Origin of the sequence: Pseudovibrio sp. FO-BEG1 (assembly GCF_000236645.1) — a bacterium.
Classification (GTDB): Bacteria; Pseudomonadota; Alphaproteobacteria; order Rhizobiales; family Stappiaceae; genus Pseudovibrio.
This window is the reverse complement of sequence record NC_016642.1, coordinates 629918-687588: the sequence shown is the minus strand read 5'-3', so window position 1 is coordinate 687588 and position 57671 is coordinate 629918. Positions and strand designations below refer to the sequence as shown.

Sequence of the window (57671 nt, the reverse complement as noted above, 5' to 3'; positions counted from 1 at the left end):
GAACAGTTTGTCGCCTCGAGCCTGCATCGGAGAGTAGGTTTCAATAATAACATGATCTACAAAGACCGGACCTAGCCAGTACACGGAAGCAACAACTGCGAGCCAGAATAAAACAGGCCATTTCCACATAGATCACCACGCACAAATATACATTCAATTACAAATAGTTGTGTTATTTATTTAGGAGTTTTCAGGCAGTAATCAAGCACTCTTCCCTTAAGAACATAGCGATCACAGGTCGTTTGATTACCCTCCTAGGTAGAACGATCTCGTAATTAGAACCGAGCAACAGCGCATACCTGAATAGTTTTTTTCAACTTTAGATTGCTTCATATCCTCTGCGTGCATAAGACAGAGCTTAGTGCGAGGTAGGTACTCACATCTCTAGTGGCCTGCATTTGTACATAGAAATAATATAGTTATGAGAATAGCGGGTCATATTATGGTTGCTCGAGTTATTATCCCACTTGTGGTTGGGTTTGCATTGGTTGGCTGTTCTGGCAGTGCGGGAATTTCAAAGAGAAATCCTGATTATTTTGGCGCTAAAGAACGTGATGGAGCGCTGAGCGGCGTTTATAATCCAGCGGGCTTTAGTTCAGCTCAGGTCCGGAAGCTTGTTGGCACATTATGCCAAGATAAACGACTTGAAGGATTTTCAGAAGCACGCAGTGACGGTCTGGTTGCATGGAAGACAGGTTGTGCAAACGGCGTTCGCAGTGAAGTTGGCTTTGTAGAGTTTCAGCGTATAGATGGCAGCCGCGAAATCATGGTTGAGACAACCGGTTCCAACGACAACGGTCATCTCGTGTACACTCGCCAGAAGGTGAAGCTATAAGCAGGTCCTTACAAAAAACGGAGGCCGATTGTCGACCTCCGTTTTGGAATTCTTTTGAGAAGCCCTCATTTGTGTGAGGGCTTTCTTTTTTAGGCTTCTTTGTCGATTGTGGAGCCTGGCTCAGCTGCTTTGTCGGCAACTGGAGCGATTTTTGGGCCGCCTTTGGAAACGCCGACCATTGCCGGGCGCAGGACGCGCTCGCCTATGACGTAGCCAGCCTGAACAACCTGAACAACGGTGTTGTTTGGAACTTCGGTGTTTGGCACTTCAAACATCGCCTGATGGAAGTGTGGGTTGAACTTTTCACCTTCTGGAGACAGACGCTTCACGCCGTGCTTTTCCAGGTGGTTGAGCATTTCGCGCTCTACCAACTCAACGCCTTCAACCAGCGCCTTCAGGTTATCGTCATTCTCACGCGCATCATCAGGCAGTGCTTCGATTGCACGGCCAAGGTTGTCGTTTACAACCAGCATGTCGCGAGCAAAGCTTGCCACTGCGTATGCTTTTGCGTCTTTGACTTCTTTTTCAGTCCGGCGGCGCAGGTTTTCCATTTCCGCCATGGTGCGCAGAGCGCGGTCTTTTAGGGCAGCGTTTTCAGCCTGCAGTGCTTCGATTGGATCTACTTCCACAGCAGCTTCTGCCTGCTCTGCGCCATTGGCACTCGCAGCTTCCTCAACCACAGCTTCCGGATTCATCTGCTCTTCTGCCTGCGGAGTTTTGTCTTGATCGCTCATCGTCATCCCGTCTTTCAAACTTGCTCTTATTCACCGAAGAGCAAAGCAGGGCTGCCAACAGGCGCCCGTGCCAAAACTTTATTCGGTCCTTATTTAGTCACTGTTTGCCAAAAACAAAAGACCTCCGGCCACATCAGTGACCGGAGATCCTCAGAATGCCCGATTTTACTCAGCATTTCGTTGCAGATACCCTCAAAATTATGAGTACTGCTTGATCCAATCAGCAATTTTGCCCTTTGGCTGTGCGCCAACGAGGGTTGCTGCAGGCTGACCATCCTTGAACAGGATCATGGTTGGGATTGAACGAACGCCGTAGTTCATAGCGCTCTGCTGGTTGCTGTCGATGTCCAGCTTAGCAATCTTAACCTGACCAGCCATCTCTTCGGAGATTTCTTCCAGAGAAGGCGCAATCATCTTACAAGGACCACACCAGGTCGCCCAGAAATCTACGAGAACAGGGGTAGAGCTCTGAAGTACTTCAGCTTCGAAGTTACCGTCTTCAACATTCACAGTGGCCATTTTTGCCTCTTTTCGTAATTCAGTTTGAGTCGCCCCCAACTGAGCAAACTCTGTTGCCCTGAAAGTAAGAACGCAAGTGCCGAGCGTCAAGCGAACGAATTCTCAACATTCGACTAGAATTTAAAAGATTTCATCAGTTCCACTGGTATTTCTACCAAATGGGGACCTGACGTATAGAGGAGCAGCGCTCTTATTCTCTTATCCGGATAAAGCTCAGAAAGCAGTTTTCTATAAACAGCTAGCTGCGCAACATACGTTTCGGAGACATCGTGCACGCTTCGTGGCACATAAGCATTCGTCTTGAAGTCGAGAATGATCACTTCTTCGTCATTGACCAGCAATCGGTCAATCAGGCCGAAGACTTCGACTGGTTTGCCGTCCTCTCCAGTGAGCATGCCCTGAATTGGAACTTCAGCTCTGCCGTTGGCACTGAACAGCTCTGCAAACTCTGGGTTGCCCAGCGTATTGAAGACATCATCCAGCAGGCGGTCTCTTTTGTCCGCAAAGCACTCTGGCAGAGAACTGGCGAGGAACCTTTCAGCAGACACCATGCGCTGGTCTTCTGGCAGGTCAGGCAGAAACTCCAGCAGGCGGTGGACGATGCGGCCACGGACCAGAGGCCAGTCTTCTGGTTGGCGCGCCGCTTCGAGAGCATCTTTCGGATCTTGCTGCTCGATGCTTTCCTTTGCTTCCATCTCCTCAAAAGCGGCAGATGGCTTCAGGCGGCGGATACGTTCCGGGGTGCTGACGTTTTTGGAAATCCAGTCGGGCATTGCTGCCTGTTGCTGGCTTTCAGCCTTTTCGGACTGTGGCAGGACCGGTTCTGGCTTTTCAATGCCACCCTTGGTCCAGATCCATGCGGATACTTCACCATTGGCGTCTGTTTGCTCGCGCGCTTCCTCAATCAATCCGTTGCGAGTGAGTGTGTACCAACATTCATCATGAGGGCCGCGCTTAGGCGACCAACCGCAGACGACGAGGCGGTCTTTTGCGCGGGTAAGGGCCACATAGAGCAAGCGGCGGTATTCTTCTTTCTGCTCATCGGCCAGCAGTTCCAGCGCTTCTTCATGCCATTCGGTGCGCTGTGCCTTGTTGGGCAGCCAGACGAGAGCGGGTGCTGCTTCCGTATCCCCTGCCCGCTGCTTTTCAACCATCACCGGCGCGTGCAGGCTGGAGACTGGGGCGTTACAGCCATCAGCGAGGATAACGTAGGGCGCTTCCAGACCTTTGGAGCCGTGGACCGTCATGATGCGGACCATGCCTTTGGCGGCGTTCAGCTCTCGCTTGATCTCGGTCGGCGCTTCCGCCAGCCATGCAAGGAAGCCTTCCATGCCCGGTGTACCACTCTTCTCATAAGTGAGCGTCAATGAAAGGAACTCATCAAGCACGTCATCGACTTCAGTGCCGAGGCGTTCGCGGAACTTCTGGCGGTAGCCGTCTGTGCCCATGATTTTGGCGTAGAACTCGAACGGCGGCACGAAGTCGGCGCGGTCTCGCCAGACTTCCAGCTGCTTGCGGACGAGTTGCCACTTCTCGCTGTTTTCTGATTTTCTCAGCAGCTCATGCCAGAGGGTACCCGGCCTTGGAACACCCGGTGTTTCATGGGCGATCTCGAAGAGGTCGTCATCCAGCAGGCCGAACAGTGGGCTTTTGAGAACGCAGGCAAGAGACAGATCATCTTCTGGCAGCAGGATAAAGCGGCCCAGCGCAACAAGGTCTTTGACCGCGATGTGGTCTGTGAGGACAAGACGGTCAGAGCCAGCGGCAGGCACATCCAAGCGTTTGAGTTCGCGGTTGAGTGCTTCCACAAACGGGCCACGCTTGCGGACGAGGACGAGAACATCTCCCGGCCCAGCGATGTTGCGCTCATCCCAATCCTTGATCTGCTCCGCAATGCGGGTGGCGAGGCGCAGCATGGGATTGCCGGTGCCGATGGCATCGATTGGCTGGGTCCAGTCGTCCGGTTCCAGCGTTTCAACGGCTTCTTCCAGTGGCCAGATTTCGACGCGGCCCGGATCGTTGTGGCGGATGGCTTCGTGCACGGGCGCAACGTTGTCCTGAGACAGGCCTTTGTAGGTTTCCGGCGTGTCGAAGACCTTATCGACCGCGCCCAGCACATCCGGTGTGGAGCGGAAGGAGAGGTTGAGCTCGATGCCCTCGAAGTTCTTCTGTGCTTCTTCAGCACGGCGGGCAAAGAACTTGCGCATTTCGGCGAAATAGGCTGGGACGGCGCCCTGGAAGGAGTAGATGGACTGCTTCTCGTCGCCTACCGCGAAGATGGTGCGGACTTTCTCTCGTGCGCCATCACCCGCGAAGAATTCTTCTGCCAGTGCGCGGATCACCTCCCACTGGCGGGGGCTGGTGTCCTGCGCTTCATCCACGAGGATGTGGTCGAGGCCTTGGTCCAGCTTGTACTGCACCCATTGAGCAGCTTCTGCACGGGACAGGAGCTGCGCAGATTTCACCACCAAGTCCTCAAAGTCGAGGTAACCGCGACGGAGTTTTTCCGTCTCGTAGTAGCGCAAAACCGCATCTGAGAGGATGAGGATCGCTTTGGTGCCGGATACCGTTATGACGGCGTTCTGGTGTTGCAAAGCTTCCAGCACACGCAGTTGCTCAGCGAACAAACGCTCGACAACTTCTGGGAAGGCGGTTTGCACCTTCTTGGTGGCGAGGGATTTGCGAGGGCCGAGGGTGCCTGTGAGGAAGATCTTCAGCCATGCAATGCGCCAGGCTTCGTCGCTTTTGAGCGTGATTGCCTGATCCAGAGCATTGGCGCGGTCCTGATCTGTCTTGGAGCCGACGCGTAAGGCTTCTGCAAACGCTTTTACTTCGTCGTCAGTGAGAGAACATTTCCGTCGCAACGCAGATGCAAAGTCAGATATATCATCCTCCGGTATGACGGAGAAATCAGCGTATAGCGCGGAAATGGCGCTTTCCAGGTCCCCATAAGGAGCAACCCAACGGTAGAACGCATCGCGGCGGCTGATCAGCTCTGAGAGGGCTTTCTCGACGCCTGAATCCGGTAATAGCTCGATAAGCTGGGACAGAGCTGACCCGATATCGGACTCAGGCTTAATCTCTGCGCGGTGCAGAATGCTGGCGCGGGCTTCGTTGAGCAGCTCTTCGGCCAAGCGGTCATCCAGCACGGAAAAGTGGCCAGCAACATTCGCTTCCAGCGGGAACTGGTGCAGCAGCGCTTCACAGAACGCATGGATGGTCTGGATTTTCAGGCCACCCGGTGTTTCCAGTGCTTTGGCGAAGAGACGGCGGGCGTTGGCCAGTTGCTTGGGCGAGGTTGGGCAACCTTCGATATCCTCAATCTCAGCAGCCAGCTCTGCATCGCTTAGCTGTGTCCACTTGGCGAGGGAATCGAACACGCGGGTTGCCATCTCCGCCGCTGCTGCCTTGGTGAAGGTGAGGCAGAGGATGCGGGAGGGGTCTGTACCGGACAGCAGCAAGCGGACCACGCGGCGGGCAAGCACGAATGTTTTGCCGGAGCCTGCATTTGCACTCACCCATGCTGAGTTTTCAGGATGCGCTGCGCGTTGTTGGCTATCGAGGGTTTTTGCTGGGATATCCATTATGCATCCTCCCCATCTTCCCCAAGGGACCATTCCTGTACGCGGGCGAGGTGATCATAGGAGGCGGCCCATTCCCTTTCCTTCAGCACACGCGCTCTGGAGAGGTAGCCTTTACGTGGGTTTTCATAGGCGGCAACCAGCTGTTCCAAGCGTTTCCATGCTTCTTCTGAGAGTTCTTCGGCGGTGCTTTCCTTTGGCACGCGGCTTTCCAGCTTCACAGCATCGCTGCCACCTTTGAGCTGGATGTAGAGCATGTCGGAGATTGGCATGTCGTGGGGAAGATCCTCAAAGCCCTTGCGGCGGATCATGGCCACTTCCAGCGGCAACTGCGGTGAGAGCAGCGCTTCCACCTGTTTGGCAGATGGCGGCTGGCCGGTTTTGTAATCCACGACGCGCAGGGTGTTGTCTTTCATCTGATCGATACGGTCCGCACGGCCTGTGAGGGTGAAGTTACGTTCCGGGCGCGGCATTTCTACTTTTCCGTACTCTTCCAGAAAGCGATCATAGATCTTGGGTGCGACTTCGCCTTCGTACGCCACGAACTCTTCCGCGATGCGCTCAAAGCGCGGCCACCACAGGGCGCGGATGGCTGGGAACGCATCCAGCGGGCGAAACAGGCGGCCTCCCTCGGTCAGCAGGGCACGGACGGCTTTTTCATCAAACTGACCGTCCCAATCCTCAAGGAAGTTTGCCAATGCATCGTGGATGATGTTGCCTTTGTCGGCAGCGCCCGGTTCTCCACCAATCGGGTCCACCTCATCCAGCTTGAGCACGTGCCTGGCGTAGATGAGATATGGGTCGCGGATCAGGTTTTCGATGGCTGTTACAGAGAGCTGTACCGGACGGGCTTCTACTGGCGGCATTGGTTCCGGGCGTTTGGCTGGGCGCACGGGTGTTTCGGAGCGGTCCAGCACGTGGGCCATTTCCGTGTAGCGTTTGCCTTTGGCGCGCATCTGCTGCTCAACGCTCTGACCAGCCAGCGTCACGATGCGCTGGAGCCAGCGGGAAGCTACAGTTGGGGAGCCGTCGACACGCTCTGAACGGGAGAGCACCACTTCCGGCGCGCCAAGGTTCCAGAGGAAATCGTGGGCGGAGGTGCCGATTTTACGCTCTGGCGGGTCAAGGCCGATCTGGCCTTTCATGGGGCGGTTGAGCCATGGATCATTGCGAGTGCGCTGTGGCCATGTGCCTTCGTTCAGTCCACCAAGCACGACGAGGTCGTAACGCTGGAGGCGGGCTTCCATGGGGCCGAGCAGGTGGATGCGTGGATCAGCAGGTGTGCGGGAGCGGACGGCTCCGCCGGTGATCAGCGCGCCGAACACGCCAGGCCATTCGTTGGCAGGCACGCAGAGGCCAGCGGCATCAGCCTCCAGCAGGGCTGTCAGAGTTTCGGCCAGTGCCTTACCGTTTTCACCACGGAACAGCTCTTCGGTAGAGCCGTTTTCATCCGCACCGAGGAGCAGGACGGCATCCACGTGGGTTTTGATCAGCTCTTCAACGGGGATCTCATTTGGATTTTGCAGCAGAGCTTCCAGTGGGCCGAGGGCTTGTTCCAGACGGTCCAGCAAGGTATTGATGGCGTCCCAGTCTTCCTCCACCAGTTTGCGCCAGCGGGCGACGGGTCTGTCAGCTTTCTCCATAGCCTGATCGTGAGCGGCTTCAACCGCTTCACGCAGACCGCTCAGGCCCGGCCTTGGATGAGGGCCACGCAGTACGCCGCGTTCCAGTGCACGGGCGGCGGAGCGTACTTCTTTGGCTTTCATGCCGAGGAAGGCGAGCGGGTATTTGAGCAGGGCTAGCAGATTGACCGGATCGAGCCCCTGCAAAGCCAGCTTTGCCGTGAGGATGGCAAGCACCATGGGCGGTGTTTGTTCCAGCGGGCGACCTGCGGTGTCATCTACGATGATGCCCCAACGGGTCAGCTCGGATGCCACGCGGCGCGCCAGTGTTCTGTCTGGCGAGATTAGCGCTGTGGTTTTGCCTGCTTCCACCGCTTCACGCAGCAGCAGGGCAATGGAGAGCGCTTCTTCCGCTTCGTTGCGCGCTGTGATCAGCTGCGTCCCTGCGAAGGCGGCTTCACGGTGCTCTGCCAGTTCTGACGTGAAGAAGTTCTGCCATTCTTCGGTTGTTTCAGCCGGGCGGAGTGCTTCGTTGACGATCTCGCAACGCAATCGAAGAGCTTCGCTTTCCGGCGCACCAAGCTGGGTGACGTCTTCCCGCTTTACGCCCAGCGCCAGCAGCAACTGGCGGAGGCTATATTGCGGATGTCCCGGCACGCGTTGTGGTTCTGACGGGCTGCCAAGTGCTTCCCAGCTTTCTGCATCCATACCCCTATCCAGCGCTGGCAGCACCAGTGCACCATTTTCAAGGCTGAGCACGGCTTTCATCAGCTCAGCAGTAGCCGGGAAGGAACCGGTTGCCCCTGCTACGATCACCGGACCGCGTGGCGAGGTGGTGCGCAGGCGGGCAGCTTCTGCTCGAATGAGGGCTGAGCGGCGTTCCTTCGGGTCCATCATGCCGATGGTCTTCAGGTGCTCAGGCCACAAGTCGGTGACGATCTTCAGAAATTCTAGCGTGATCTTCCAGTACTCGGCATGATCTTCCGGTACGAGGCTGCCCAGTTCTGCCCAGCTTGCTTCTTCTGTCTGCACCTCATCCATAAGCGTCAGTAGATTACCTGCAAGCCATGCTGCATCCGCGGAGGACGCTGGCACACGGGCTGGGTCATCTTCTTTGAGCTGCAGGATCTGGCGGCGGAGCTGGCCCTTCCATGCCCATACAAGACGCGTCATCGCGAGCTTGCGTTCCATGGTGGACATTGCGGGTGGCAACGCTTCGCCGTCCCCATGACCTTTCAGGATGTGCTCTTCTTCGTCTACATCACCGAGTGGCAGGATCTTAGGCAACAAGGCCGCTTTGGAACCCAACGCTTTGCGCAGGACATCCGGCAGGGTTCTGGCAGCACGGCGTGTGGGCACATAGATGGTGACATCGGCCAGCGCCATCGGATCATCATCCGCCTGAAAACCCGGGATCAGCTGGCCTGAAAGCAACGCTTCCACGGTTGCCTGCAGAAATGGCGTAGAAGGAGAAACGCTGAAAATATTTGGGGTGGCCGCCACCGGAGCCTCCTGAACAGAACCGAATGCTCCTTTTTAATAGAGTTTTTCACGGAGCACACAGCAAAAAGCGTGGTGAGTTTTTATATCCCCGCGAGATTGGTGATAAACCTGGTGGCTCCAATGCTTTGCTCAGAACTGAGTTGCCTTCCTTTGTTTCGAGAAGTTCCCAGGAACAGCCGGTGTAAAGGGTTGCATATTCTGTATAAACAAACAGCTTGGTTATGTTCTTCAAAACAGCTGCCTTTTCGGCTGCCTAATCAGTTTTGAAGCAACGCCTTTCCCCCGGTGTTCTGGAGCAACCAGCAACGCATTGATCCAGATAGAGTTCGTCGTGCTCTGAGGTTTCGGGGCTATTGTAAACGCCAGTCCACCGATGAGCTTCCCCTCCTCGCTTATTGCCAGTAAGGGGGCTGGAGCTTCAAGACCGTTCAGCCTGAGGTCAACCGGGTCCATCTCCCCCCATTCCTGAGCAAACCAATCGCACAGCTGAGACAGAAAATGGGGTGCATCATCGGAACTCAGGATCAAGATCATTTATGTCTCCGATGAGGGGCATGGTGCGTGGCGGACAACGATAGCGCAGTGAGATTTTATATCCCCGCCTCACTCACACCCGCAAATCAATTGCTCTGTTGATTTGGATGCCCGTGTTGGCGGCGCAGTAGGTGGGGAATGGGACGCGTTGGGTTGTGTTGATGTCCCGCCTGATCCATTCCCGCTCTTCCAGCCTGACCAGTGAAGCTGACAGTGCGCGGTCAGTGATCGTCGCCAGATCTGACCGGATTGATGAGAAGCGTTGCGGTGTGGCTGTCAGGGCCAGAATTGGCACTGTCCAGCTTTTGCGCAGCAGGGAGAACTCATTGTCATTGGGGACGGCGTTCACGATCCTGCTGGCAATTTCAGCGGCGCGAACACCTTTTGGCGTCAGGCGAAACTCCGGGCGCAACGGGTGGCCATGGCCGGGGTTTCGCTCCAGCAGGCCGAGTTCCACAAGATGCTCCAGACTTGCAGCGAACGATGTACGGCTTGCCCCTGATGCAGCCAGCAGCGGAGCCTGCCTGCCGGGAACACCAGCGTGCAAGTGAGCTAGAATATTTAGAGACCAAGCCCGAGATGTGAGCTTGACAAGCGTCGTAATGTCCATAAAGTATAGTTACTTTATTTTTTACTGAAAGGGAAGTTTCATGTCGCTTGTTTCTTTGGAAAATACGATCACATTGTCAATCTCTGTGCGTGACCGCCACGCAAGCGCGGAATGGTACAGCTCCATGCTTGGTTTTGAGCTGAAGCACCACATTGACGAAGCTGGCTGGAGCGAAATGCATACCAAAACCCCAGGCGTGACACTGGGTCTTGGTGAGCAGACCGAGCCGAAGCCGGGCAACACTGTGCCAGTGTTTGGCGTTGCTGATATTGAAAGCGCACGCGGAGCCATGGAAGGTGCTGGCGTTAAGTTCGATGGCCCTACTGAGACCATCGAAGGCATGGTCAGCATTGCGACCTTCTACGATCCAGACGGAAACGCAATGATGTTGGCGCAGGATCTGACAGTCTTTGCTTGATAACGAAGGATACTGCCCGTTTCGCGGTGTCCTGTCGTTTTGAATGCATGCGCTGTGGTTTGGATGACTGAGCCGCAGCGTTTCGCATGCCCGTATCGGGGACGCATCGCACCCTCCCTGCATGGCAGGCCATGCGGTGCTTTTGCGCTTCAGTTTTTGGGAAGTGAGCTGAGGCGGCCCGCGTGGGGTTGCGGGCCTATCCTGTATTGAGGTTAGTTTGCGCTGTTTGCGATTGCGCGTTCAGCGTCGTCCAGACCTTGAGGCGTTCCAACGTGCAACCAGAGGCCATCGCCTTCAACACCAAACAGGCGTCCACTCTCAATTGCCTTATCGAACAGCACATTGAGGGAGAATGGGCCTTCCGGCGTGTTTTTGAAGAGGCGCGGATGGATCATGGCGGTGCCCGAGTAGATAAATGGCGCTACGGAGCGCTCATCGCGGCGTTCCAGTCTGCCTTCGTTGTCCATCAGGAAGTCGCCTTTGCCGTCATAGCCAACAGCATTCACTGTTGGAGCAAGCAGCATCAGCATATCCATGTTTTCGTCATCCCATGTCTCCACCAGCAGGTCGAGATTTGGCTTAACGCCTTCCAGCCAGAAGCTGTCGGAGTTTTTGAGGATGAACGGATCGGTTCCGAGCATTGGCAGGGCTTTTTTGATGCCGCCGCCAGTGTCCAGTAGCTCATCGCGCTCGTCGGAGATCTTGACGTCCAGCCCTTCGAACTTGCGGGCGTGGCTTTCAACCAGATCTGCCAGGTAGTGCACGTTGACAACGCATGTTTCGAGGCCAGCTTCCTTCAAACGGGATGCTGCGCGCGCAAACATCGACTTACCGTCCACCTCGATGAGGGGTTTTGGTGTGGTCGCCGTCAGGGGCCGCATGCGTTTGCCCAGCCCTGCGGACAAAACCATAGCCGCTTTAGGATGGAAGGAGATTTCTTTAGGCATCGAGTTGTCTCTGTCGTTTTGTTCTCTTGTATCAGCTGTCACTTTGCCTCGTCTCATTTGACGAGAGTATGACGTTGAACATTGGTTTGAGGCTTACCTCCCCTAATTGTGCAAAGCACTGCCGCACGTAATTGCGGATGCGAGGAAGCATCTCCATGTATTTAGGTTTTCCGAGCTGCTTATCAAGACGTACAAAAGCCCCGAGGATTTTGGCATTGCGCTGCAAGGCCAACACAGCAACAGCATTCCGAAACGCCATTTCATCAAAAATGGGTTTATTCTTTCTTGCCAAGTCGCAATATCGTTGCAGCAAATGCTCCTGAAGGTCCTCCGGCATATCAACGCGGGCGTCGTATACAAGAGAAGCAACGTCGTAGGCGGCTGGACCTACCATTGCATCTTGGTAGTCAATTAAACCTAGCTTATTGAGCCCGGTTTCTTCTGGCAACCACATGATATTCGGGCTGTGGTAATCCCGCAGAAGCAATGTTGGCTCACTTTGGAGGACAGGCTCGAGTAGCTCCTTCCACGCTTCCACGTAGTCTTTGCTTTCCTGCTCCGTTGCCGGTTTGCCGTTGGCAAAGGGCAGATACCATTGCAGATAAAGGTCTGCTTCGGTGATCAGCACTTCAAAGTCGCAGGGCTTCAGCTGATGGGTTTTGCCGTCAGCGTGCAGTTCGGTGTTCCAATCGCAGCTATGTAGGCGTGCGATGTCGTCGATGGCCAGTTCGTAGCGTTCTTTTACGGCTTCACCGTTTTCGGTGATGATCTGGTCGCCAAAGTCTTCCAGCAGTGCCAGACCATTTTCCGGATCAGCTGCCAGACGCTTTGGAACGCGAAACCCTTGCTCGGCCAAGGCGTTGCCAATGGCGAAGAATGCGGTCACATCCTTGGCGCGGTGCACGGTTTCACCGTATGTTTTTCCGGAGGGCAGAAGCGGCTCTGGCCCAGTTGGCGGACTATCCATAAAGACGACTGTCTCACCCTCTTTGTGAAGGCGAAAATAGGTGCGCATGGAGGCATCGCCCTGTACATGCTCGCGCTCAGCATCGATCCAGCCTGCGTCTTTCAGCAGGGCACGGCGGGCAGCGAGGCGATCAAGGCGGTTCTGCCAGCTTTCTGAGTTGGCTGTGAGGGTGATTTCGCGTGTGTCCGGCTCAGTGCCTTCGATCAGCTTCAGGTCCAGTGCTTCTGGCCAGTAGGACGGATCTCCCATCTCAGGCCATTCAATCAACGCGACGCCGGTTTCCAGATATTCATCGAGGCCCAGCTCTTCCAGCTCTTCCGGCTCTTCGATGCGGTAGAGGTCAAAATGCGCGACAGGCATTCTGGTGAGGTCGTAGGTTTGGACCAGCGTGAAGGTTGGGCTTGGGACTTCCAGATGAGGATCAGCTGCCAGATGGCGCAGGAGTGCCCTGCTGAGCGTGGATTTGCCTGTGCCCAGATCTCCGGAAAGAGCGAGCACGTCTCCCTCTTTCAGCAGTTCAGCCAGATCCGCAGCAAAAAGCTCAGTCGCTCTCTGGTCTTCGAGAAGTACCTTCATTCAGTTCGCCTCACGAGCAGCTGCAGCAATCACGTTCACGCAGGCTGCTCTCACCCTTTATCTTTACGCATGCACCTGAGTGAGCTTTAGCGCTGACCTCTCAAGATTACGTAGTCATCTGATAGAATGCACTGCGCCCTACTGAAAAGGCGAGACGCATCCGGAATTCTTCAAGAGTAAGCACTTGCCAAAACCAGCAAGGGAACTCAAGCCCCAGAGGCCTTTATCTTTCTGAAAACTGAAGGATGAGTTATTCCGCCGCTTCCAGCGAATGGATGTGCGGCTCCAGTGGGAAGGTGCAATCCACTGTGGTGCCCTGCCCTTCCTCAGAGGTGATATCAACCGTGCCACCGTGCAGCTCAACGAAGCTCTTCACAATAGACAGGCCGAGGCCTACGCCCTGACGGTTTCCGCCTGCTCCGCGGCCTACAAAGCGGGAGAAGACCTGTTCCAGCATTTCCTGAGGGATGCCAGCACCGTGGTCTTTGATGCGGAAGCGGATTTCGTTCTCTTCACGCTGACAGCTGATGTCGACCAGACCGCCTTTGTCGGAGTAACGGATCGCGTTGGAGAGCAGGTTGAAGAGAACCTGACGGAGGCGGCGCTCATCGGCTTTGAGGATGCCAATGTCATCCGGCATGTGTGTGCGCAGAGTGATGTCAGACTCGACCAGACGATCTTTCAGGCCTTCAACCGCTTCAGACACGGTCTGCGCCACATCCACCTCGGAGATCTCCAGCTCCATGATGCCTGCATCAACGGTCGCCAGATCAAGGATGTCGTTGATGATGTGCAGCAGAGCGGAAGACGACGACAGGATGTAGTCGGTGTATTCTTCCTGCTTTGGAGACAGATCGCCGAACTTGGCATCACCCAGCAACTGTGCAAAGCCAATGATGGTAGTCAGAGGAGAGCGCAGCTCGTAGGACACGTGCTGAATGAACGCGTTCTTGAGCTGGTCAGCTTCCTGCAGCGCGTCGTTGGTGGCATGCAGGGCGCGCTCTACGTTGACGGTGTCGGTGACGTTCACGAAGGTGAGCAGTGTGCCGCCGTCTGGCAGTGGTACGGTGACGTAGTCGATGACAGAGCCATCAATGCGTTCCATCCGGCCCGAGACGCTGGTGCGATTGTCAGAAAGACCTGTCACACCGCGCGCAAGCTCCTGCCAGCGATCGGAATCACCCATCAACTCTCTGCAATTGTCCAGCAGGTCATTGACGTGTGGGGCACCCTCCAAGAACTCCTGAGAGAGTCCCCAAATCTCAGCAAAGGCCGGGTTGGAGAGGCGCATGCGTCCATTGGAGCCGAACACGGCGACAGCTTCGGTCAGGTGGTCGAGCGTTTCACGCTGGACGCGGGTGAGCGCGTTAAAGCGGCTTTCCAGATCAAGCTGCTCGGTGACATTCTCGTAGAAGTACGTCACACCACCTTGCGGATGCGGGCTGGCGATCACGCGGAGGGTCCGTCCATCCGGCAGGTGCCACCAGAAAGCCTGCGCATCCAAGGCCTGGTAGCATTCCAGGTGTTTGGTTCTCCAACCGCGATAGTCAGCCTGCTCTGGCAGTTTGCGAGCTGCGCGAAGGGCGTCGAGCAGCTCGCCTTCTTCCGGCTTGGTCTCCAGGAAGCTCTGATCGATATCCCAGAGGGATCGATAGGCTGCGTTGTAGAACTGGAGACGATGATCAGCGCCAAACACGGCCACAGGTGTTTGAAGCTGATCGAGCGTACGCGTATGGGACTCAAGTGTGCGGCGAAGCTGGCCCTGTACGCGTTCAAGCTCGGAAATATCCTGAGCAAGGCCGGCATTGCCGTGCTCAGAGTTTACGTCGGTCAACTCAAACACACGCCGCTCGCCCGCTGCCACAACTGGCATTGGTGAGTGATAGACACCATCTGTCTGGCGCATCATGTTGAGTTTGTTACGACCTTTTGCTTCCAGCAGTTCAATCTGGTCATCAACCACTGTGCGGGTGCTTTCGGCCTCGACGGCATCCACATAAGCAGTGTTGACCCAGACAAGCTGGCCATGGTGGTCACGCTGCCATGCAGGCCCCGGCAGTGCGTCCAACAGGCTGTGAAGCGAGGAGATCTGTTCGCGCAGCTCTTTGTTCTGCTCCGAAAGGCGCGCGCTGAGTTGGCGATCTCCTGTGAGGTCACGCAGACGGAGGACTGCCAATCCACCAGCTGTGTGACCGGATGCTTCCAGATAAACCCCATCTATGGTTGTTAAGGTTAACCGGAAGACTTCGCCGTGGCCGCGCAAATGCTCGAGAAAAGCGCGCAGGGCCTCAGCAGATTTGACATCAAGCCAGGTTTCGAACTCGACCAGTTGCGAAAGACCGCCTGAGAGTTCCAGATTTTCTGGCAGATGTCCGGCAACGCCGGGATGTTTGGCCTCACCATCCCAGACCAGTAGCAGGCTATCTTCGGTTTCTAGCAAGCTTTCGAGGCGATCGATGCGCGCCATTGCGTCGGCTCTGTCCTGGCGAAGTTGCAGTATGGACAATGAGTCATTTCTGCGAATGCGAACGAGCACGACGGAGGCTGCGACAGCGTACAAGGCGATACCGGCCGTTGCCGCGACCCAGACAACCTTGAAGGCGTCAACCGAACTACCTGAAAGAGCTGGTAGAATATCCATAGCCTGAGAAAAACCAGCGGCACCCAGAAGAGCAAACACAGCAACGCCCAGCAGGTTCAGCACGAGCCTAAACCTTCTCCGCCACTGCACGCTAACACGCGCGTGTTTATGCCAGGATGCTGGCATGTTGTGCCCCTTTCTTCGCCGCCTCAGATTCATGACACACGCCGCATTGGTGTCACGAATCGCGAACAAGTCGCTCAACTGCCTAACTTAACGACTGATTCGACAATCAATGTAACCTGATTGAATTTTCGGAAGAAGAGGATCTTTACAAAAAGTAAACAAATTCTGTGGGCGAAATAATCATCCACTACAATTTATAGTAAGCCCAGCAAGCGCACCCCCAATATATTGAAAGTGAGCTCACTGGGCCTAGTAGAATTCATGGAGTTGTTAACGCTAAGTCCCTTAGCGTTAACAGCAAATGCGAACTGTCTGAATCAGTACTTGTAGTGCTCTGCCTTGAATGGGCCAGTTTTGTCGATGCCAAGGTAGTTGGCCTGATCATCGGTCAGCTCAGACAGGGTTGCACCGAGTTTCTTGAGGTGCAGGCGAGCAACTTTCTCATCCAGATGCTTCGGCAGAACGTAAACTTCGTTCTTGTAGTCTTCACCTTTGGTGTGCAGCTCAATCTGCGCCAGAACCTGGTTGGTGAAGCTGGCGGACATCACGAAGGATGGGTGACCAGTAGCATTGCCCAGGTTTACCAGACGACCTTCAGAGAGAAGGATCAGGCGTTTGCCATCTGGATACTCGATCATGTCGACCTGAGGCTTCACATTGCGCCATTTGAAGTTACGCAGTGCAGCAACCTGAATCTCGTTGTCGAAGTGACCGATGTTACAGACGATCGCCATGTCCTTCATGTCGCGCATGTGGTCAGCGGTGATGACGTCTTTGTTGCCGGTGGTGGTTACAAAGATGTCGCCTTCGCCAATGGCCTGCTCCATGGTTTTGACTTCAAAGCCATCCATAGCAGCCTGCAGCGCGCAGATTGGGTCGATTTCAGTCACGATCACGCGGGCACCCGCGCCAGATAGGGACTGAGCAGAGCCTTTACCAACGTCGCCGTAACCAGCGACAACAGCCACTTTACCTGCCATCATCACATCGGTACCGCGGCGGATGCCGTCTACCAGTGATTCACGGCAGCCATAGCGGTTGTCGAACTTGGATTTGGTGACGGAGTCGTTCACGTTGATCGCAGGGAATGGCAGGTCGCCCTTCTTCTGCATTTCGTAAAGACGCAGAACGCCTGTGGTGGTTTCTTCAGAAACACCGCGGATGTTGGCTTTTACCTTGGAGTAGAAGCCCGGGTCTCTTTCAAGGCGGCGCTTGATCGCTGCGAAGAGCGCGGTTTCTTCTTCATTCGACGGGTTGTCGAGAACAGATGGGTCTTTCTCAGCTTTTGCTCCGAGAAGAATCATCAGAGTTGCGTCGCCACCATCATCAAGGATGAGGTTTGCGGTTTCGCCGTTGCCCCAGTCGAAGATCTTGTCGGCATAGGACCAGTATTCGTCGAGGGTTTCGCCTTTTTCAGCGAAGACAGGAATACCAGCAGCAGCGATTGCAGCTGCGGCCTGATCCTGCGTGGAGAAGATGTTACAAGACGCCCAGCGGACTTCTGCACCCAGTGCAACGAGGGTTTCAATCAGAACCGCTGTCTGAATGGTCATATGCAGGGAGCCAGCGATGCGTGCGCCTTTGAGGGGCTTGCTTGCACCAAACTCCTCGCGGCAAGCCATCAGGCCTGGCATCTCGGTTTCGGCAATTTCAATTTCAGTACGACCCCACTCTGCAAGTGAGATGTCTTTGACGTAATAATCTTTAGACGCAGTCATTAAATCTTCCTGAATGCCCGGGCCCATAGTCCCCTCCCGCATGGTTGATGAGCGCTCGCAAAATAAGCGATCACTGCACGCAGTTATACATCACAGAGGAAGTAGAAAGCAATAAAGATATAAAGGTTTCTTTATATCCGACTAAAATACAAGCATCCTGCAGATGAGCAGAGAGGCTCAAACCTTCACAGGAAGATAAGGCTCTAGAATTTCCAGGATATTTTCAGGGAATACAGTCAGAGTGGTGGTTCCCAGCTCTTCGCGTGTCCACCAGCGATGGTTTCTCATCACCTGTGTTTCCAACTCAGTATGATTGGAATAGTCGATTTTGGAGTGGGGTACTGTGACGAGGAAGAAATGCTCTTCGGCATCGACAGTTTCACCGGATGGTGTCTGGAAGATGGCTCTTCCGATGTGAATTCTCTCAGTAACAGGCTCGGTGATTCCGGTCTCTTCCAGAAGCTCACGACGGGCGGCTTCTTCAAAGCTCTCGCCCGGCTCAATGCCACCGCCAACGGTGGCCCAATAGTCCTGCCCTTTGAGAGGGCCTTTATCGAACTTGAAATTGAAGAGCAGAATTCGATTTTGAGGATCAACTACCAACAGACGTGCGGCTGGACGTTTTTTCATTCAATTTCTCCAAACCCAATTGTTAGCCCATGTTAAACAAGTAGAAAACCAAAGACATAAGCACTACACACACATACACCTACGTAATGTGACTGGGGATTACTTAATTATCACCATTGAATAAGCATTACTGACAAATAATTATTTATTTATTGACATCAAGATATGGACACAAAATGCGATTCGCTCTCCTGTTACTTTCTGCTTTATCGTTAGGTGCGTGTAGCCACACCTCTAACACTTCCACTCCACCTGCAAGTACCGTAAACATCAACTTGGATTATGCTCACACTTCTGCTGGTTATAGAAACTCCGGCTTACTGAACGAAGGAACTCTTTTTCTCTGGGACACAAAAGAGAATACATTGACAGACCTTCAGGCTGACATCGAACTGGAATCAGGCCCTCCCGGCCCACTTGAAGGTAGAGCGGCAAAGCAGATTTCAGGCATCGAACTGGAAGGAAAGGCTGACCTCATAAAGATCGTTAGCGCTGAAGTAAAAGCTGCTGTGAAGAATAACGTAGAACTTACGCTTGAGAATGCATCCAGAGTAAAGAATAAAAATATTTATACCGCTATCTCTAAAGCTTACAAGACGCTTGAGCTATCCGGACGAGATAGGATGAAGGCTTGGCACATTGATACAATCAAATCTGATCCTAAGCGGTTCAAGATGGTTCTCACAGTGCACCCTATCATCGCAAACTCAGAAAAAATAACCATTATAAAGGATGCTAGCAGTGAAGCTTCAATGACGATTCACACTAAAGCTTCAGGCGACATTTCCGTAAAATTCCCTAACAATAGCACCGCATCCTGCTCTGGGACCGGAGCTAAATGCCTAATAAACCTTGCAGTTTTAAATGTTTACATCAATGAGAATGGCAATCTGGATTACACTTCCGCCCGAACTTACCCCGGCGAGAAACTAGCATCAGCACTTCGAAAAATTCGCTAATGCTAAATGTATCGCAGGGGCAATATCTGAAACTAGTCTCTGCGATACACCACACAGTAAAAAGCTAGATTAGTCTCTCTCGCCGAAGCCGTCTTCTACCAGATGCGTTATCGCGGAGAGGGCTTCTTCTTTCTGATTGCCGGTGACAACAACGTGGATGGAGCATCCAGGGCTGGCTGCAAGCATCATCAGGCCCATGATGGAAGTTCCACCTACTGTCTGTCCGTCTTTGGAGACTTTAACATCGGCATCAAAAGTCTCAACCAGCTTGACCAGCTTGGCTGAGGCGCGCGCGTGCAAACCACGGGTGTTCACGATGGTCAGGTCGCGAGCTAGCACTGTGCATTCATCCATATTTTCTTAGCCTTGCCCGGACAGAACCTGCGAAGCTACGGAGATGTACTTCTGTCCTGCGCTGCGGGCTTCTTCTACCGCTTCGGCAAGCGATTTCTCGTTGCGAACGCTTGCCAGTTTTATGAGCATCGGCAGGTTTACACCAGCTACGACCTCTACGCTACCACCATCCATTACAGAGATAGCGAGATTAGAAGGTGTACCGCCAAACATGTCGGTAAGAAGGACGACGCCAGAGCCATCGTTGACAGCCTCTACTGAACGCAGGATATCCTGACGACGTTGTTCCATATCGTCATCGGGGCCGATGCAGATGGTTGCTACCCGGTCCTGTGGACCTACAACATGCTCAAGAGCCGATTTGAACTCTTCTGCCAACCGACCATGGGTGACAAGAACTAGACCAATCATATATTTCCCGCGAACTAACAGAGTGTCTACTCTATGGTTATTCCAATCCTACTTTGTTGAAGGACACGCTGCAGTGCAAGAAAAATCAGCATGCTCATACACAGAGGGCTAATAGTTGTGCACTGGATTAGTAAAAATAAGTGCATTTGCGAGCCGAAGAGCCGCTAAATGATCTTCCTTTGGTACTTGCTGTCGAATTAATTTGACTGAGCAAAGTTCACAGGTTAGCGCCTGCTCCTCCGGCAACCTGTCGATTTCCTCTCGGGCTTCCAGATCCAAAACCATATGGATTACTGCCGTATCAAGATAGGGAACTTCGACAATGCCGAAACCGCGCAGCTCGGCCTTTCCCTTAATTGAATTTGGGCAAGAGCCTATTAAGCGGCCATTTTTCTCAGCAATGTAGACGCGATCATCTGCAACAAGGGCTGCAAAGCTACCTTTCAGGTGGGCGCGCTGTATCAGTTCCAGCGCCAAAGCGGACTTACCGGTTGCTGATGGGCCACGGATCAGTATGCCTTTCGTGCCAACCACCAGACAGGTGGCGTGTATCGCCTGACCTTCTGCTGCTTGTACACTTTGCTTCTGATCCAGTGTGGTCATGAGGTTGTTTTCGCCCTCAGCTTGATTACGAAGCGGGCGCCAAGCACTTTCTGCTCCTGCCCTGCTTCCTCAGAGGTTCGGTTCATCACCGAGATCTCACCTCTGTGAGCTTCGATGATCTGGCGGCAAATTGAAAGCCCCAGACCGGAATTATTGCCGAAGCCTTCGTTTTCAGGCCTGTCCGTATAAAAGCGCTCGAACACACGTTCGCGGAGCTCTTCCTTGATTCCAGGGCCGCAATCTTCAACCCAGATGATGATCTGGTTGCTCTTGCGCTTGGCTGTGATCGTGACCGGCGTACCTTCTGGTGCGAAGGAACGGGCGTTGTCGATCAGGTTATTGATGACCTGGCCGAGGCGCTGATCATTGCCGTGGATCTGGAACTTGTTCTCTGGCTTGGCAGGATCAAACTTCAGGTCCACATGGGCAACTTCATCACATGCGCGTTCGTTGGCGATGGAGACAACGGCATTCAGCAAGGTCGCGATGTCTACATCATGAGATTCTGCGCGGGACATCTCGGCATCGATACGAGAGGCCTCGGAGATATCGGTGATGAGGCGGTCCAGCCGCTTCACGTCATGCTGGATGACGTCCAGCAAGCGTTCGCGGGATTGTTCTGTTTTCGCCAGCGGCAGTGTTTCAACTGCACTTCGGAGCGAGGTGAGCGGGTTCTTCAGCTCATGGGCAACGTCTGCCGCGAAGCTCTCAATGGCATCCATACGGCCATACAGAGCCTTGGTCATGTTTCGCAGTGCACGCGCCAAATGTCCGATTTCGTCGTAGCGATCTTCGAATTCCGGGATCTCTTCACGCGTGTTGATGGCGGACTGCACCTTCTGCGCGGCTTCTGACAGACGGCGAACCGGGCCAGCAATAGTGCCTGCGAGCAGAACGGAGAGGATCATCACCACAACGGCAGCAACGATAAAGATCTTCAGGATCGCGTTGCGCTCTGCGGCGACGATGTCGTCGATGTCCCCGCCCTGCGTCGACAGGAGGAGCGCGCCCAGAACACCGCGGAAGCGCTGAATTGGTACGGCAACGGCGACAACCATCTCACCTTTGGCACCAACGCGCACCACAGAAGCCGGTGAGCCAGCCAAGGCTGCCTCTACTTCAGGGTACTCGCGGCCTTCGGTGCGGCCTACTTCTTTATAAGGCGGGTATTCGCCACGACGGATCCAGAGCTTCAGCTCCTCCCACATCTTCTGGAAGAAGGGATCGGTGCTCTCATCCGGTGGTGGCAGATCGAAGCGGAAAATCTGATTTTGGGCGTGGAGCTGGCGTGAATCCAGCATCAACATGCCCTCAGGGTCGTAGATCCGCGCTCGTGTTTTTGTGGGCGATATCAGTCGCCTGAGGATTGGCCCTACAATCTCAGGGTTGATTGGAAAGTCGAGGCTTCCGAGCGTAGAGCGGGCACTGGTTGATTCTCCGGCTTCCAGACGCAGCAGCTGCTCCGGATCGACCATGAGAGAATCACCGTCACTTGTCGTTGAAGCCGCAATGGCGCCTGCAATGATCTCACCCTGAACCAACAGTGACTGAACGCGTGCATCAATCAGTCCGGCCTGAAACTGGTTCAGATATAGAATGGAGATCACCATCGCCAGAAGACCGACGAGGTTGAGCACCAGAATACGGCGAGTCAAAGAAGAGAAGACATAGGTGCCAGCAAGCGAGATCCAGCGCGTGAAGACGCGTTGGCGCACTTGCCTGCGTCCCAACCATCGGAACGCACCTGTGTGTTGCGGATCAAGAGTTTCAGAAGCTTCTGCAGCTTCGATGTCTTCCCGCTCTTGTTCTTCTTTTTTGTCCGACATTCGCTCTTATCGAATTCTCAGGAACGCTTGCTCTTGAGCTTTTTCCAACTCTGAGACAGCCCGACCAACGGGCTGCGTACGATTAGTTTTCGCGGAAGCGATAACCTACACCGTAGAGTGTTTCGATCATATCAAAGTCATCATCAACCACTTTGAACTTCTTGCGAAGACGCTTGATATGGCTGTCGATGGTGCGATCGTCAACATAGACCTGATCGTCATAGGCCGCATCCATGAGAGCATTACGGCTTTTCACAACGCCCGGACGCTGAGCAAGAGCAAAGAGAATCAGGAACTCGGTCACAGTCAGAGTGACCGGCTTGGCGAGCCATGTGCAGGTGTGACGCTCTTTATCCATCACCAGGTTGCCACGCTCCAGCAGCTTGGAGGTTTCGGTGGCAGCACTTGCAGCATCGCGTGGAGCGGCGCGGCGCAGAACTGCTTTTACGCGCTCAACCAGCAAACGCTGAGAGAATGGCTTACGGATAAAGTCGTCTGCGCCCATCTTCAGGCCAAACAGCTCATCAATCTCATCATCTTTGGATGTGAGGAAGATTACTGGCAGATCAGACATCTGACGGAAACGGCGCAGCAGCTCCATACCGTCCATGCGAGGCATTTTGATATCAAAAATGGCAAGGTCCGGTGGATCAGCCTGGAGCCCTTCCAGTGCTACTGTTCCATCCGTATAGGTTTGGACCCGATATCCTTCGGCTTCCAACGCAATCGAGACGGATGTCAAAATGTTACGGTCATCATCGACCAGAGCAATCGTTGGCATATCAGAGACCTTATTCCTCTCTTGCACGCTTCGCTACATTGTTTGGATTTGAGATTAACTTGCGCGATCCCTAATCCTGAAATGCGGCAAAACCCTGTTATAGCAAGGTATTTGGAAAATTTCCTTATTTAGCGCCACTTTTGACAAAGTTTCGCCTGCCAAGTGCCACGTGTTCTTCATGAAGTGTATCGTTAAACGCTTAAAAGTGAAAACCAAGTTTGCCGCGAGTTTATTTTTATAAGCAAAATAAATCTATGCCAGCAAAAGGTCTTATTTCAATCGGTTTAATAGAAAAACGCAGGATTTCTGGTCTTGCTTTTCTAAGTATGACTGCCCCATCCAAGGGGCGTTATCGCTAAATTCACTGGCGCGATGCCATTGAATGACGCAAGGTAAATTGTGAGCCGATTAAGGACTACTGAACATGAAAGAGTTCGGACTACGGAATTCCGCGTTTGGGTGTGACACCTTCGGACTGAAGGGCCTCAAGAGTGTGTATTGGAACCTGACCGAAGCTGAACTTTATGAGCATGCTATCAGGAATGGTGAAGCACAGATCGCCGCGGGCGGCGCACTTTGTGCAGAAACAGGTACTCACACAGGACGTTCTCCTAAAGACAAGTTTGTTGTTCGCGACGCCAAGACCGAAGATACGATCTGGTGGGACAACAGCGGTGCAATGAGCACCGAGCACTTCGACGTGCTTTTGAACGACATGCTGGCCCATGCTGAAGGCATGGAGCTGTATGTTCAGGACCTTTATGGAGGCGCTGACCCTGCGCATCAGCTGAACGTTCGCGTTTATAACGAGCTGGCTTGGCACAACCACTTTATCCGCAACATGCTTCTTCGCCCGTCCCGCGAAGACCTGAAGAGCTTTGAAGCAGAGATGACCATCATCGATCTGCCAAGCTTCAAGGCTGATCCAGAGCGTCATGGTTGCCGGAGTGAAACGGTTATTGCCTGTGATCTGACCAACAAGATCGTTCTGATCGCCGGCACTGCTTACGCTGGTGAAATGAAGAAGTCTGTCTTCTCCATGCTGAACTACATGTTGCCAGAGGATGGTGTGATGCCGATGCATTGCTCCGCGAACGTTGGCGATAACGATGATGCAGCTGTCTTCTTCGGCCTTTCCGGCACCGGTAAGACCACGCTTTCCGCTGATCCGTCCCGCACGCTGATCGGTGATGATGAGCATGGCTGGGGTCCGGATGGCATCTTCAACTTTGAAGGTGGCTGCTACGCGAAGACCATTCGTCTTTCTGCAGAAGCTGAACCAGAGATTTTTGCGACCACGCAGCGCTTCGGCACCATTCTTGAGAATGTTGTACTGGATGAAGCTCGTGTTCCTGACTTTGATGATGGCTCCAAGACCGAAAACACCCGCTGCTCCTACCCTATCCACTTCATCCCGAATGCAAGTGAGACTGGCCGCGCAGCACATCCGAAAAACATCATCATGCTGACTGCTGATGCGTTTGGTGTTCTGCCTCCAATCGCAAAGCTTTCCGGCGCGCAGGCGATGTACCACTTCCTTTCCGGTTACACCGCGAAGGTTGCTGGCACAGAACGTGGTGTGACTGAACCGCAGGCGACATTCTCCACCTGTTTCGGTGCGCCGTTCATGCCGCGTCATCCATCTGAATATGGTGCTCTGCTGAAGGATCTGATCCGTGAGCACGATGTTGACTGCTGGCTTGTAAACACCGGCTGGACCGGCGGCGCGTACGGTGTTGGTCACCGTATGCCAATCAAAGAGACCCGTGCACTGCTTCGCGCTGCATTGGACGGCTCTTTGAACGCTGCCCAGTTCCGTAAGGACGAAAACTTCGGCTTTATGGTTCCTGTTGCAGTCCCAGGCGTTGATACCAGCATTCTTGATCCACGGAGCACCTGGAGCAATCCATCCGAGTATGACGTTCAGGCTGCGAAGCTGGTCGACATGTTCGCTGCGAACTTCCAGATCTTCCAGGATCACGTTGATGATCTGGTTCTGAATGCAGGTCCAATTACCAAGATTGCTGCTGAGTAATCGGCATCAATCCCCCGAAGGAGCGCTGGAGCGAAAGTTCCGGCGCTTTTTTTGTTTTAATGAACACTGTTCTGTTGTTGCATCCCCTTGAAGAAGCAGGCTAGGCTCCTCACTCTATTAAGACGTATTCTAGTGGGAAATCAGTTTTCCCTTTCCCGGAATGCGTCGAGAGACCCTAATTATTCGCGAGCCTGCCATGTCTGTTGCTACCCTGCCTCAAGAACTAGCCCAAAATCTCGATGTCCTTGGCGTTGCTGAACGCTGGCAGGATGAAGGTCGCCAGTTGGTTCTCGCCACGGTTATTGAAACCTGGGGCTCTGCACCGCGTCCGGTGGGCAGTCATCTCATCATTGACGGCAATGGTGAGTTTGAGGGCTCTGTTTCAGGCGGCTGTGTGGAAGGCGCTGTGGTGGCTGAAGCCATGGAAGTGCTGGAAGAAGGCAAAGCACGCAAGATTGAGTTTGGCGTTGCCGATGAGACGGCATGGCGTGTGGGGCTTTCCTGCGGTGGTAAGATTGGTGTTTATCTGCAACCGCTGACGTCTGAAGCTGATCATGGTCATATTCGCCTGCTGAACGCCTCCAAAGCGCAGCGCCAGCCCGTTGCGCTGCTGACCAACCTGGAAACCGGATTGTCCTCTGTGATGCTTTACGGAGATGATGCGGAGGATTCTGCGCTTGCGGATGCTTTTGAAAGTGGTGTTCGCAGTGGCAAGTCCGGTCAGGTACAATCGGCAGTCGGTGAGGAGTACTTCCTGAGCATGCAGGTGCCGGCGACGCGTATTGTGGTTGTCGGTGCTGTTCATATCACGCAGGCGCTGGTTCCGATTGCGCAGACAGCCGGGTTTGACATCACTATTGTTGACCCACGCACTGCTTTCGCCTCTGAAGAGCGGTTCCCGCATGTGCCGTTGTTGGCAGAGTGGCCGGAAGAGGTCATGGACCAGTTGAAGCTGGATCCTTTCACGGCGGTCGCCGCTGTCACCCATGATCCGAAGATTGATGATCTACCGCTGATGGAAGCGATCAAAGCAGGCTGCTTCTATGTGGGTGCTCTTGGGAGCCGGAAGACCCATGCAAAGCGGTGTGAGCGTTTTCTGGCGGCTGGCCTGAGTGAAGATGATCTTACCCGCATCAAGGCGCCGATTGGGCTTGATATTGGGGCAGCGAACCCTGCCGAGATTGCCGTGGCTGTGCTGGCGGAGATTATCGTGACCTTGCGCGGTACCAAAGCAGAGCAGAAGAAGGCGGGCTGACGTGAAATTTGGAAGTAGAGCAGCCGAAGAGAGCATTGGGTGTTACCTCGCCCACTCCATCAAACATAATGGCCTTTCCTTCTCCAAGGGACACCAACTGACTGCGGAGGACGTGGACCAGCTGATTGCAACTGGGTTTGCTGACGTAACTGTTGCTCAGGTAGAGGACACGGACCTGCATGAAGATGAGGCTGCGGCATTGCTGGCAAACCATGCTTGCGGGGATGCAGTTTCTGCTTCTACCCCGTTTACCGGACGTGCAAACCTTTACGCCACCCATAGTGGTGTGTTGAAGGTCGATGCGGATAAGGTGACGGAAGCCAACCTGATTGACCCAGCCATCACCTTTGCTTGCCTACCGCCTTTTACAGAAGTGCGCGAAGGAAGGATGCTGGCGACGGCAAAGATCATTCCGCTGGCGGTGGATCAGCGCTTGGCACAAGAAGCGGCGGAGAAGATCTCTGCTGCGATTTCAGTCGCTGCGTATTCTCCGAAGTCGGTTGCCGTAATTTCAACGACGCTGCCGCATCTGAAAGAGACGACGATCACGAAGAGCCTGCGTGTGTTGCAGGAGCGGCTGGACATTGCAGACAGCACAATCTCTGCTGATCTTCGTGTGCCTCATGATGAGGCGGCTTTGATCAACGTGTTGAACACGGAGCAGGTTCGGGATGCGGATCTGGTGGTTGTGTTTGGTGCTTCCGCTGTGGTGGATCAGGGAGATGTTATCCCGGCGGCTATTCAGGCAGCTGGGGGAGAGCTGGTTCACTTCGGGATGCCGGTTGATCCGGGCAATCTGCTTGTGCTTGGCGATCTTAGTGGCACGCCGGTGATTGGTGCACCAGGGTGCGCGCGTAGTCCGCAAGAGAATGGCTTCGACTGGATCCTGCAGCGGTTGCTGGCTGATATCAGCGTTACACGCCGGGACATCATGTCTATGGGCGTGGGTGGGCTTCTGAAAGAGATCCATAGTCGTCCGCAGCCGAGAGACCATCCGCTCTCTGAAGATCCGGATAAAACCGTCTGCAGCGGCGTGTTGCTTGCAGCGGGTAACTCCTCTCGCATGGGACAGCACAACAAGCTGCTGGCTTTGATTGATGGGAAGCCGGTGGTGAGACATGTTGCAGAACACGCGCTTGCCAGTGATTTGAGCGAATTGATTGTGGTGACTGGGGCGATGGCTTCCAAGGTGGAAGAAGCACTTTCCGGCCTCCCTATCCAATTCCGCCATAACGCTGACTTCGATGAGGGCATTTCATCCTCCATCAAGAAGGGCATTGAAGGCGTGGCTGAGCAGTCAAATTCTGCACTCATCCTGCTTGGTGACATGCCGTTTATCTCGACTGAGGACATCAATACGCTGTTGCAGAGCAGAAGTGTGACGCAGGATCAGCTGATTGGCGTTTCAACAACGCAAGGAAAGCGTGGCAATCCGGTGCTGTGGGATCGGGCCTTCTTTGAGGATTTGTTGTGCCTGCGCGGAGATATTGGCGGCAAGCCGATCATCCAGCAGAACCCTTCTGTGGTTTACACCGTAGAAGTTGGCGAAGCAGCGCGGCGTGATTTGGATGACCCGGAGGCACTTCACAGTGCAGGTGGCATACTAGGCAAACACTCCGAAAAGCCATAATTCGCCACAATTGATGAATCAATTTGGCCCAGAAACCACAATGTTTCCGTAGAACTCTCGCGGTGGTTAATATTGGTGCATACACATGCCATTTGCTATCTGATTGTTTTACTTGCAAATTTCAAAATCAGAAAAATTTTCTATCCAGATTTTCTTGTGTAAGCATTTTTACACAGCTAAAAATATCTGGCTATTTGGAAAGGGGAGAGATAATCTTTTTCCCGTCCGGTAAATTTGTCTGCTTTTAATGCAGCAAAAGAAAATTCCGGTGATCCCATAATCAAAAATGGTTCCATTGATCCAACGGCGAGCATGGCTTTCACGCTCCTCCCGCGTGCATGCAGGCTTTGATCTATGGCTCCAAAGAACAAGGGTAGGTAGATGAAAGCACCAGTTATGCCGAAAGCGGGCCAGTGCAAGTGGACTGAAGGCGACAGCGGAAGTTACACTTTCCCATGCACCAACCGCGCTGAGAATGGCTCCTACTGCGAGTATCATCGCACGATTGTTTATGAAACACCTGAGCAGCGTAAAGCACGTGCTGAGGAAATGCGCGCAGCAAATGCGGCAGCTAATAAAAAGCGGATCGCAGCCTAATCAACTGGGCTGTGTACCCCTTCCCTGCGCCCTTAGGCATTTTGCTATAAATCGCAGGCCCTGTTTAATCTGCACTGCAGATACAAAAAAGCCTCGGCACTGCCGAGGCTTTTGTTTTTCTTGGCATAGGAAATGCAATCAGGAAGCTTTGAGGGCTGCCTGCAGCTCCTGCAGCTGGGAAAGTACCAGCCGTGCAGCCTGACGTGCATCTTCGTCCTTTGCATCAGCTACATCTTCACTCGCATCTTGAATCTGCTGTGCGATGTAACCTGCATCAAGATCGGCCATCGGGATCGCCTGTTCCGCCAGAACAGTCATGCCAGACGCGGAAACGTCAGCAAAACCACCCCGCACGAAGTAATCGTGCTTGGAACCATCTTCGCTGAGCGCTTTAACAACACCCGGACGCATGGTTGACAAGAACGGCGAGTGACCAGCGCCAACACCAAACTCACCTTCAGAACCAGGTACGGTTACATCGGTAACCTTCGCTGAGAGCAGAAGGCGCTCTGGTGATACCAGCTCAAACTGAAATGCTTCAGCCATTTAGCTCATCCTCTATCCGTTTCTAAGAGTGACGCAGGTTATGCGTCACCCAAAGAAGTCACCGGTTCAAAAGAACCGAGATTAAGCAGCGTCCTCAGCCAGTTTCGCAGCTTTCTCGATTGCCTCATCCATAGAGCCAACCATGTAGAATGCAGCTTCTGGCAGGTGGTCGTATTCACCAGCAACAAGGCCTTTAAAGCCTTTGATGGTGTCTTCGAGCGCAACCAGTTTACCTGGGGAACCAGTGAAGACCTCAGCAACAAAGAACGGCTGGGACATGAAGCGCTCGATCTTACGTGCGCGAGCAACAACCAGCTTATCTTCTTCAGAAAGTTCGTCCATACCAAGGATGGCGATGATGTCCTGAAGAGACTTGTAGCGCTGAAGTGTTTCCTGAACAGCTGTCGCAACTTCGTAGTGCTCGTCACCGATAATGCGCGGGTCAAGCATACGAGAGGAAGAGTCCAGTGGATCCACAGCAGGGTAGATGCCTTTTTCAGCGATCGCACGGTTAAGAACCGTTGTCGCGTCCAAGTGAGCAAATGTGGAAGCAGGTGCAGGGTCAGTCAAGTCATCCGCAGGCACGTAAACGGCCTGTACGGAGGTGATAGAACCCTTGGAAGTGGTCGTAATACGCTCCTGCATGCCGCCCATGTCGGTAGCAAGTGTAGGCTGGTAGCCCACAGCAGAAGGAATACGTCCGAGAAGTGCGGACACCTCAGCACCAGCCTGGGTAAAGCGGAAGATGTTGTCCACGAAGAACAGAACGTCCTGGCCTTTATCACGGAAGTCTTCCGCGATGGTCAGACCAGTCAGAGCAACACGTGCACGTGCTCCTGGAGGTTCGTTCATCTGACCGTAAACAAGAGCAGCTTTAGAACCTTCGCCGCCTTTTTCCTTGTTAACGCCGGACTCGATCATTTCCCAGTAAAGGTCGTTACCTTCACGAGTACGCTCACCAACACCAGCGAATACAGAGTAACCGCCGTGCGCTTTAGCAACGTTGTTGATCAATTCCATGATGAGAACTGTTTTACCAACACCCGCACCACCGAACAGGCCGATCTTACCACCCTTTGCGTAAGGAGCGATAAGGTCAACAACCTTAATACCGGTTGGAAGGATCTCAGCTTCTGTAGACTGCTCTACGAAAGCAGGAGCTTCCTGGTGGATGCCGCGCTTGGCATCATGTTCAATTGGACCAGCTTCATCAACAGGCTCACCAATCACGTTCATGATGCGGCCCAGAGTGCCGTCACCAACTGGAACTGCGATAGGTTCGCCAGTGTCACGTACTTCCTGACCACGGACGAGACCTTCGGAAGCGTCCATGCAGATTGTACGTACTGTGTTTTCGCCCAGGTGCTGAGCAACTTCGAGAACCAGACGGTTACCGCCGTTGTCAGTTTCCAGAGCGTTCAGAATTGCAGGGAGTTCACCATCGAAGTGAACGTCGACAACAGCGCCGATTACCTGCGTGATCTGTCCGACTTTCGTGTCAGCCATCACTTAAATCCTCGTCTCAACTCGGTCAGAGCGCTTCCGCGCCCGCAATAATTTCAATCAGTTCCGTCGTGATCTGTGCCTGACGCTGACGGTTGTATGTCGTTGTCAGTTTGTCGATCATCTCGCCGGCGTTGCGCGTTGCGTTGTCCATTGCGGCCATACGCGCGCCCTGCTCGGAGGCACCGTTTTCAAGGATTGCGCTGAAGATCTGAATACCGATGTTGCGTGGCAAGAGAGTCTCAAGGATCTCCTGTTCACCTGGCTCGTATTCGTACAGTGCATCCTCAGAGGAACCGTTATCAGCGTCACCAGCAGAGTCGAACTGAGCTGGAATAAGCTGTTTTGCGGTCGGAACCTGACTGATTACCGATTGGAATTGCGCGTAGAACAGTGTGCAGACATCGAATTTTTCGTCATAGAACATTTCCATAACGAGGTCAGCGATGTGCTTGACGTCACCGTACTCGATCGATTTCAGACCGCGCAGTTCGATATTCTCTACAATGTGCTGGTTGTAACCACGCTTCAGGGCGTCATAGCCCTTCTTACCAACGGTGACGATCTTAACCGTCTTACCTTCAGCAAGGAGTTTATCAGCGTGTTCACGTGCCAGACGTGCGATTGACGAGTTGAAACCACCGCAGAGGCCACGCTCTGCTGTGCAGACGAGGAGCAGATGTGTCTGATCCTGTCCGGTACCCGTCATCAGCTTCGGCGCATCATCTCGACCTTCGAACCCAGCTGCAAGATTGCCAAGTACTGTCGCCATGCGTTCAGCATAGGGACGACCGGCTTCTGCAGCATCCTGGGCACGACGCAGTTTCGCCGCGGCCACCATTTTCATGGCCTTGGTGATTTTCTGCGTCGCTTTGACCGAAGCGATGCGGTTTTTTAGGTCCTTGAGGCTCGCCATGGGCGCTCTCGTTCCTTATCCCGTTGCTTCGAATTAACCGAGGGTCTTGACGTAAGCGTCCAGTGCAGCTTTCAGCTTGTCAGTCAAATCGGCGTCGAGTGCTTTCTTCTCCCAGATAGTGGAGAGAAGGTCAGCATGTTCTGCACGCAGGAAGCGCAGCAGGCCAGCTTCAAATTCGCGGACGTCGCTTACTGGACGGTCGTCCAGGTAGCCGTTCACACCTGCGAAGATAACTGCAACCTGTTCTTCCGTCTTAAGCGGGGAGAACTGAGGCTGTTTCAGCAGCTCGGTCAGGCGTGCACCACGGTTCAGAAGCTTCTGAGTGGTTGCATCCAGATCAGAACCGAACTGCGCGAACGCAGCCATTTCACGGTACTGAGCCAGCTCACCCTTAATCGGGCCAGCAACCTGCTTCATAGCTTTAACCTGAGCGGAAGAGCCCACGCGAGAAACTGAGAGACCCACGTTAACCGCAGGACGGATGCCCTGGAAGAACAGGTCAGTTTCAAGGAAGATCTGACCGTCGGTGATGGAGATCACGTTGGTCGGAATGTACGCGGACACGTCGTTTGCCTGAGTTTCGATCACTGGCAGCGCGGTCAGAGAACCGAGGCCGTGGTCTTCGTTCAGCTTCGCAGAACGCTCGAGCAGACGGGAGTGCAGGTAGAACACGTCACCTGGGTACGCTTCACGTCCTGGTGGACGACGGAGCAGCAGGGACATCTGACGGTAAGCAACAGCCTGTTTGGACAGGTCATCGTAACCGATCACAGCGTGCATGGAGTTATCGCGGAAGTACTCACCCATTGTGGTACCTGCGAACGGCGCCAGATACTGCAGAGGTGCAGGATCGGATGCAGTTGCAGCAACAACGATGGAGTATTCCAGAGCACCAGCGTCTTCCAGAGCTTTAACGAACTGAGCAACAGTTGAGCGCTTCTGGCCAACTGCAACGTAGATGCAGTACAGCTTGTCGTGCTCGTTGTCAGATGCGTGCAAAGGCTTCTGGTTCAGGAAGGTGTCGAGGATGATTGCGGTTTTACCGGTCTGACGGTCACCAATCACCAATTCGCGCTGACCACGTCCGATCGGGATCAAAGCGTCAATCGCTTTCAGACCCGTGGACATTGGCTCGTGAACGGACTTACGAGGCAGAATGCCTGGTGCCTTCACGTCAACGCGACGACGTTCAGTAGCTTCGATCGGACCTTTGCCGTCGATTGGGTTACCGAGTGGATCGACAACGCGACCCAGCAGACCCTTACCTACTGGAACTTCCACAATAGCGCCGGTACGTTTTACCGTGTCGCCTTCTTTAATGTCACGGTCGTTACCGAAGATAACAACACCGACATTGTCAGTTTCAAGGTTCAATGCCATTCCCCGGATACCACCTGGGAATTCAACCATTTCACCTGCCTGGACGTTGTCCAGACCGTAAACGCGGGCAATGCCGTCGCCTACGGACAGAACTTGACCAACTTCAGTCACTTCAGCTTCTTGGCCGAAGTTCTTGATCTGGTCCTTGAGGATAGCGGAAATTTCCGCGGCCCGAATATCCATCAGCCGACCTCTTTCATCGCGAACTTAAGAGAGTTAAGCTTGGTACGCAGTGACGTATCAATCATCCGGCTGCCGATCTTCACGATCAGACCACCTAGAATGGATGAGTCCACCTTCACTACAATCTTCACGTTCTTGCCCGTAGAAGCGTTGAGTGCTTCTTGGAGAGCAGCGACATGCTCAGCAGTCAGTTCCGTTGCAGAGGTTACTTGAGCAGTAACTTCTCCACGTTTTGCAGCGAGCTGCGCACGGAAAGCCTGGATCATGCCTGGAACGGCGAAGAGGCGCCTGTTTTGGGCAACCAACTTCACAAAATTTGCGGTCAGGCCAGAAATTCCGGCCTTTTCCAAAATAGCAGAGATCGCCTTTGTTTGGGCGTCTGCACTAAAAACGGGGCTCTTGATAAGACGATCAAGATCAGCACTCTCGTTTAAGAGTGCCTCAAACTGGTCGAGACCCTTCTCCACCTCTGCCGTCGCACCCTGCTCCTCAGCAAGGTCCAACAGCGCAGAAGCATAACGCAAGGCCACGCCTGAAATGAGAGATACGTTGTCAGTCACTGGATCCGTGCTCTCCCGCGCATTCAAGATTCTGGCGGCTGGCTCGCCGGAAATCCAAATCCTTGATAAGTCGCGTCTAATTCAATTTGAATGGCACAATCTGAGATAACTGTGCCGATAAAGCCGCGCTTCGCATAGCACACGCGTGACCGCCTTGCAACATGGCGTAGGTATTCCAACGCATACATTGAGGTGCCAAACTTTCTGCGCAGCACTACATGAAACTTTGGGGGTCAACATCAACCTGCACTCTGATACCGCCGGTTGGCTTGGGTGCAACAGACAACCAGTTTCTCAGAAAGCCTTGTAAATCAACACTCCGGGGCGCGATTGCCAACAAACGGAAGCGATATCTGCCCCTCACAAGAGCCATTGCAGCCTCTGCCGGACCGAGGATTTGGACGCCTTCTGAACTAGGACTATTTACTGCAAGAGATTTAGAAAATTTTTCGGTGAGCGATCTGTCGGGGCCGGAAATAATCAAAGCAGCGAGTCTGCCGAACGGGGGCAAGCCAGCGTTTTCACGCGACTCGATTTCCGCAGCGTAAAATTCCTCGGGATTTCCGGAGAGAAGTGCCTTAATAACGGGCTGATCAGGGTTGTAAGTCTGAAGCAAACCGCGGCCTTTTCCGTGTATTCGGCCTGCACGTCCTGTCACCTGCGCAAGAAGCTGGAAGGTGCGCTCTGCTGCTCTTGGATCGCCATTTGCGAGGCCCAAATCAGCATCAACGACCCCTACAAGCGTCATTAGTGGAAAGTTATGCCCTTTTGCGACCAATTGGGTGCCGATAACAATGTCGACTTCGCCCTCTTCAACGAGCTTCATTTCGCGATTTATACGCTCTGTGCCGCCCGGTAAGTCAGAGGAGAGAACGAGCACCCGCGCTTCGGGAAATAACGCTGAGACATCTTCAGCAATTCGCTCCACTCCGGGACCGCATGCAACGAGTGAATCGGAGTTGCTACATTCGGGACATTTATCCGGAATAGGCTGTGAATAGCCGCAGTGATGGCATACGAGCTTGCCCTTAAAGCGGTGCTCTACAAGCCAAGCTGAGCAGTTTTCACAATGGAACCGATGGCCGCAGGTTCTGCACAGGGTCAGTGGGGCATAACCCCTACGGTTCAGAAACAGCAGAACCTGATTACCATTGGTCAGCGTTTGCTGGATTTCGTTGACCAATGCGGGAGCCAGCCACTTGCCTCGTTCAGGCCCATCACATCGCATATCGATGCCTTTAATGGTCGGCATTTCCGCACCGGAAGCACGCTCTGGGAGCACGATTTTCGTGTATCTGCCCAGTTTCGCATTTACCTGACTTTCCACAGATGGTGTTGCACTGGCAAGCACCACAGGAAAACCAGAGATATGCCCTCTAACAACGGCCATATCCCTAGCGTTGTAGGGAACGCGGTCGTCTTGCTTGTAGGCTGTATCGTGCTCCTCATCCACGACGAGCAAACCAAGCCTGTGAAAAGGAAGGAAAAGTGCCGAGCGCGCGCCGACAACGACCTTCACTTCACCATTTGCGACTCCGCGCCATGTTCTTGCGCGTCGTTTTGGGGGCACCTGGGAGTGCCATTCGGCGGGTCTGACGCCAAATCGGTCTTCAAATCGATTCAGAAATTGGGTCGTGAGCGCGATTTCCGGAATGAGGATCAGCGCCTGCTCATTGTTTTTGAGGGTCTCGGCGACGGCTTCGAAGTAGACTTCGGTTTTCCCCGATCCTGTCACTCCATCAATAAGAAAGGCCTTGAACCCTTTGCCGATGGCTTCGCACAACTGATTCGCGGCGCCTTGCTGAAGATCTGTCAGCTTTCGGCCTGGCAATGTTGGGTCAGGATCTGGCAAGGGCGGCGTTGCAGGCAGCATGGCTTCTTCCAGCACGCCCTGCTTTTTGAGCCCATCGATCACCGAGGAGCTCACGCCAGCGGCTCCGGCCAGACCGGGACGGGTCCATGCCATGCCGTTTTCGACCAGCTCCATCACCTTGGAACGGGCTGGCGTCATGCGGTCTGGCTGCATACCGTCGATGTATCGAACACCGGAGAGCAGCGGTTCCGGTTCCAGAGCTTCTTCGGAGCGCAGCACCATGCGCAACACCATGCCCGGAGCGCCCAGCGTCCAGGCAGCAACCCAGTCGATGTATTTCCTAAGATCTTCAGCAATTGGAGGCGTGTCGTAGACATGCAGAATGCTTTTCAGCTTCTTGGGGTTAACCTTTGTATCCGGCTCTCCATCCCAAACAGCACCAATCACCTCGCGCGGACCAAGAGGCACACGCACGATGGAACCGGGGCGAACGTCCATATCAGCTGGTACTTTATAAGAATATGCACCTGCCACGGCGACGGGAACCAGCACCGGCACAATCACCTCTGACTCACACATCTGGTCGTTGCCAAAAAACTCCTCTTGCTGAGTCACGAAACTCCATTCCTTGTTAAAGATTGGTGGGCCTTGTTGAGCACCAGTTGGTTTTGTGGCGCATTCTTATCCTAAAACTGAAGTGCTCTCTTCGGGAATACGCTTTAGCGGGTTTTACTCTTGTTGTTTCTATGCACTCTGGGCTAAACACATACCGGAATTCACTCCCAAGGCCTCCGCTACCCTACGAGAGGCTGCTACGAAATCAGGAGCCTTTTTGGCATGAAATTCTTCGTTGATACAGCTGACACCAACGACATTAAAGAGCTGGCCGCAACCGGTCTTCTCGATGGTGTTACTACCAACCCATCTCTTATCATGAAATCCGGCCGTCCAATGAAAGAAGTCATCGCAGAGATCTGCGAGCTTGTGGATGGCCCTGTTTCTGCTGAAGTTGTTGCGACAGACGCAGAAGGCATGCTGAAAGAAGCTGAAGAGCTGATCGCAATTGCAGACAACATCTGCATCAAGCTGCCTCTGACACTGGAAGGCCTGAAGGCTTGTCGCGTACTGGCGAACAAAGGCGTGCAGACCAACGTGACCCTGTGCTTCTCTGCAAACCAGGCTCTTCTGGCTGCAAAAGCTGGCGCAACCTTCATTTCTCCATTCATCGGCCGTCTGGACGACATCAATGTTGAAGGTCTGGACCTGATCGCTGAAATCCGTCAGATCTACGACAACTACGGCTTTGGCACTGAAATTCTTGCAGCTTCTATCCGTACTGCAAACCACGTGAAAGACTGTGCGCTGATCGGCGCTGACGTTGCTACCATTCCACCAGCGACCCTGAAGGGCCTCGTGAAGCACCCACTGACAGACAAAGGCCTGGAAGCTTTCATGAAAGACTGGGCAGCAACTGGTCAGAGCATCGTTTAAGCTCTTTATTCCTCGCACGTAGCGATGATATTAAGCGCAGGCCTTCCGGCCTGCGCTTTTTTTGTTTTATGGTGCAGGCAAACCAGCCAAGCCCATCAAAGTTCGAGCTTACGATAATATGCCCGAGAAGATCCTGATAAGCGCGTGTTTGCTGGGTCAACCAGTTCGCTACAATGGCACTGGCTTATCCCTTGAAAGCACCCTGCTCTCTGAATGGAAGACTGCTGGCATTCTGGTGCCACTTTGTCCTGAAGTCGCCGCGGGCTTTCAAACTCCACGCCCACCAGCAGAAATCGAAGCTGGTCAGCTGGGCACAGATGTATTTGCAGGGAACGGCAGCATCTATGAAAATACCGGGCGTGATGTCACCGAGCAATTTCGGCTTGGAGCAGACTTAGCTGTAAAGACCGCCGTTGAAGCAGGTTGCCGTTTTGCCTTGCTGACAGATGGCAGCCCATCCTGCGGGAGCTCATTCATCTATAGTGGCCATCACGATGGGCAAACCCGTTCCGGGATGGGTGTTGTAACTGCTGCTTTGCGTCATCATGGCGTTGAGGTGTTTGCTCAGCATCAGATCCATGAGTTGGCCGAGCAGTTGCGCCGCTAAATGTTCGGCAAAGGAATTAAGAGCGCGGATGCCTCACTCTTTTCCGCTCTACGATGCATGTGTTGCAATCCATTCCGTCATAAGCCGGAAGTACTTTGCGCGTAAATCACGCTGGTCTTGAGGCAGGTTCGAGACAAGATCTGCTTTCAAATCAATTATGTTCTCCGTAGCCGGGTATTCACGCTCAGCAACTGATGCAAGCGTAGTATGATTTGAGCCACTCCAATCTTGATTCACTTTAAAACCGAAGTTCGCAACTTCATCATGCCAGGTCGCATCCAGATTGAGCCATTTCCCCTGCTCTAACACCCGCACATAGTGGTGAAAGTCCGGCACGCGCTCACGAGCAGCGATTGCTTTGAGCTCTGCTGGAAAACTTCCATGAATAGGTGTGCTCTCGTTGAAGTAGGTGAACATCGTAATGATCTCGGCCTGATACCCAGCTTCACGGAGAAAGTCTCTCAGCAGAATATGTTTCCCCGAGCAGGAACCAACGTTGCTTGTATAAACAGCCTCTGGGTCTCGGTTGCCAGTTGAACCGTATGGGATGTTGCGCACGTGGTGATAAATCTGCGGAAGAGACCCTAAGCTATTCTCCCACATAATTTTCTGCAGAAATTCTTTGTATTTCCTCACTTAGCTGTCATTGCTCCCTATTCAAAATAAGAAGCAGCTAGTATTTCCCGAAAAGCCTCATAAGCAAAGCCTTAGGCTCTGTATTTTCGCTAAGGACTGTTTCCCTCCCCTTCATCACCCTCGGCAAGGTTCACACCCATTCATTCGGTCAAAGTGGAACGGCACAAACCAGTATCCACCGCGTCAAACAGTGTTGGCAGGAGTTTCTTAACGCTCCCGCGCCAGCTTCTGATGGTGATCTCGAAAGACCTCTTCATGCGTAAACTCATCGTACTCTTCGCTGCCCTGCTGTCTTGCTTCTGGGCTGCTTCAGCTTTTGCTGCACCACCAACCAGTTTCTCTCAGGCCAAGCGCTTGTTGGAAAAGCATATTTATCCATCAGAAGAGTATCGTGAGACCTTCTATTGCGGTTGCTCCTATAATGGAGAGAAGCAAGTTGATGCAGACAGCTGCGGGTATGAGCCTCGTAAGAATGCCAAGCGCGGTAAGCGGATTGAGTGGGAGCACATCGTTCCTGCCTCTCGCTTTGGCAAAACGCGCGCTTGTTGGACAGAGGGTGATCCGGCCTGCACCACCAAGAAGGGCAAGGCTTACAAGGGTCGTCGATGCTGTTCCAAGGTGGATGAAGAGTTCAAACGCATGGAAGCCGACCTGCACAATCTGGTCCCAGCGGTTGGCGAGTTGAATGGTGATCGCTCCAACTTCCGCCTCGCTGTGATTGAAGGGGAAGATCGGACTTACGGCGCCTGTGATTTTGAGATTGACCGGGAACGAAAAGTTGCCGAGCCAATGGCTGAGACACGCGGGGATATCGCACGGATCTACCTCTACATGCAGGAGACCTATGGCATGCCGTTGACAGAGACAGAGGTGAAGATGTTCAACCAGTGGATGGCTGAGGATCCAGTCTCAGAAGAAGAGCAATTGCGAGATGCGCGTATTTTGGAAATTCAGGGCAACACCAACCCGCTTATCTCGGTAGGTTTCTAACCCGCCATCAATTTCACTTCCTACCGTCATAATTGTGTACCGACACATCATCTACCCTAGGGTAAGATGTTATGACGCTGGGAGGGTACAATGGCAGTTCAAACCGAGAATCTGAAATTCCTCGTTGGTCCGAAAACAGTCCTCGATCATTTGCCGGATAATCCGCTGGATGATCTGGAGGGCGAGATTATTGCGTTTATCGATGCTGCAGTGCGAAGTCTCGACATAGCAATTCAAGAAATAGACAATAAACGCATAACCAACGCAATAATTAACGCAAAACGGCGCGGCGTGCGGGTGCGAGTGGTATCCGAGGCGGATTATCTAAGCGTGGATGAGCCTGCGGATGACCCGCATACCAGTGACCCTCGTGTTGAGAACGAGGTGAACCGCCAGCTTCATGCGGCGCTACTGCGTTCCAAAGTGTGGGTACGGACGGATTTTAACCCACGGATATTCCATCAGAAATTCATCATTCGTGACGGCAATGCTGTTCTGACCGGCTCCACAAACTTCACGGAGACCGGCACGCATCGCAATCTGAACCATCTTCTTATCATCAAGGATGAGAAGGTCGCTGACATCTTTGAGCGGGAATTCAGGGAGATTAAACGCGGAAGATTTGGCCGCTACAGCGTGGATGAGAATGAGTCCGAAAACACACCGAAAGAGGTGGTGGTTGACGACATCCGCGTGAAAGTTTGCTTTGCGCCGGACCATGCGCCGGAGATGGAAGTCACCAAACAGATGACGAAAGCTAAGGAACGGGTGGACTTTGCGATCTTCACCTTCTCCAAAAGCTCCGGCATTGATGATGCCATGTTGCTGCTGATGGAAGCAGGAAGACAGGTGCGCGGTGCTCTTGACGCCCGGCAAGGCGGGCAGGATTGGGCCGCGACGCAGCCTCTTGCAGAAGCTGGCGCTGATCTGCACTTCGTTCGCGGATCGAGCCGGATTGGCAAGCTGCATCATAAGCTTATGGTGATTGACGATAGCATCATGATTGTTGGCAGTTTCAACTACACTGGCCCTGCGAACCGGTTTAATGACGAGAATATCGTTGTTCTGGGGGATTCCGTTGCCCCAACGGAGAACCAGAAACGGTTTGCGATGGCGGCACGGCAGGAGATTGACCGGATCATCAGCGACCACGGGGAACCAATCGTGATCGACTAAATCTGCTCAGCCATTTCGTAAAGGCGTGAATGTTTATCTTTTGGTAACCATTCAGCCAGATTTGGCGCTTACACTTGGCGAATGGCAAATTCCCTGGATAGCGGCGAAGACTTACTCATCATCTGCAAACCAGATGTTACCGCAGCGATTGAAGACTGGATTGATCATCTTGGCTCCGAACGGCGACTGGCTGAGCGGACACTGGAAGCGTATGAGCGCGACACGCGTCAGTTCCTGCGTTTCATGACCAGTTATGAGGGTGAGCCAGTTGCTCTGCGGCATCTGGAGTCGTTGAAACCAAAAGACTTTCGCGGCTTTCTGGCAACGCGTCGGAAAGACGGCGCGCAGACGCGGACGCTTGCTCGCGGTCTGGCTGGTATTCGCTCGTTCCTCTCGTTTCTGGAGGAGCGCGGCGAGGTGAATGCGGCCGGTGCTGCAGCGGTGCGTACGCCGAGACTTCCCCGCAGCTTACCCAAGCCTATCCCCGTTGAGGAAGCCAAAGCGATTGTCAGCAGCGATCTGGCTTTCGAGGACACGCCCTGGGTTGAAGCGCGCAATGCTGCGGTGTTTACTCTCCTGTACGGCTGCGGACTTCGTATCTCGGAAGCGTTGTCTCTGACACCTGCTACGGCACCGAAAGAAGGCGATAAGTCTTTGAAAGTGCGCGGCAAAGGCAACAAGGAACGGCTTGTTCCAGTTCTGCCTGTGGTCGTTGAAGCTATCGAAGCTTACAAAGATCAATGCCCCTATGACCTTTCAGCGAACTCGCCCCTCTTCCGCGGTGTTCGCGGCGGCGCGCTCAACGCACGCATGATCCAGCTGGCCATGCAAAAAATCCGCAGTGCACTCGGGCTTCCGGATACGGCTACTCCCCATGCTTTGCGCCATTCCTTTGCGACGCATTTACTGTCTGAAGGCGGGGATTTGAGGAGCATTCAGGAGCTTCTGGGCCACGCAAGCCTTTCTACCACGCAGATTTATACGGAAGTGAACAGTGCACAGCTGTTGGATGCCTACGACAAAGCACATCCACGTCGTTGATAGGTTGTCCCCCTCCTCCACATCGCCTTGATCTCCTCCGGCAGACCCCTTAGGTTCAGAGCTGTGAAACGGGGTGCCCGACACTTGTGTCGTGGCTGAGATCATACTCGATGAACCTGATCTGGATAATTCCAGCGAAGGGAGCACTCACACTGTGTTGGGGGACAGTTTCTTCTGGCAGTATGCCAAGGCCCTGACACCAGCTCTCTTTCGCACAACAAGACCGAGGATAAAAATGGGTCGTGTCGAAAGCGCTTGCGCAACTCTTTCCGCAATTCGTGAAAACAGTCCACTCGTCCATAACATGACGAACATCGTGGTGGCGAACACTACAGCCAACGCCTTGCTGGCGATTGGCGCTTCCCCTGCCATGGTAGATGGACCAGAAGAGGCTCCTGAACTTGCAAGTGTTGCAGGGGCATTAGTGGTCAACGTGGGCACAGTCACCCCTGCGCAAGCAGAGGCGATGAAGTTGGCAACAGCAGCGGCTCACAAGGCAGATCGTCCATGGGTGCTGGACCCGGTGGCTGTCGGCGCCCTCACCTTCCGCACTAAGCTTGCTGCTGAACTGCTGGAGAATAAGCCGAGCGTTATTCGCGGCAATGCCTCTGAAATCATGGCACTTGCCGGTCAGGGTGCAGGCGGAAAAGGCGTTGATAGCACGGATAGCTCTGAGACTGCTCTGGCTGGTGCGAAAGAGCTGGCAAAGCAGACTGGAGCTGTGGTTGTTGTCTCTGGTCCGGTCGACTTCATCACTGACGGCACACGCACGGCTGAAGTCGCAAACGGGGATAAGATGATGCCGTACGTGACCGGCCTTGGTTGCACAGCGACGGCCCTCACTGGCGCAACGCTCGCAGTTTGCGATGATCCGTTTGATGCTGCAGTCGATGCAATGGTTTTCCTCGGTGTAACTGGTGAGATTGCTGCGAAAGATACCGCAGGACCAGCAAGTTTGCAGCTGGATATCATCAACGGTCTCTATCAGCTGAACGATGATATCCTCAAAACAACAGCTCAGGTTGAGATGCATGAAGCCGTTGCTTGATCTTTCCGTATATCTGGTGCTGGGGCCGCAAGACTGCCCTGGCCAGGACCCTGTCGACATCGCAGTCGCAGCCTCTCAAAACGGCTCTACTGTGGTGCAATTGCGCGATAAAACCGGCAGTACCAAAGAGCAGATTGAATTGGCAGAACGGCTGATGCAGGCGCTTAAACCGCTCAATGTGCCTTTGATCGTCAATGACCGCGTAGATGTTGCCCTGGCCGTTCATGCTGATGGAGTTCATGTTGGACAAGATGACATGGACGCCACCAAAGCACGGGAACTGATCGGGGCAGATAAGCTACTCGGTCTTTCGGTGAGCACTCAGGATGAGCTAGATGCTGCGGACATTGCAGCCTGTGATTACCTCGGCATCGGCGCATGCTTCCCGACCAACAGCAAGGATGATGCAGCTGATGTGGGCATGCAAAACTTTGCTGACTTAACTGCTCAATCACAGCTACCTGTTGTTGGGATTGGCGGAATTTCTCTTGCCAATGCGGATCAGGTGATCAAGGCTGGGGCTGATGGTGTTGCTGTCATTTCAGCAATCTGTGGGGCACCCAGTGCTGCAGAAGCTACGCGCAAGCTTCAGGAAATCGTCAAAAGCGTAAAAGACCTAGGGTGATAGGATAAAACACGCATTTACTCCTCACAGAGCCCATCTACATTGATATATGAGAGAACTGAAGCTTGGTGCATTCATTGAGTTCATGCAAATCGCTCCAAGCTTTTGTTTTAAACGCATCACCAGTGTTTTCCTCTGAGGTGCGTTTCTGGCGGGGGGCCGTTCGTCATGAAGCTTAGTCAAACAACGTTCGTGTGTGCGCTGTTCAGCACATTCGCTTTCTTTGTCTCTGAAGGACAAGCCCAAACCGCCTGTGAAATCCGCAAATCTGAAATGGCAGAGCTCGGCAAATGGGAGAACCCAAAGGCACGGCTGAAAGAGCTTTCTCAGATTGAGGTGGAAGGCGAGTGCATTGATAACCAACTGGTGGTTCGCGCCCGTGCTTTTACAAGCTGTTCTCCCCGAGACTGCAAATGGGGCTGGGCTGCGGGGCAGTTGAGTTTCTCTGGTGTTTTGACGTTTCGGTTCGGTGGGTTCTTTAAGGCCCAGTATATTGAACTACGGCCAATGGGTCAGCGTATTCAGGCCTATGTGCGGACCGAGAACCATGACCCGACCATTCCCAACAAGACGCGCAGTTACATCCTGATCCGTCAGTAAAGCTGCTTTCTTTACAGCGATAAAAAAAGCCGCCTCAGTTTCCTGAAGCGGCTTTCTCTTCATCTGATCAACTCAAATTACATATGAATTGGCTTTGCAAATGTCGCCATAGCAGCTTCTTTCACTGCTTCGGACATTGTTGGGTGCGCATGACAGGTGCGACCCAGATCTTCTGAAGATCCGCCGAATTCCATCAGAACGCATGCTTCGTGGATCATCTCGCCAGCACCGAAGCCAACGATGTGAACGCCGAGAACACGATCTGTTTCTGCGTCTGCCAGAACTTTCACGAAACCGTCGGTGTGCAGCATTGCTTTTGCACGACCGTTTGCGGAGAACGGGAACTTGCCAGACTTGTACTTGATGCCTTCAGCTTTCAGCTCTTCTTCGGTCTTACCAACACTGGCAACCTCTGGAGAGGTGTAAACAACGCCTGGGATGACGTCGTAGTTTACGTGACCAGCCTGACCGGAGAGCATCTCAGCGACTGCAACACCTTCGTCTTCAGCTTTGTGAGCAAGCATCGGACCTGCAATCACATCACCGATCGCGTAGATGCCATCAACGTTGGTTTTGTAGTGGTTGTCTGTCTTCACGCGGCCGCGCTCGTCCAGTTCAACACCTGCTTCTGCAAGGCCGAGGCCTTCAGTGTAAGGACGGCGACCGATAGCAACGAGAACCACATCAGCGTCCAGAGTTTCAGCTGCTGCTTCACCAGCTGCAGGCTCTACAGTCACTTCCAGAGAGCGACCTTTTTTCTGAACTGCTGTTACCTTGGAGGACAGCTTGAACTTCAGGCCCTGCTTTTTCAGCATGCGCATGAACTGCTTGGAAACGTCTGCATCCATTGGGCCAAGGATCTTGTCCATGAACTCAACAACAGTCACTTCAGCGCCGAGACGTGCGTAAACAGAACCGAGCTCGAGGCCGATAACGCCTGCACCAACAACGGTCATGCGGTTAGGCACTTTTTCCAGAGACAGAGCACCGGTTGAAGATACGATGGTCTTCTCATCGATCTCGATGCCTGGCAGAGGCATGACGTCAGAACCGGTTGCGATAACGATGTTCTTGGTCTCAACGATGGAAGTGGAGCCATCTTCAGCTTTCACTTCTACGCGGCCAGCGCCGAGCACACGGCCAACACCACTGTGAACGTCGATCTTGTTCTTTTTGAAGAGGTAATCGATGCCGGTTACGTTGCCATCGATGACTTTGTCTTTGTGTGCCTGCATTGCCTTCCAGTCCACTTTTGGCTTGGAAGTTTTAATGCCGAGGGTTTCAAAGCTGTGGCTTGCTTCCTCAAACATTTCAGAGGCATGCAGCAGGGCTTTGGACGGAATACAACCGATGTTCAGGCAAGTACCACCATGGGTCTTACGCTTCTCAACAACGGCGACTTTCATGCCGAGCTGAGCTGCCTTGATTGCACAAACATAACCACCTGGGCCTGTTCCGATGACAACGAGATCGTAGGACATTTGCTAATCCCTGTAAGTAGTCGGGGGAAGGCAGCGACGAGATAAGTGCGCCAATCACCCTTTAAAGCAAATGTGCCCGGACAGTGCCGGGCACGCTTATATTAGAGGTCCAGAACCAGACGCTGTGGATCTTCAAGGCTCTCTTTAACGCGAACCAGGAAGGTCACTGCCTCTTTGCCGTCAACGATACGGTGATCGTAGGACAGAGCTAGGTACATCATCGGACGGATTTCGACCTGACCGTTGATTGCAACCGGACGCTCCTGAATTTTGTGCATGCCGAGGATACCGGACTGCGGTGCATTCAGGATTGGAGAGGACATCAGGGAACCGTAAACACCACCGTTGGAGATGGTGAAGGTGCCACCCTGCATGTCTGCCATGGAGAGCTTGCCGTCACGACCTTTGCGGCCGAGGTTGCCAATCTCTTTTTCGATCTCAGCGATGGACATCTGGTCAGCATCGCGAACCACAGGAACAACGAGACCCTTCGGTGTGCCAACAGCAACGCCGATGTGTGCGAAGTTCTTGTAGATGATGTCGGTGCCATCGATCTCAGCGTTTACAGCTGGGATTTCTTTGAGAGCGTGGGTCACTGCTTTGGTGAAGAAACCCATAAAGCCGAGCTTAACGCCGTGCTTCTTCTCGAAGATGTCCTTGTACTGCTTGCGCAGATCCATGATCGGCTTCATGTCCACTTCGTTGTAAGTGGTCAGCATAGCCGCGGTGTTTTGAGCATCTTTCAGGCGACGCGCAATGGTCTGGCGCAGCTTGGTCATGCGAACACGTTCTTCACGAACTTCATCAGCCGGAGCAGATGGTGCGCGAACAGCAACAGGAGCCGGTGCAGCAGCTGCTGCAGGAGCAGCGGTTACGCCAGCAGCTACAGCTGCGAGAACATCACCTTTGAGAACCTGACCGCGCTTGCCGGAGCCTGCAACCTGATCAGCGGAGAGGCCTTTTTCAGCCATCATTTTCGCTGCAGATGGTGCAGGAGGCATGCTGGAACCGGATACTGCTGGTGCAGGAGCAGCGGCAGCCTGAGCTGCTGCAGCAGCAACTGCTGCGCCTTCGCCTTTAGCGATCTTGCAGAGCAGGTTGCCTGGCTCAACAGTTGCGCCAGTTGCCTGAGCAATCTCAACAACAGTACCAGCAACTGGGCTAGGTACTTCCTGAGCAGCTTTGTCAGTTTCCAGTTCAACGAGAATGTCGTCTGCTTTGACAACATCACCCACCTTCACGGACCACTCGCCAACTTCAGCTTCGGTGACACTTTCACCAGCAGAAGGTACGAGAACTTCAATTGTCTCAGCAGCGGCAGCAGGTGCTGCAGATGCAGCCGGTTCAGCCTTAGCTGCTGGAGCAGCTGCTGCGCCAGCAGCGCCTTCAGCGATCGCGCCAAGAAGTGCGCCAACTTCTACAGTGTCGCCTTCTTTCACGTCGATGCTTTCCAGCTTGCCAGCAACAGGAGCAGGCACTTCAACAGTTACCTTGTCTGTTTCCAGCTCAACGATTGGTTCGTCTGCATTCACCGCATCGCCCGGTTTTTTGAACCATTGAGCGATTGTTGCCTCGGTTACGGATTCACCCAGAGTGGGTACTCGAATTTCCGTCGCCATTGTCTCTATCTCTTTTCGTTTCAGGGCCCCTGAAAGGCCTCTCGGACTTTACCTGATTACGAGGTACTTACTCGGCGAATGCATCGTCGAGGAAAGCTTGTAGCTGAGCCAAGTGCTTTGACATCAAGCCGGTTGCTGTTGCAGCAGCTGGTGGACGGCCAACGTAACGTGGGCGATGCACTTTTGCATTCACATGCTCCAGAACCCATTCAATGTACTGCTGAATGAAGAACCAGGAGCCCATGTTCTTTGGCTCTTCCTGACACCAGACTACGTCTGCATTCTTGAAGCGCGCCATCTCTACACATAGGGATTTGGTAGGGAATGGGTAGAGCTGCTCAACGCGGAGGATGTAAACATCGTTGATGTTACGCTTCTCACGCTCTTCGAGCAGGTCATAGTAGACCTTACCAGTACAGAGGATCACGCGACGGATGTCTTCATCCTTCTTCAGCTCAACAGTTGAACCTGGGTTCGTTTGCGCGTCATCGTGAAGGAGACGGTGGAAGCTCTCGTCTGCGCCAAAGTCTTCCAGCTTGGAAACTGCACGCTTGTGGCGGAGCAGAGACTTCGGTGTCATCAGAACGAGCGGCTTACGAATGTCACGCTTCAGCTGACGGCGAAGGATGTGGAAGTAGTTTGCAGGCGTTGTACAGTTCGCAACCTGCATGTTGTCTTCCGCGCACATCTGCAAGAAGCGCTCAAGGCGTGCAGAGGAGTGCTCTGGGCCCTGGCCTTCGTAGCCGTGTGGCAGCAAGCAAACCAGACCGGACATACGCAACCATTTACGTTCACCAGAAGAGATGAACTGGTCGAACAGCACCTGAGCGCCGTTTGCGAAGTCGCCGAACTGTGCTTCCCACATGGTCAGCGCGTTTGGCTCAGTCAAGGAGTAACCGTATTCGAAGCCCAACACCGCTTCTTCAGAAAGCATGGAGTTGATTACTTCGTAGCGGCCCTGCTTTTCACCAACGTGGTTCAGCGGGATGTAGCGGCCTTCGTCTTCCTGATCGTAAAGAACGGAGTGACGCTGAGAGAAAGTACCACGCTCACAGTCCTGACCGGACAGACGAACGGAATGGCCTTCTTTCAGAAGAGAACCGAATGCGAGCGCTTCACCCATTGCCCAATCGATACCTTCACCGGTTTCGATCATTTTGGCACGGTTGCTCATAAAGCGACGGATGGTGCGGTGTGCGTTGAAGTCGTCCGGCACGGAAGAGAGCTTCTCGCCGATAGCCTTCAGATCTTCGAAAGGCATGCCAGTAGAACCACGGCGTGGCTCATCGACTTCCTTAGCGACCTTCATCTTGGACCAGCGACCGTCCAACCAGTCAGCCTTGTTTGGCTTGTAGGTCTGGCCAGTTTCGAACTCACGGTCCAGATGCGCACGCCAGTCAGCTTTTGCCTTCTCAACGTCTTCAGCGGACATCAGGCCTTCTTTGACCAGCTTGTCAGCATAGATCTGCAGAGTTGTCGCGTGCTTACGGATCTTGCGATACATGATTGGCTGCGTGAACGCAGGCTCGTCGCCTTCGTTGTGGCCGAAGCGACGGTAACAGATCATGTCGATCACAACCGGACGACCGAACTTCTGACGGTACTCAATCGCAATCTTCGCAGCGTAGGTAACAGCTTCTGGATCGTCGCCGTTTACGTGGAAGATTGGCGCTTCAATCACTTTCGCCACATCAGAAGGATATGGAGAAGAGCGGGAGAAGCGTGGATTGGTTGTGAAGCCGATCTGGTTGTTGATGATGAAGTGGATAGAACCACCGGTGCGGTGACCGCGCAGTGCGGACAGACCGAAACATTCAGCAACAACACCCTGACCAGCGAATGCAGCATCACCGTGCAGAAGCAGCGGAAGAACGTTGTCACGCTCAACTTCCGTTGTTTCTTTCCAGTCTGCCAGCTGGTCCTGCTTCGCACGTACCTTACCCAGAACAACCGGGTTTACGATCTCAAGGTGAGACGGGTTCGCAGTCAAAGACAGGTGAACGTTGTTGTTGTCAAAGGAACGGTCAGAAGATGCACCGAGGTGGTACTTCACGTCGCCGGAGCCTTCCACATCATCAGGAGCGTAGGAACCGCCCTTGAACTCATGGAAGATTGCCCGGTGAGGCTTGCCCATCACCTGAGACAGAACGTTCAGGCGGCCACGGTGTGCCATGCCCAGAACGATGTCCTGCACGCCAAGAGCACCACCACGTTTGATGATCTGCTCCAGCGCAGGGATCAGCGCTTCACCACCGTCCAGACCAAAACGTTTGGTACCGGTGTATTTTACGTCGAGGAATTTCTCGAAGCCTTCAGCCTCAACCAGTTTGTTGAGGATCGCCTTTTTACCTTCCGGTGTGAAGGCAACATGCTTGTCCGGACCTTCGATGCGCTCCTGAAGCCATGCTTTTGCAGCAGGATCAGAGATGTGCATGAACTCAACACCAAGGGTGGAGCAATAGGTCCGTTTCAGAATGTCCAACATCTCACGGATGGTGGCGAATTCCATGCCCAGAACGTTGTCCAGGAAGATCTTCCGATCCCAGTCCTGTTCAGAGAAGCCATAGGTCGCGGGATGCAACTCTTCGTGGTCACCAGGAACAGCCAGACGGAGCGGGTCAAGATCAGCATGCAAGTGGCCGCGCATACGGTATGCACGGATCATCATGATAGCGCGGACACTATCACGTGTTGCCTGCAGCACCTGATCTTCGGTTAGCTCGACGCCATTTTTCTTGGCTGTGGACTTGATCTTCTTGCTGACTTCTTTCTCAGCAGGCCAATCGCCATCAAGAGCTGAAACCAGTTCACCGTTTGCTGGAACTGGCCAGTCAGAACGCTTCCAGGTCGCTCCGCGAGCTTCCTTGATTACGTCCTCTGGATTGTCCTGAAGCGAAGAAAAGAATTCTTTCCACTCGGGATCGAGTGAATTCGGGTTTTCCTGATATTGAGCATAGAGCTCTTCAATATAAGGAGCGTTGGCGCCGTATAGAAACGACGTCAGCGCGAATACGTTGTTCGCGTCCTGCCGAGCCATCGTTTTTAAGCGGACTTTTGATCCGCCCTACTTTCTTTGGGCGGGTGTCACACACCACATACCCTTGGGTCCCGCGACTGACAGTAAGCCTGGGGACTTACTGCCTCCTCAAGGACTGTCGATGAAAGTGATTCACCGACAGTCGATTTAGTATGCCTCCTAAATAGTATAGGAGGTGTAATTTTTAAGCGCCTTGCTTCAATTCTTCGAGAAGAGCAACAAGGGTTTTGCCAAGCTTCGCAGGGGATGGAGAAACACGGATGCCCGCGTCTTCCATTGCTGCGATCTTGTCATCAGCACCACCTTTACCGCCAGAGATCACAGCACCTGCGTGACCCATGGTACGGCCTGGAGGCGCTGTACGACCTGCGATGAAGCCAACCATTGGCTTCTTGCGGCCTTTAGCAGCCTGTTCTTTCAGCCACTCAGCAGCTTCTTCTTCAGCAGAACCACCGATCTCACCGATCATGATGATGGATTCTGTTTCTGGATCATCCAGGAACAGGTCCAGCATGTCGATGAACTCGGTGCCCTTAACTGGGTCACCACCGATGCCAACAGCAGTGGTCTGGCCGAGGCCTTCCTGAGAAGTCTGGAACACAGCTTCATAAGTCAGGGTACCTGAGCGGGACACGATGCCAACATTACCCTTTTTGAAGATAGAACCAGGCATGATGCCGATTTTACATTCTTCAGGGGTCAGAACGCCTGGGCAGTTCGGGCCAAGCAGACGGCTGTTGGAGTTATCGAGGCGAGCTTTCACCTTCACCATGTCTGCAACTGGGATACCCTCAGTGATACAAACGATGAATGGGATTTCTGCGTCGATTGCTTCGATGATTGCAGCTGCTGCACCTGCTGGTGGAACGTAAACTACAGAAGCGTTTGCACCGGTTGCCTCTTTAGCTTCTTTAACGGAAGCGAAGATTGGCAGTTCAGCTGCGGAATCGAGGCCAGAAGACCAAGTTTCGCCGCCTTTTTTAGGGTGTACGCCAGCAACCATTTTGGTGCCGAAGTATGCCAGTGCCTGCTCAGTGTGGAATGTGCCGGTTTTACCGGTCAGACCCTGAACAATAACTTTGGTGTCTTTATCTACGAGGATGGACATTATGCGACCTCCTTCACAGCAGCTACGATTTTCTGAGCTGCGTCATCGAGATCGTCAGCAGGAATAACATTCATGCCGCTCTCGTTGATGATCTTTTTGCCAAGCTCAACGTTGGTGCCTTCAAGACGCACAACGAGTGGAACCTGCAGGCCAACTTCTTTAACAGCAGCCAGCACGCCTTCTGCGATAACGTCACAGCGCATGATGCCGCCGAAGATGTTAACCAGAATGCCCTGTACGTTTGGATCAGATGTGATGATCTTAAACGCAGAGGTTACTTTCTCTTTGGTAGCGCCGCCACCAACGTCGAGGAAGTTTGCAGGCTCAGCACCATACAGCTTAATGATGTCCATGGTCGCCATTGCGAGACCAGCACCGTTCACCATGCAGCCGATGTTACCGTCAAGAGCAACGTAAGCGAGGTCGTGCTTGGAAGCTTCGATCTCTTTTTCGTCTTCTTCGGTTTTATCGCGCAGAGCAACGATGTCTTCGTGGCGGAACAGTGCGTTGCCGTCGAAGGATACTTTCGCATCCAGAACGCGCAGACGACCGTTTTCCATGACGATCAGCGGGTTGATTTCGAGAAGCGCCATATCCTTTTCTACAAATGCTTTGTAGAGGATCGGGAACAGCTTCATGCCGTCTTCGCGTGCTTCACCTTCAAGCTTGAGGGTGTCGCAAAGCGCAGAAGCCTTCTCTTCAGTCACACCTTCCAATGGATTGATTGGCAGGGTGAGGATCTTTTCAGGAGTTGCGTGTGCAACTTCTTCGATGTCCATGCCGCCTTCGGTGGATGCTACGAAAGCAACCTGACCACAAGTACGGTCTACCAGAAGGGAGAGATACAGTTCGCGATCGATGTCTGCGCCGTCTTCAATGTAAAGACGGTTTACAACTTTGCCTGCGTCACCGGTTTGAGCGGTTACGAGGGTGTTGCCAAGCATCTCATTCGCGTGGGACTCAACTTCGTCCTTGCTGAATGCCAAGCGAACGCCGCCCTTTGCGTCTGGGCCGAGTTCCTTGAACTTACCTTTACCACGGCCACCGGCGTGGATCTGGGACTTCACAACCCAAAGCGGGCCAGGAAGTTTATCTGCCGCAGCTTTTGCTTCGTCTGCGGAGAAAATTGCGACACCTTCAGCAACCGGTGCGCCGTATTCTTTCAGGACTGCTTTAGCCTGATACTCATGAATGTTCATCTGCACTTCCCATTCTAAGGGCCCTGCCGGAGCAGGAAGCTAGACTGGCAACGACAATTGCTGCCAGCCTTTCAGATCAAAGTTTGCCTGGCTTATGCCAGAGCAGGCTGGATTTTCTTACAAGCGTCAACGAGACCGTTTACGGAAGCAACGGACTTGTCGAACATAGCTTTTTCATCGCTATTGAGATCGATTTCAATGATACGTTCGATGCCATTTGCGCCGATAACGGTTGGCACGCCAACGTACATATCTTTCTGACCGTACTGACCATCAAGATGAGCCGCACATGGAAGAACGCGCTTTTTATCTTTCAGGTAGCTCTCAGCCATCTGGATAGCAGAAGCAGCTGGTGCGTAGAATGCGGAACCAGTTTTCAGCAGACCTACGATCTCTGCGCCACCATCACGGGTGCGCTGTACGATTTCTTCCAGACGCTCTGCAGTGAGCCAGCCCATCTTAACCAGATCGGTCAGAGGCACACCTGCAACGGTGGAGTAACGAGTCAGCGGAACCATGGTGTCGCCGTGACCGCCAAGAACGAATGCGGTTACGTCTTCTACGGATACGTTGAATTCTTCAGCGAGGAAGTAGCGGAAGCGCGCGCTGTCCAGAACACCAGCCATGCCGACAACTTTGTTTGCTGGCAGACCAGAGAACTTCTGGAGAGCCCAAACCATTGCGTCGAGTGGGTTGGTGATGCAGATAACGAATGCGTCTGGTGCGTACTTCTTAATACCAGCACCAACCTGCTCCATAACCTTCAGGTTGATTTCAAGCAGGTCATCACGGCTCATGCCAGGTTTACGAGGAACACCTGCGGTCACGATGACGACATCAGCGCCTTCGATACCTTCATAGGTGTTGGTGCCAGACAGACCTGAGTCAAAGCCATCAACCGGAGAAGATTCTGCCAGGTCCAAAGCTTTACCCTGAGGCATACCTTCAGCGATATCGAACAGAACGATATCACCCAGTTCTTTCAGACCAGCGAGGTGTGCAAGTGTGCCACCAATCTGACCAGATCCAATCAAAGCAATCTTGTTGCGCGCCATGAGGAGCTCCCCTTTACGTAACATAGAACCATGATATATGGTGCCTATTTGTCGCAGTGGGTAGCGTTTTTGACGCATGTGCGCAACCCAAATGAAGCACACATCCGCGTTATTTTCCGTAAAATGACGTTTTTTTAGCAGTTTGGATAAGCTCTCAATACGTCATTTCTGAAAATATTTAATTTTTTTCAGTTTTAGGTATTCTGCTCATGCATCAAGTACTCTTCCGAACGCATTTCAATGAGCCGCGAAGCAGTCCGATCGAACTCAAAAGCCTCCGTTCCAGAAGAGGCAACATAGAGGTCTTGCGGCTCTGCGCCTGCCTGAATCACGAGATGGACGTGATTGTCATATAGCGTATCGATCAGATTAATGAATCGCTTAGCCTCATTCCGACGTGTCTTGTCCAGGACGGGCACACCTTCGAGGAAAACTGTGTTGAAAGCATGTGCAATACGCAGATAATCGGATGGTCCCAGCGGGGTGCAGCAGAGCTCCTGAAATGTGAACCAGGCAATCGCGCTACAAGTCCGGCTGACCGGGATTTTCCGGCCCTTGTTTTCAAGCTCAACCAGGTGGCATTGAAGGCCATAAGTCATGCTATCCCAGAGCTTCTCCATGCGCTGCAGGCTTTCCGGACCAAGCGGCTCCAGATACGTGTCTGAGCCGGAGAGCTTTTCAAGGCGATAATCAGTAGGCGCATCAAGGTGCAGAATATTCATCCGCTCGTTCAGAGAACGGATGAATGGAAGAATGTGATTTCTATTCAGTCCGTCCTTATAGAGCTCGTCTGGCACCACGTTTGAGGTGCACACGACAACAACACCGGCTTCGAACAACTTGCCAAACAGACGACCAAGCAACATGGCGTCAGCAATGTCCGTGACAGTGAACTCGTCAAAACAAAGGAGGCGCGTTTCGCTGGCGATCTGCTCGGCAATCGGGATGATTGGGTCGCGATCCTTGATGGTGCCAGCGCTGATCTGCTTTCGGACGATAAACACGCGGTCATGAACCTCCTCCATGAACTCGTGAAAGTGAGAGCGGTGCTTCTTAGGCTCTGGGCTTAGATCGAAGAACAGATCCATAAGCATGGTCTTGCCGCGCCCAACGGAACCCCAAACATAGAGCCCCTTGGTGAACTCTTGCTCTTCCTTGCCTTTGCTAAACAAGCGCCCCAGCAGGCCCTTCTTCTCTTCCGGCTTTCGCTGCGCCATTTCGGCTGTCAAAGCATCAAGAGATTTTGCCACCTGAATCTGCGCTGGGTCCGCTTCCAGATCGCCTCGCGCGACCATTGCTTCATAGTTGGCAAGGACGGTTGTTAGGTTAGACGTATTCTCAAGCACGGAGCTCACATTCCTTAAGCTGATTTTTTGAAGGGCAAATCACCCGGCCTATTGGGCATATTTGCCCATGGCATAATGGAGAGCGCTACCCAGACGCAAGTACAATAGGGTTTATTCGTAAAACCAATGCCTCACATCTCATCAAAATCTACGGCGCACTTGCACAAACACAAAAAGCGCTGCGCCTGATACCAGCGCAACGCTTCTAAACTTATAAGACCATCAACTGATGATTAGCGGGCGAAGTTGATTGGAGCGCCGTTCGCTGTCTGGCCGGAGAAGTTGGTTCCGCCACCAGAAAGAGTCGCTACATTTCCGCCGCCAGCGTCTTTCAGAACAACCTGATTGCCATTCAGATTCCATGCGGAGATCTGAGAGAGTGTTGCGTCGCTACAGCCGCGGGTGTTCGCGCGGTAGCCACCACTCCATTTGGTCAGAGTCATGAAGAGCTTACAGTTGTCGCCGCCTGATGAAACACTCCAGCCGCCTAGCAGGTCAGTCCGACCTACGGAGCCGCCTGTTGCGTTTACGTTTGGAGCAGGTGGTGCAGAAACAACCTGAGAGTTAGCGTTTGCGTCCTGACCATCAACCAGGATCTGGCCTTCAGAGCCTGGTTGACCAGGTGTGATCGGCGACAGTGTCTGGCCTTCGATTGGTGAGATCGGGGAAGCAGGCAACGGAGAGACATAGCTACGGGTATACGTCGTCCGTTGGCACGCCATAGTGGAAAGTGCAATTACAGAAACAAATGCAATCGTCAAACTACGATTCATAGTGGTGTCATCCCAGCCTTGTGAATTAAGGCGTATTAACCATAAAGACCTTAAGAAACTGCCCCTAAAACATGGCAGGTGAAAGGTTTAGCACTCAAAAAAATGTGAGTTTCCCACTGAAACCCCTGTTTCCTAGGGGAAATATGCGAAAATCTGACAACTACGATAAAGCATTGGGCCAGTGAAGCTTAACAAGCGGCACGCCAATTCAGAGAATCACTAGAAAATACCTTAGATGAGATTGCGAGATCTATAGATTCTTTAATTTTGCGGAATGCATCTGTGGCCTCTTTTATGTTCCGCGGTGTGTTTTCATCTAGGCAGATGTCCCAGTTCATCTTCACAGGTTGCCCAGGCCACATTGGTTGCTTGTCAAGAAGCACGCTTGTCTGAAGGCTTATTATATAATCGGGCTGGGGTGCATGCGGCAGCGAAAAAATGGTCCACGGCTTGGGATGAAGGCCACTCTCGTCCATTCCATTGGTGAAAAGGACTTTCTGCGTGAGAGATACCATCTCTTCCCGAGGCAAGGGCCCTGCAGAGAAGGCACGCAACTCACCCATGGATGTGTGATTCAAATAGGCCTCAGCGGCCAGGCTCAGAAACGAGTTATCTACGCATACAAACAGTACATTTGCCTTGGTCATAGGCACGCCTCCACTGGAGCGCCGGACATTGTCCAATCATTCGGTGTCATACGGTTCGAGCACTTCATAGTGCCCTTTTTCTTCGGATCGATGACAACCGAACGGTGCGCTTAAAATAAATGCGATTAATTTTGGAATGAGCGAAGCCAAGGCGCGGAAATATTCGCCATATTGACTTCAAACCTAAGTGAACTCAGTTCACTTTGCTTCTCTACGCCTGTATAAAGGCTCCGATTTTCTTGATCTTGTTTGGAGCTTGCACAATGTCTTTCCCTTTATGGACAATTTTGATTGCCGGTCTGATGCCATGGCTATCTGTTCTTCCTGCCAAATTTTCGCGCAAATTCGACAATGCTAATCCAAGAGATCCTGAGTACTGGAAAGAAGGTTTCCGCCTGCGCGCCCGCTCTGCTGAGGTCAACGGCTACGAAGCATTTCCTCTTTTCGCAATTTCAGTTCTCGTTGCCCTTGCTTATGGCGGCAACCCAGACTGGATCGAAAGATTGTGCGGCCTGTTCATCGCGATGCGTCTTCTTTACATCGCCTGCTATTGGCTCAACCGCGCGACCTTGCGCTCTCTGGTCTGGTTCGTAGGATTGGTCTGTTGTGTTGCGCTGTTCACGTCTCCGGCGTGGTCTTAACAGCAAGCGCTGAGGGTCATAATCCCCGCGATTTCAAGGTATTGTGAGAAAGGTAAAGACCTTTCTTGCGCAAACTGGCGCAGTTCTGCAGTTTCCGCAGCTCAGTAATCGCGAGAAGTAAACAAGCGGCCTTATCAGCCCCTTTAGTTTTTAGGGACGACTGCCCACTTCAGGAAGAATCTATCTGCCTGAGACGCTGTTTCTTGTGTGAACGCGCGTCGGCGACGAGCCAACAAGGCGGGCCCGGCTTCAAGCTCTGACAGAATCAGGTCATTGATCGCACCTGCTGGACGAACAACATCTTTGATCATTCCAGCTTCACTGCGCTCAACCAACTCTTCGATTTCACCACGAAGAACTGGACGGATGAAGGTTGCTTCCGCGATTTCCATCAGGCGTGAAGGTGGAACGCCTTGATAGCGATTCTGGTTGTACCAACGCAGGACCAGTGAGGAACGAATGAGATCATAAAGCCGCTCAGGAACGATCTCTGTCAGCGAGACACCATCAAACCTGTGTTTTTGGCGCTCCAGCCTGTTGTAGTGGTAGAGAGCGAAGCGGACAGGGTCGCAGTACTCAAGAGCAAAGGAAACCAAAGATTTCGGGAACTCATCGTGTCCTGCATAAGGATCTTTCAACTGAACCCAATCCAGAGGCTCAGGATTACCCTTTAGCAGAGCGATCAGCGTCTTCTTCAGATCCCATCCCGACACGTTTGCTGGTGTGTTTACGTCAACTTCCAACGTATCTTCAGCAGGAAAAAGGGAGAGGTAGTGCTCAATTGACCGAATATAGATGAACCGGCAATTGGCGTAGTAGTCTTCGGACTTCTTATTGAGGTACAGGTGCGAAAGATCACCCGCGTGCAGAACACGCAGATTTCTCTCGTTTTCCAAATCACGAAAGCTCTTTTCAAGCTCAAAAAATACAGAAGAGCTTTCTGAACCAACCTGTGAAGGTGCACCTACCAATATTGCCTACCTGAAATCTAAGAGGCTTCCCCTCGTTGCACTTACCCTTGAACGCAATTCAGGGCAAGTGCGCACGAGCAGTTTGCTCTCTAAGTTTTAGGAAAACAGAGAGGCATTGTGAAGATGTGCGGTGTCTTACTTCGCTTCTTCCAAAAGAGCATCAAATGCGCTCAGCGCCTCTGCAGCGTACATCAAGGAAGGTCCGCCGCCCATGTAAACCGCTACACCAAGCGCTTCCATAAGCTCTTCGCGGGTTACGCCGTACTT

At 53.2% G+C, this 57671-nt stretch carries 51 protein-coding genes and 1 riboswitch (2 of these 52 running past the window's edge); of the genes, 16 read left to right on the top strand and 35 right to left on the bottom strand.

What is annotated here, in order from left to right; genetic code table 11:
- Positions 1-129, bottom strand: the 5' portion of a protein-coding gene (locus PSE_RS03195) for a hypothetical protein (protein ID WP_014283541.1). Its footprint begins 540 nt before the window's first position; 129 of the gene's 669 nt are visible here — the first part of the coding sequence; its start codon is at positions 127-129; its stop codon lies off the left edge, out of view.
- A gap of 313 nt (positions 130-442) precedes the next feature.
- On the opposite strand from PSE_RS03195, the gene PSE_RS03190 reads away from it, so the two are divergent.
- Positions 443-835, top strand: coding sequence for a hypothetical protein (locus PSE_RS03190; protein ID WP_041767891.1), 393 nt, complete (start codon positions 443-445; stop codon positions 833-835).
- A gap of 89 nt (positions 836-924) precedes the next feature.
- Here the strand turns inward: PSE_RS03190 and grpE are convergent, their stop codons facing one another.
- From grpE to PSE_RS03160, 6 genes are all read right to left on the bottom strand, one after another.
- Positions 925-1569, bottom strand: a complete 645-nt coding sequence (grpE, locus tag PSE_RS03185) for a nucleotide exchange factor GrpE (protein WP_041768852.1) — start codon at positions 1567-1569, stop codon at positions 925-927.
- 198 nt (positions 1570-1767) lie between these two features.
- Positions 1768-2088 (bottom strand): thioredoxin, encoded by a 321-nt coding sequence (trxA, locus tag PSE_RS03180; RefSeq protein WP_008548703.1) that lies wholly within the window; start codon positions 2086-2088, stop codon positions 1768-1770.
- Between the two features lie 113 nt (positions 2089-2201).
- Positions 2202-5672, bottom strand: coding sequence for a double-strand break repair helicase AddA (gene addA, locus PSE_RS03175; RefSeq protein WP_014283538.1), 3471 nt, complete (start codon positions 5670-5672; stop codon positions 2202-2204).
- Positions 5672-8794, bottom strand: coding sequence for a double-strand break repair protein AddB (gene addB / locus PSE_RS03170; RefSeq protein WP_014283537.1), 3123 nt, complete (start codon positions 8792-8794; stop codon positions 5672-5674). Before addB ends, addA begins: the two co-directional genes overlap by 1 nt.
- Before the next feature lie 228 nt (positions 8795-9022).
- Positions 9023-9328, bottom strand: a complete 306-nt coding sequence (locus PSE_RS03165) for a GNAT family N-acetyltransferase (RefSeq protein WP_014283535.1) — start codon at positions 9326-9328, stop codon at positions 9023-9025.
- A 73-nt stretch (positions 9329-9401) separates the two neighbouring features.
- A complete protein-coding gene (locus PSE_RS03160) occupies positions 9402-9938 on the bottom strand; it encodes a winged helix-turn-helix transcriptional regulator (protein WP_041767889.1) in 537 nt (178 codons plus the stop codon).
- A gap of 40 nt (positions 9939-9978) precedes the next feature.
- Between PSE_RS03160 and PSE_RS03155 the strand changes: the two genes are divergently transcribed.
- A complete protein-coding gene (locus PSE_RS03155) occupies positions 9979-10356 on the top strand; it encodes a VOC family protein (protein WP_193384385.1) in 378 nt (125 codons plus the stop codon).
- A gap of 212 nt (positions 10357-10568) precedes the next feature.
- Here PSE_RS03155 and PSE_RS03150 read toward each other — a convergent pair whose 3' ends face one another.
- From PSE_RS03150 to PSE_RS03130, 5 genes are all read right to left on the bottom strand, one after another.
- Positions 10569-11303, bottom strand: a complete 735-nt coding sequence (locus tag PSE_RS03150) for a nucleotidyltransferase family protein (protein WP_051125868.1) — start codon at positions 11301-11303, stop codon at positions 10569-10571.
- 31 nt (positions 11304-11334) lie between these two features.
- Positions 11335-12846, bottom strand: a complete 1512-nt coding sequence (locus tag PSE_RS03145; RefSeq protein ID WP_014283531.1) for a bifunctional tRNA (adenosine(37)-N6)-threonylcarbamoyltransferase complex ATPase subunit type 1 TsaE/phosphotransferase — start codon at positions 12844-12846, stop codon at positions 11335-11337.
- Positions 12847-13096: 250 nt separating this feature from the next.
- A complete protein-coding gene (locus PSE_RS03140) occupies positions 13097-15613 on the bottom strand; it encodes a PAS domain-containing sensor histidine kinase (RefSeq protein WP_208982221.1) in 2517 nt (838 codons plus the stop codon).
- A 317-nt stretch (positions 15614-15930) separates the two neighbouring features.
- The gene (gene ahcY / locus PSE_RS03135) at positions 15931-17331 is read right to left on the bottom strand and encodes an adenosylhomocysteinase (protein ID WP_041768851.1); all 1401 of its coding nucleotides are present in this window, start codon (positions 17329-17331) and stop codon (positions 15931-15933) included.
- Positions 17332-17508: 177 nt separating this feature from the next.
- A complete protein-coding gene (locus PSE_RS03130) occupies positions 17509-17961 on the bottom strand; it encodes an NUDIX hydrolase (RefSeq protein ID WP_014283529.1) in 453 nt (150 codons plus the stop codon).
- 365 nt (positions 17962-18326) lie between these two features.
- Between PSE_RS03130 and PSE_RS03125 the strand changes: the two genes are divergently transcribed.
- Positions 18327-18920 (top strand): hypothetical protein, encoded by a 594-nt coding sequence (locus tag PSE_RS03125; RefSeq protein ID WP_148266078.1) that lies wholly within the window; start codon positions 18327-18329, stop codon positions 18918-18920.
- A gap of 69 nt (positions 18921-18989) precedes the next feature.
- Here the strand turns inward: PSE_RS03125 and PSE_RS03120 are convergent, their stop codons facing one another.
- From PSE_RS03120 to PSE_RS03100, 5 genes are all read right to left on the bottom strand, one after another.
- Positions 18990-19274 (bottom strand): HPr family phosphocarrier protein, encoded by a 285-nt coding sequence (locus PSE_RS03120; protein WP_014283527.1) that lies wholly within the window; start codon positions 19272-19274, stop codon positions 18990-18992.
- A 6-nt stretch (positions 19275-19280) separates the two neighbouring features.
- Positions 19281-19685: a PTS sugar transporter subunit IIA gene (locus PSE_RS03115; protein ID WP_008548522.1), complete on the bottom strand. Its 405-nt coding sequence runs from the start codon at positions 19683-19685 to the stop codon at positions 19281-19283.
- 108 nt (positions 19686-19793) lie between these two features.
- Positions 19794-20288, bottom strand: a complete 495-nt coding sequence (locus PSE_RS03110) for an HPr kinase/phosphorylase (protein ID WP_008548390.1) — start codon at positions 20286-20288, stop codon at positions 19794-19796.
- Complete coding sequence (locus PSE_RS03105; RefSeq protein ID WP_008548424.1) at positions 20285-22114, bottom strand: sensor histidine kinase; 1830 nt, start codon at positions 22112-22114, stop codon at positions 20285-20287. The genes PSE_RS03110 and PSE_RS03105 overlap by 4 nt, the downstream gene beginning before the upstream one ends.
- A gap of 82 nt (positions 22115-22196) precedes the next feature.
- Positions 22197-22895 (bottom strand): response regulator transcription factor, encoded by a 699-nt coding sequence (locus PSE_RS03100; RefSeq protein WP_037036395.1) that lies wholly within the window; start codon positions 22893-22895, stop codon positions 22197-22199.
- A 424-nt stretch (positions 22896-23319) separates the two neighbouring features.
- Between PSE_RS03100 and PSE_RS03095 the strand changes: the two genes are divergently transcribed.
- The 4 genes from PSE_RS03095 to PSE_RS03080 all read left to right on the top strand — a co-directional run bounded on the left by PSE_RS03095 (position 23320) and on the right by PSE_RS03080 (position 28412).
- Positions 23320-24930, top strand: a complete 1611-nt coding sequence (locus PSE_RS03095) for a phosphoenolpyruvate carboxykinase (protein WP_014283524.1) — start codon at positions 23320-23322, stop codon at positions 24928-24930.
- A 196-nt stretch (positions 24931-25126) separates the two neighbouring features.
- Positions 25127-26185 (top strand): XdhC family protein, encoded by a 1059-nt coding sequence (locus tag PSE_RS03090; RefSeq protein WP_014283523.1) that lies wholly within the window; start codon positions 25127-25129, stop codon positions 26183-26185.
- A 1-nt stretch (position 26186) separates the two neighbouring features.
- A complete protein-coding gene (locus PSE_RS03085) occupies positions 26187-27815 on the top strand; it encodes an NTP transferase domain-containing protein (RefSeq protein ID WP_014283522.1) in 1629 nt (542 codons plus the stop codon).
- 381 nt (positions 27816-28196) lie between these two features.
- The gene (locus PSE_RS03080; RefSeq protein ID WP_014283520.1) at positions 28197-28412 is read left to right on the top strand and encodes a hypothetical protein; all 216 of its coding nucleotides are present in this window, start codon (positions 28197-28199) and stop codon (positions 28410-28412) included.
- Between the two features lie 138 nt (positions 28413-28550).
- On the opposite strand, the gene PSE_RS03075 is transcribed toward PSE_RS03080, so the two are convergent.
- From PSE_RS03075 to PSE_RS03050, 6 genes are all read right to left on the bottom strand, one after another.
- Positions 28551-28958, bottom strand: coding sequence for a F0F1 ATP synthase subunit epsilon (locus PSE_RS03075; protein WP_008548358.1), 408 nt, complete (start codon positions 28956-28958; stop codon positions 28551-28553).
- Between the two features lie 81 nt (positions 28959-29039).
- Positions 29040-30464, bottom strand: a complete 1425-nt coding sequence (gene atpD / locus PSE_RS03070) for a F0F1 ATP synthase subunit beta (RefSeq protein WP_014283519.1) — start codon at positions 30462-30464, stop codon at positions 29040-29042.
- Positions 30465-30489: 25 nt separating this feature from the next.
- Positions 30490-31377 (bottom strand): F0F1 ATP synthase subunit gamma, encoded by an 888-nt coding sequence (locus tag PSE_RS03065; RefSeq protein ID WP_008548310.1) that lies wholly within the window; start codon positions 31375-31377, stop codon positions 30490-30492.
- Between the two features lie 33 nt (positions 31378-31410).
- Positions 31411-32940 (bottom strand): F0F1 ATP synthase subunit alpha, encoded by a 1530-nt coding sequence (gene atpA, locus PSE_RS03060; protein ID WP_008548515.1) that lies wholly within the window; start codon positions 32938-32940, stop codon positions 31411-31413.
- Positions 32940-33500, bottom strand: coding sequence for a F0F1 ATP synthase subunit delta (locus tag PSE_RS03055; protein WP_008548376.1), 561 nt, complete (start codon positions 33498-33500; stop codon positions 32940-32942). The genes atpA and PSE_RS03055 overlap by 1 nt, the downstream gene beginning before the upstream one ends.
- Positions 33501-33714: 214 nt before the next feature.
- Positions 33715-35892 carry a primosomal protein N' gene (locus PSE_RS03050; RefSeq protein WP_041768850.1) on the bottom strand — a complete coding sequence of 726 codons (2178 nt, stop codon included), beginning with the start codon at positions 35890-35892 and terminating at the stop codon, positions 33715-33717.
- A 258-nt stretch (positions 35893-36150) separates the two neighbouring features.
- Here PSE_RS03050 and fsa point away from each other — a divergent pair, with 258 nt between their 5' ends.
- Positions 36151-36804 carry a fructose-6-phosphate aldolase gene (gene fsa / locus PSE_RS03045; protein ID WP_014283516.1) on the top strand — a complete coding sequence of 218 codons (654 nt, stop codon included), beginning with the start codon at positions 36151-36153 and terminating at the stop codon, positions 36802-36804.
- 118 nt (positions 36805-36922) lie between these two features.
- Positions 36923-37411, top strand: a complete 489-nt coding sequence (locus tag PSE_RS03040) for a DUF523 domain-containing protein (protein WP_208998073.1) — start codon at positions 36923-36925, stop codon at positions 37409-37411.
- 48 nt (positions 37412-37459) lie between these two features.
- Here PSE_RS03040 and PSE_RS03035 read toward each other — a convergent pair whose 3' ends face one another.
- Entirely contained in the window at positions 37460-38014 is a 555-nt protein-coding gene (locus tag PSE_RS03035) for a transglutaminase domain-containing protein (protein WP_014283514.1), read from the bottom strand.
- A 288-nt stretch (positions 38015-38302) separates the two neighbouring features.
- Here PSE_RS03035 and PSE_RS03030 point away from each other — a divergent pair, with 288 nt between their 5' ends.
- The 6 genes from PSE_RS03030 (at position 38303) to PSE_RS03005 (ending at position 43527) form a co-directional block, all read left to right on the top strand.
- Positions 38303-39037 (top strand): endonuclease, encoded by a 735-nt coding sequence (locus PSE_RS03030; protein WP_008548485.1) that lies wholly within the window; start codon positions 38303-38305, stop codon positions 39035-39037.
- A 90-nt stretch (positions 39038-39127) separates the two neighbouring features.
- On the top strand, positions 39128-40213 hold the full coding sequence (locus PSE_RS03025) for a phospholipase D-like domain-containing protein (protein WP_008548429.1): 1086 nt from the start codon (positions 39128-39130) through the stop codon (positions 40211-40213).
- 81 nt (positions 40214-40294) lie between these two features.
- Positions 40295-41254, top strand: a complete 960-nt coding sequence (locus tag PSE_RS03020) for a tyrosine recombinase XerC (protein ID WP_008548504.1) — start codon at positions 40295-40297, stop codon at positions 41252-41254.
- A gap of 59 nt (positions 41255-41313) precedes the next feature.
- Positions 41314-41414: riboswitch (TPP riboswitch) on the top strand.
- A 75-nt stretch (positions 41415-41489) separates the two neighbouring features.
- On the top strand, positions 41490-42302 hold the full coding sequence (gene thiM / locus PSE_RS03015; RefSeq protein ID WP_041768849.1) for a hydroxyethylthiazole kinase: 813 nt from the start codon (positions 41490-41492) through the stop codon (positions 42300-42302).
- Complete coding sequence (thiE, locus tag PSE_RS03010; RefSeq protein WP_014283511.1) at positions 42286-42927, top strand: thiamine phosphate synthase; 642 nt, start codon at positions 42286-42288, stop codon at positions 42925-42927. Before thiM ends, thiE begins: the two co-directional genes overlap by 17 nt.
- A gap of 168 nt (positions 42928-43095) precedes the next feature.
- A complete protein-coding gene (locus PSE_RS03005; RefSeq protein ID WP_041767885.1) occupies positions 43096-43527 on the top strand; it encodes a hypothetical protein in 432 nt (143 codons plus the stop codon).
- Between the two features lie 77 nt (positions 43528-43604).
- Here the strand turns inward: PSE_RS03005 and lpdA are convergent, their stop codons facing one another.
- The 9 genes from lpdA to PSE_RS02960 all read right to left on the bottom strand — a co-directional run bounded on the left by lpdA (position 43605) and on the right by PSE_RS02960 (position 55792).
- Complete coding sequence (gene lpdA, locus PSE_RS03000) at positions 43605-45008, bottom strand: dihydrolipoyl dehydrogenase (protein ID WP_014283509.1); 1404 nt, start codon at positions 45006-45008, stop codon at positions 43605-43607.
- Between the two features lie 101 nt (positions 45009-45109).
- Positions 45110-46627 (bottom strand): 2-oxoglutarate dehydrogenase complex dihydrolipoyllysine-residue succinyltransferase, encoded by a 1518-nt coding sequence (gene odhB / locus PSE_RS02995; RefSeq protein WP_014283508.1) that lies wholly within the window; start codon positions 46625-46627, stop codon positions 45110-45112.
- A gap of 67 nt (positions 46628-46694) precedes the next feature.
- Positions 46695-49664, bottom strand: a complete 2970-nt coding sequence (locus tag PSE_RS02990; protein ID WP_008548523.1) for a 2-oxoglutarate dehydrogenase E1 component — start codon at positions 49662-49664, stop codon at positions 46695-46697.
- Positions 49665-49848: 184 nt separating this feature from the next.
- Positions 49849-50772, bottom strand: coding sequence for a succinate--CoA ligase subunit alpha (gene sucD, locus PSE_RS02985; protein WP_014283507.1), 924 nt, complete (start codon positions 50770-50772; stop codon positions 49849-49851).
- Positions 50772-51971: an ADP-forming succinate--CoA ligase subunit beta gene (gene sucC / locus PSE_RS02980; protein WP_041767882.1), complete on the bottom strand. Its 1200-nt coding sequence runs from the start codon at positions 51969-51971 to the stop codon at positions 50772-50774. The genes sucD and sucC overlap by 1 nt, the downstream gene beginning before the upstream one ends.
- Positions 51972-52063: 92 nt before the next feature.
- A complete protein-coding gene (gene mdh / locus PSE_RS02975; protein ID WP_008548788.1) occupies positions 52064-53026 on the bottom strand; it encodes a malate dehydrogenase in 963 nt (320 codons plus the stop codon).
- Between the two features lie 194 nt (positions 53027-53220).
- Entirely contained in the window at positions 53221-54372 is a 1152-nt protein-coding gene (gene zapE / locus PSE_RS02970) for a cell division protein ZapE (protein ID WP_014283505.1), read from the bottom strand.
- Between the two features lie 233 nt (positions 54373-54605).
- Entirely contained in the window at positions 54606-55145 is a 540-nt protein-coding gene (locus PSE_RS02965) for an AprI/Inh family metalloprotease inhibitor (RefSeq protein ID WP_008548619.1), read from the bottom strand.
- Between the two features lie 188 nt (positions 55146-55333).
- Positions 55334-55792, bottom strand: a complete 459-nt coding sequence (locus tag PSE_RS02960) for a low molecular weight phosphatase family protein (RefSeq protein ID WP_051125867.1) — start codon at positions 55790-55792, stop codon at positions 55334-55336.
- A gap of 263 nt (positions 55793-56055) precedes the next feature.
- Between PSE_RS02960 and PSE_RS02955 the strand changes: the two genes are divergently transcribed.
- The gene (locus tag PSE_RS02955) at positions 56056-56433 is read left to right on the top strand and encodes an MAPEG family protein (RefSeq protein WP_014283503.1); all 378 of its coding nucleotides are present in this window, start codon (positions 56056-56058) and stop codon (positions 56431-56433) included.
- 143 nt (positions 56434-56576) lie between these two features.
- On the opposite strand, the gene PSE_RS02950 is transcribed toward PSE_RS02955, so the two are convergent.
- Together PSE_RS02950 and PSE_RS02945 are read right to left on the bottom strand one after the other, a co-directional pair.
- Positions 56577-57404: a DNA polymerase beta superfamily protein gene (locus tag PSE_RS02950; RefSeq protein WP_014283502.1), complete on the bottom strand. Its 828-nt coding sequence runs from the start codon at positions 57402-57404 to the stop codon at positions 56577-56579.
- Between the two features lie 135 nt (positions 57405-57539).
- Positions 57540-57671 carry the 3' portion of a carboxymuconolactone decarboxylase family protein gene (locus tag PSE_RS02945; RefSeq protein WP_008548520.1) on the bottom strand. 222 nt of this gene lie beyond the right edge of the window, so only the last 132 of its 354 coding nucleotides appear in the window; its start codon lies off the right edge, out of view; the stop codon is at positions 57540-57542.

Excerpts from the sequence above, each read along its gene's own strand:
- sucD (WP_014283507.1), bottom strand. The coding sequence starts at position 50,772 with ATGTCCATCCTCGTAGATAAAGACACCAAAGTTATTGTTCAGGGTCTG.
- PSE_RS03030 (WP_008548485.1), top strand. The coding sequence starts at position 38,303 with ATGCGTAAACTCATCGTACTCTTCGCTGCCCTGCTGTCTTGCTTCTGG.
- lpdA (WP_014283509.1), bottom strand. The coding sequence starts at position 45,008 with ATGTCCTACGATCTCGTTGTCATCGGAACAGGCCCAGGTGGTTATGTT.
- thiM (WP_041768849.1), top strand. The coding sequence starts at position 41,490 with ATGGGTCGTGTCGAAAGCGCTTGCGCAACTCTTTCCGCAATTCGTGAA.
- PSE_RS02990 (WP_008548523.1), bottom strand. The coding sequence starts at position 49,664 with ATGGCTCGGCAGGACGCGAACAACGTATTCGCGCTGACGTCGTTTCTA.
- PSE_RS03050 (WP_041768850.1), bottom strand. The coding sequence starts at position 35,892 with ATGTGTGAGTCAGAGGTGATTGTGCCGGTGCTGGTTCCCGTCGCCGTG.
- grpE (WP_041768852.1), bottom strand. The coding sequence starts at position 1,569 with ATGAGCGATCAAGACAAAACTCCGCAGGCAGAAGAGCAGATGAATCCG.
- PSE_RS03130 (WP_014283529.1), bottom strand. The coding sequence starts at position 17,961 with ATGAAAAAACGTCCAGCCGCACGTCTGTTGGTAGTTGATCCTCAAAAT.
- PSE_RS02965 (WP_008548619.1), bottom strand. The coding sequence starts at position 55,145 with ATGAATCGTAGTTTGACGATTGCATTTGTTTCTGTAATTGCACTTTCC.
- PSE_RS03095 (WP_014283524.1), top strand. The coding sequence starts at position 23,320 with ATGAAAGAGTTCGGACTACGGAATTCCGCGTTTGGGTGTGACACCTTC.
- trxA (WP_008548703.1), bottom strand. The coding sequence starts at position 2,088 with ATGGCCACTGTGAATGTTGAAGACGGTAACTTCGAAGCTGAAGTACTT.
- PSE_RS03165 (WP_014283535.1), bottom strand. The coding sequence starts at position 9,328 with ATGATCTTGATCCTGAGTTCCGATGATGCACCCCATTTTCTGTCTCAG.
- PSE_RS03100 (WP_037036395.1), bottom strand. The coding sequence starts at position 22,895 with ATGCCAACGATTGCTCTGGTCGATGATGACCGTAACATTTTGACATCC.
- PSE_RS03090 (WP_014283523.1), top strand. The coding sequence starts at position 25,127 with ATGTCTGTTGCTACCCTGCCTCAAGAACTAGCCCAAAATCTCGATGTC.
- PSE_RS03155 (WP_193384385.1), top strand. The coding sequence starts at position 9,979 with ATGTCGCTTGTTTCTTTGGAAAATACGATCACATTGTCAATCTCTGTG.
- PSE_RS03005 (WP_041767885.1), top strand. The coding sequence starts at position 43,096 with ATGAAGCTTAGTCAAACAACGTTCGTGTGTGCGCTGTTCAGCACATTC.
- PSE_RS03120 (WP_014283527.1), bottom strand. The coding sequence starts at position 19,274 with ATGGATGAATGCACAGTGCTAGCTCGCGACCTGACCATCGTGAACACC.
- PSE_RS02955 (WP_014283503.1), top strand. The coding sequence starts at position 56,056 with ATGTCTTTCCCTTTATGGACAATTTTGATTGCCGGTCTGATGCCATGG.
- PSE_RS03065 (WP_008548310.1), bottom strand. The coding sequence starts at position 31,377 with ATGGCGAGCCTCAAGGACCTAAAAAACCGCATCGCTTCGGTCAAAGCG.
- mdh (WP_008548788.1), bottom strand. The coding sequence starts at position 53,026 with ATGGCGCGCAACAAGATTGCTTTGATTGGATCTGGTCAGATTGGTGGC.
- atpA (WP_008548515.1), bottom strand. The coding sequence starts at position 32,940 with ATGGATATTCGGGCCGCGGAAATTTCCGCTATCCTCAAGGACCAGATC.
- thiE (WP_014283511.1), top strand. The coding sequence starts at position 42,286 with ATGAAGCCGTTGCTTGATCTTTCCGTATATCTGGTGCTGGGGCCGCAA.
- PSE_RS03115 (WP_008548522.1), bottom strand. The coding sequence starts at position 19,685 with ATGATTGGTCTAGTTCTTGTCACCCATGGTCGGTTGGCAGAAGAGTTC.
- atpD (WP_014283519.1), bottom strand. The coding sequence starts at position 30,464 with ATGGCTGACACGAAAGTCGGACAGATCACGCAGGTAATCGGCGCTGTT.
- PSE_RS03140 (WP_208982221.1), bottom strand. The coding sequence starts at position 15,613 with ATGCCAGCATCCTGGCATAAACACGCGCGTGTTAGCGTGCAGTGGCGG.
- PSE_RS03040 (WP_208998073.1), top strand. The coding sequence starts at position 36,923 with ATGCCCGAGAAGATCCTGATAAGCGCGTGTTTGCTGGGTCAACCAGTT.
- addA (WP_014283538.1), bottom strand. The coding sequence starts at position 5,672 with ATGGATATCCCAGCAAAAACCCTCGATAGCCAACAACGCGCAGCGCAT.
- PSE_RS03035 (WP_014283514.1), bottom strand. The coding sequence starts at position 38,014 with ATGTGGGAGAATAGCTTAGGGTCTCTTCCGCAGATTTATCACCACGTG.
- PSE_RS03110 (WP_008548390.1), bottom strand. The coding sequence starts at position 20,288 with ATGACCACACTGGATCAGAAGCAAAGTGTACAAGCAGCAGAAGGTCAG.
- PSE_RS03160 (WP_041767889.1), bottom strand. The coding sequence starts at position 9,938 with ATGGACATTACGACGCTTGTCAAGCTCACATCTCGGGCTTGGTCTCTA.
- fsa (WP_014283516.1), top strand. The coding sequence starts at position 36,151 with ATGAAATTCTTCGTTGATACAGCTGACACCAACGACATTAAAGAGCTG.
- PSE_RS03025 (WP_008548429.1), top strand. The coding sequence starts at position 39,128 with ATGGCAGTTCAAACCGAGAATCTGAAATTCCTCGTTGGTCCGAAAACA.
- ahcY (WP_041768851.1), bottom strand. The coding sequence starts at position 17,331 with ATGACTGCGTCTAAAGATTATTACGTCAAAGACATCTCACTTGCAGAG.
- PSE_RS03075 (WP_008548358.1), bottom strand. The coding sequence starts at position 28,958 with ATGGCTGAAGCATTTCAGTTTGAGCTGGTATCACCAGAGCGCCTTCTG.
- odhB (WP_014283508.1), bottom strand. The coding sequence starts at position 46,627 with ATGGCGACGGAAATTCGAGTACCCACTCTGGGTGAATCCGTAACCGAG.
- PSE_RS03190 (WP_041767891.1), top strand. The coding sequence starts at position 443 with ATGGTTGCTCGAGTTATTATCCCACTTGTGGTTGGGTTTGCATTGGTT.
- PSE_RS03145 (WP_014283531.1), bottom strand. The coding sequence starts at position 12,846 with ATGAAGGTACTTCTCGAAGACCAGAGAGCGACTGAGCTTTTTGCTGCG.
- PSE_RS03080 (WP_014283520.1), top strand. The coding sequence starts at position 28,197 with ATGAAAGCACCAGTTATGCCGAAAGCGGGCCAGTGCAAGTGGACTGAA.
- PSE_RS03020 (WP_008548504.1), top strand. The coding sequence starts at position 40,295 with ATGGCAAATTCCCTGGATAGCGGCGAAGACTTACTCATCATCTGCAAA.
- PSE_RS03150 (WP_051125868.1), bottom strand. The coding sequence starts at position 11,303 with ATGCCTAAAGAAATCTCCTTCCATCCTAAAGCGGCTATGGTTTTGTCC.
- sucC (WP_041767882.1), bottom strand. The coding sequence starts at position 51,971 with ATGAACATTCATGAGTATCAGGCTAAAGCAGTCCTGAAAGAATACGGC.
- PSE_RS02960 (WP_051125867.1), bottom strand. The coding sequence starts at position 55,792 with ATGACCAAGGCAAATGTACTGTTTGTATGCGTAGATAACTCGTTTCTG.
- PSE_RS03105 (WP_008548424.1), bottom strand. The coding sequence starts at position 22,114 with ATGTCGGACAAAAAAGAAGAACAAGAGCGGGAAGACATCGAAGCTGCA.